Source organism: Candidatus Accumulibacter sp. ACC005, assembly GCF_907163215.1.
GTDB lineage: Bacteria > Pseudomonadota > Gammaproteobacteria > Burkholderiales > Rhodocyclaceae > Accumulibacter > Accumulibacter regalis.
Genome location: NZ_CAJQUB010000011.1, coordinates 285,866 through 331,219 on the forward strand (window position 1 = coordinate 285,866; position 45,354 = coordinate 331,219).

Consider the following 45,354-nt stretch of genomic DNA (forward strand, 5'->3'; position numbering starts at 1 on the left):
CGGTCAAGGAAGATCGCCGCGGCCGTGACTCCCGGCTGGCGGATCCGTTCAGGCAGACAAGGCCGCCCGCGCTGGACCCTGTGCGGGGACGCACTGGGGTCCACCATACAGCGCGTAGAAAGTTCGTCAGGCGAGTGCCGAGCACCGCGTCATTCATGATAGTCTGCCGGCGTTTCGCCTTGCTGCGGCGGAGGTGCTGGCCGCTGCCGCGAGAGCGGCGCGAAGTTGCTTTTCTCAGAGGAATGCTCTAGGCATGGAGCCAACGCTTACCCTGTTCATCAGTCTGTTCACCACCCTGGTGGCGATCATCAATCCGCTCGAGGCGATCCCGGTCTATCTCGGCCTGATGGGCAACAAGGAAACGAACGAACAGCGCCAGGTGGCGCGACGCGCGTGTCTCTATGCCTTGTTGCTGTGTTTCTTCTTTCTGATCTTCGGCACGCTGCTGTTGCGCATTTTCCAGGTGCCGCTGAGCATGGTGCGGGTAGTGGGCGGCGTGATCCTCACTCGCGTCGGTTTCGAGCTGTTTGCGCCGCCACCGTCCGGCGGCATGCTTCCGCATGCGGATGCGTCCAACACCGACGTGGCGTTCGTCCCGCTGGCGATGCCGATCATGTTCGGGCCCGGGGCGATCGCCACGCTGATCAGCATGGCCTCGACGATCAAGCAGTCGTCGGCCGAGTTGATGCACTTTGCCGCCGCCAGCGCGGCCATCGTTGCCTGTATGGCCACCGTCTATCTGTCGCTGGCCTACGCCAAGCCGATCCTGCGCAAGATCGGCAAGCAGGGCATCGATGCAGCGACCCGGATCGTCGGGTTTTTCGTCGCGGCAATGGGCATGGGCCTGATTTTCCAGGGGGCCGTTGAATTTCTCGAGCCTTATCGGCAGGTGGCAACTGCCGCTGCAGGGGGGTAGAGGGACGGTGGGCTGCAGCTTGCTTCACTTTCTCTCGGGGTCGCTGTTCGTGCTCCTGACGACCGCCGGTGGCGCTTCGCTCGCCTCTGCGCCGGGCCTGGAGAATCTGCTCGCCGACGTCCACCCCGACGCTGAAATCGCCACCGCACCGGTCGAGCTCGATGGGCGCGTCCTGTTCCGCGTGCGCGGTGTGACCAGCTTTCCGGCCGAGGCACGTGCCGCAGCGATCAGTGCGCGCATCGAGCGCCTGGCAAGTGATCCGAAGGTGGACGCCGACTCGGTGCAGGTGGTCGACTCGACGAATCACAGCGCGATCAGCGTCGCGGAAAGAACGGTGATGACGCTGTTCGACGCCGACGCGCGTATCGAGCAGGTCGAGCGCGAGGAACTGGCCGCTGCCAGCGGCGAGCGCATCCGCAGGGCCATCGACGACTATCGCCGCGAGCGCACTCCCGAGGCGTTGCGCGAACACGCCGTCGCGGCAGCGCTGGCGCTGGCCGCACTGGCAGTGGTTGTCGCGGCTCTGATCTGGCTGACGCGTCGGCTGCACGCATTGCTGGCGAAGCGCCTCCGCTTCCGCATTGGCACCGTGGAAATCAAGTCCTTCGAGATCGTTCGTGCCGAGCGCATCTGGGCTGCGCTGCGCGCCGCGGTGTCGGCGCTCGGTTTTCTTTCGATCGCGGTCGCCGTCTTTGCCAGTCTCGATTTCGTGCTCGGCGGCTTTCCGTGGACGCGCGCCTTTGCCAGAGATCTGGCCGCGGTTGTGATCAGCCCCTTGAAAACCATGGGCCAGGCTTTTGTCGACTATCTGCCGGACCTGGTTTTCTTGGTTATTCTGGCGCTGGTCGTGCGCTTTTTCCTGCGCCTGATCCGGCTCTTCTTCGACGCCGTCGCGCGCGGTTCGGTGACCCTGGAGGATTTCGAGACGGAATGGGCCTGGCCAACCTACAAGATCGTTCGCTTCGCAGTCCTGACCTTCGCCGTAATCGTCGCTTATCCGTATATCCCGGGATCGGATTCGGAAGCATTCAAGGGGATTTCGCTGCTGGTCGGGCTGGTCGTTTCGATCGGCTCGTCGTCGGCGATCGCCAACCTCGTCGCCGGTTTGATGATCACCTACCGGCGTTCTTTCAAGCTCGGTGATCGGGTGATGATTGGCGACGTGACCGGCGATGTGATCGATATCCACGCCCAGGTCACGCATCTGCGCACCTTGAAGAACGAGGAGGTAACCATTGCCAACTCGCAGATCCTCAATGGACACGTGGTGAACTACAGCTCCCTGGCCGAGGAGTCCGGACTGATCGTGCATAGCACGGTCGGCATCGGCTACGAGACGCCCTGGCGTCAGGTCGAGGCGCTGTTGCTGATGGCTGTGGCGCGCACCCCGGGCTTGCTCGCCGAACCGCCGCCTTTCGTGCTCTATGGCGAACTGGGCGATTTCTGCGTCAGCTACGAAATCAATGCCCATTGCCGCGACGCGCACGCCGTACCGCGCCTGCATGCGCAGCTGCAACGCAACATCCTCGACGTCTTCAACGAGTACGGCGTGCAGATCATGACGCCAAACTACGAGACCGATACCGATCGGCCCAAGCTGGTCGAGCGGGCCAACTGGTATGCAGCGCCCGCCGGACCGGCGCCGGCTCCGCTGGAAAGCGAGTCGGCCCGCCGCTAAGCGGGCGATCAACAATGGGAGACCCACGATGAGAATCGCTGATTGCTATCGTACGGGCATGGCGCTGCCGGCCCTGCTCGTTTGCCTGCTCACGGCGGGCGGTGCGGTCGCACAGGCAGGAAGCACGGTTCCAGACCCGGCGCTGTCTGTGGACGCGGTTGCGCCTGACGCGGCGCTGTCGCCCGAACAGATGACCCCGCCGCCAGTCCGCGCGCCGGATACCGTGCAGCCCGACGCAGCGTTGGCGCCGGAGCGGGATCAGGGGCCGGCCGTGCTTGCGCCCGAGGCGGTGGCGCCCGACGCAGCGCTTTCGCCCGAAGAGATCACGGCGCCCGCGGTGCAGTCGCCGGACTGACACAAACAGGGCGGCAACCTGACGTACAATGCGGCGTGCCTTGCACGTCAAAATAACCCCAAGGAGGTCCACATGTTCAAGAAGATTTCGTCCTACGTTTCGACTCTGGTGCTGGCTCTGGCCCTTGCCGCTTGCGCCGCACCCGGAGCGCAGCCGGGTCAGATGGAAATACGCACCGGCGTCGTCGAGCAGATCATTAATACCGAGTTGTCGAGCGATCATCACTCCGGCGTTGGCGCCGTCGTCGGTGGTCTTGCCGGTCTCGGGGTCGGCAGCCTGATTGGTGCCGGTACCGGTCGCGACGTGGCAATGGTCCTGGGAGCTGTCGGCGGTGCAGTCGCCGGGCACGAGATCCAGAAGAAATACGACCAGCCGATACCGGCGCAGCAGGTGATCGTTCGTGTCAGCAGCGGCGTCCTGGTTTCGGTGACGCAGCCGGTCAACCCGGCTATCAGCAAGGGCCAGCGCGTCTACATCGAAGGCAGCGGCGAAGACGCCCGCGTCGTTCCGCGCTGAGCGAGCAGCGATCGTCGCTTGTCGGGTGGCAGGTCCGCCCGACAAGCGACCACTCCCGACACAAGATGGCGGACAGGTAACATGACAAATCTCCTATCGACCACCGCTGCGAAGGGCCTGCGGCGATCGCGGCGTCAGCCTCGTTCACTTGCCAGCGCGCTGGCCAGTACCGTGCTCGCCCTGCTTTCCGTTAGCGCCTGTGCCCCCGACGCGTGGCGCTCGGACGATCCCTATGAGGCTTTTCTCACACGGGTCCAGAACAACTGCCTGTACGAGCGTATCGGGCGCATGGAAATCAACGCGGATTCACTGCAGGACCCCTATTTCCTGGACCTGAGCTCGCGTTTCTACAATGGCAGGATTCCCCAGGCCGCTTTCGTCGCCAACCTTCAAGGCGCCTACGATGCCCAGCCGGATTCGTCTGGCGTGCGCTGTCTGCTTGCTCAGATGCCGCAGCAGGGTGGCCCTGACGCACCGGGAACGACAGCTTGGCGCTAGTCGGTGCGGACGAGCTGTTCCCTGCGTGCGCAAAATGCTGGCTTCTGCGTCTCGCGAGGCCTTGCAGGCTGTGCTGGCGGGCTGTCTCGAAGTGACACCTCGCCGTCGTGATGTAACCGACCTGCCGCGCAGCGCCCAATGACCCGAACATGACCCGAAAATCGCGAGGTGCCGTCAGGCGGCCAGCCGAAACGCCGGCACCCTCGGCCGCCAGCGCGAGTGCTGCCAGCCCGGCGAAGCGACGCCATCTCTGGCTGGCCGTCGGCGTGGCCGTGCTCCTGGCGATTGCCGGGATCGGCGTCGTGGTCACCCGACCTGTGGCACTGCCATCGCCGGCCGCCGCCTCCGTCCCGGCGCCTGCGAGCTACGTCGGCGCAAATAGCTGCCAGACCTGTCACCAAAGCGAGTTCGCGGCGTGGACCGGTTCGCACCACCAGCTGGCTATGCAGGAAGCCACGGATAGTTCGGTCCTGGGCGACTTCGCCAACGTCGAGTTCACGCACAGAGGCGTCGAGTCAAGGTTTTTCAAGAGCCCCGACGGCCAGTTCATGGTGCGTACCGATGGCCCGGACGGCAAACTCGCCGACTACCCGATCAGCTACACCTTCGGCGTTTACCCGCTGCAGCAGTACCTGATCGCTTTTCCCGGTGGCCGTTACCAGGTCCTGCCGATAGCCTGGGATAGCCGGCCAGGAAGCGAAGGCGGGCAGCGCTGGTTCCATCTTTATCCCGACCAGAAGCTCGATCATAAGGATCCGCTGCACTGGACCGGTATCTATCAGAACTGGGCGTTGCAGTGCGCCGAGTGCCACTCGACCAACCTGCGCAAGGCTTACGACGCGCCCAGCAATAGCTACCAGACGACGTTCAGCGAGATCAACGTCGCTTGCGAGTCCTGCCACGGCCCGGCTTCGGCGCATCTCAGCTGGGCGAGCAAAGCCAAGGCGCCGTACGCTGCGCACGATGACAAAGGCCTGCTGTCGCTGAAGAGCGGTGGCAGCGGGGCCTGGCACTTTCCTGACCGGGAAGCAAAGTTTGCCGTTCGCGATCAGCCCGCCGATCCGGCCGGGATGAACAGCTGCGGCGCATGTCATTCGCGGCGCGCCACCCTGAGCGAGGCCCGCCAGGCGGGTGCCCCGCTGTCGGACAGCCACCGCCTGGCGATGCTCACCGCGCCCAACTATTACCCGGACGGCCAGCAGCGCGAAGAAGTCTATGTCTGGGGCTCGTTCCTGCAGAGCAAGATGCATCAGCGCGGCGTGACCTGCATGGACTGCCACGAACCGCACTCGCAGAAGCTGCGCGCCGAAGGCAATGCGCTGTGCACGCGCTGCCATCAGGCAAGCGAGTTCGACGCGCCCAAACACCATCGGCACCAGGACGGTGGCAAGGGCGCGCAGTGCGTCACTTGCCACATGCCGTCACAGAACTACATGGTCGTCCACGCGCGGCCGGATCACAGCCTGCGCATTCCCCGTCCCGACCTGTCGACGGCGCTTGGCAGCCCGAATGCCTGTACGCAGTGCCATGCCGACAAACAGCCCGCCTGGGCCGCCGCCGCAATGGACGGGTGGTACGGCAAGACCTGGCGCGACCGTCCACATTACGGTTTCACCCTGCACGCCGGTGAGACACAGGGTGTGCGTGCCTTGCCGAGTCTGCTCGAACTGGCCAGCAGCACGGCTCAGCCAGCGATCGTTCGCGCGACCGCGCTCACGCTGGCGCAGCCTTATGCCGGCCCCGCCACCTTGCCGGCCGCGCGGGCGCTGCTACTCGATTCCGATCCCCTGGTGCGCAGCGCTGCGCTGGGCATGCTCGAGCGTACCGACCCGCTGAATCGCGCGCTGAGTGCCTCGCCTTTGCTGCTGGACCCGGTTCGTGGCGTGCGCATCGAGGCGGCACGAATCCTCGCCGATGTGCCGGATAGCCAGTTGCCGGCTGGTCGGCAGGCGGCTCGCGAGGCGGCTTTGCAGGAGTATGTCGCGGCCCTTGAACAGGAGGCCGACTGGCCGGCGGTGAACGTAAATCTTGGCAACTTGCGTCTACGTCAGGGTCGTTTCGACGCGGCGATCGCCGCTTTCCAGCGGGCGATCGTCCTGGACAAGAGTTTTACCGGCGGGTATGTCAACCTGGCCGATGCCTGGCGACAGCAGGGGCGCGAGTCCGAGGCGGAGGAAGTCCTGCGCGCGGGCCTGGCCGTTCTGCCCGACGCCGCCGATCTGCACCATGTACTGGGCCTGCTCCTGACCCGCAAGGGCGAGAGCGGCGCAGCGCTGAAGGAATTTTTCGAAGCCGTCAGGCTGGCCCCGGACAATGCACGTTACGCCTACGTCCAAGCCATCGCGCTGCACTCAGCCGGCAAGCGCGAGGCAGCTCTGGCGGTGCTGCGCGACGCCAACAAGCGTCATGCCAATGACCTGGAGATACTGAGTGCGCTGATTTCGATCAGTCGTGAAACGGGTGACCAGCGCGCGGCCCTGCGCTATGCGAGGCAAGCCGCCGAGATCCTGCCAAATGACCAGAACGTGGAGCAGTTGGTGAGAGAACTGGAAGGCCGCTAGTACAGCGTTGCATTCTTGATGCGACTATTGGCCACTGCTGAAAGCAGGGCGAAAACCCGGTGGTGCTGAAATTCGCAGGGTCCATGCCGGGCGGCCCTCGTCGCCACCTCGCAATGACGAGCGGGCTGGCGTGTTGCCGCCGTCCCGACGAGGCTCTCAGCAAGCCCGACAGCCGCGCGCAACCCGCGCGCAACCCCCGCGCAACCCCCGCGGTGGCCGGGATGTATATGTCCCACCCTGCGTGCAACACTGCACTGGGAGGAGTATGACCACGATGCAGGTGGCTCTTCTCGCTCTTGTTCTTAGCCTCGTCTCGTGATGCGGTAATTGGACACGGATCACGAGATCGGGTGCCCGGCGCCGCCAGCATTGGCCTCATCAACCGCCAGGCGGCGCGCCTACTTTGGAAACATCAACTGCACCTGCAGGCGCAGCTGCCAGTTGGCGGCGTTGTCGGGATGGGCGACGTTGTAGTAGGCGCTGAGCTGGGTGTTTACCGGCAGTTTTCCAAAGTGGAAGATCTTGCCGACACCACCGCCGAGGGGCACGGTCCAGCGCTGGCTGCTGTCGGCCTTCCAGTCGGCGGTGACGATCGGCGCCGACGTCAGATACAGGCCACCCTCGAAGTTGTAGTTGAGGAAGGGCTGGAGCAGGAAGTTGTTGTAACTCGCGTCGCTGCCCGATCCGACCGACCAGACGTTGTTGACCAGAAAGCCATACACCCAGGGATCGCCCTTCTTGAGGTTGAGCATCACGAACGAAGGGCCCAGTCCCCAGCGGTCGTTGCCCAGGGCGTCGTTGCTGTTGGTTGGCATCTGGACGACCGCGCCCGCACCCCAGATGGCACCCTTGGGAATCGCCGGCGAGAGGAAGGCGGTGAACTGCAGGTCGCCGATGCCATTGATCCGGTCTTCGCCGGAGACGAAGGCCGGCTGCGAAATTACCGGCACGATGGTGCGGGTGATGACGTTCCACTGCGAGTTGACCTCGATCGGGATCACCGGCTGGATGTTGAGGATGTTCTGCGTGCCGTCGCGCGGCCCGACATTGAAGTTGGTATTGTTCTGGAAGGGTACGCTGATCAGGTTGCCGACCGGATTCTGCGCCAGTTTGGCGAGTTCCTCGGCGCTCATTTCGGCGCTCGCCGGCGAGGCGAACGCCGCCGCCAGCGACAGGGCGCCGAGAACCTTGCTTGTTTGCCATTTGCCTTGGGATTTCATGTTTCGGCTCCGCATATGTGAAGGCCTGCAGTTCAGGGGGTTCCGAGGAACAGGTAGAAATTGGAATAACCGCCAGTCGACCCGGCGTTCGAGTAGCCGTAACCCAGGTAAACCGGACCCAGTGGCGTCTCGCCGCCAAGATAGACCGCAACGCCCGGGATCCAGCCGTTGAGTTCGGTTTCCGTAAACGGCCGGCCAACCTTGGCCGCCTCGAAGGCGGCGCCGACGCGCAGGTCTCCGCGCAGGCCGAGCGGCAGGCGACCGATGATCCGCTCGGCACGGATACTGCCGTAGCTCATGTTGTCCCCCTTCAACTGTCCGACGGCAAAGGCGGTCATGTTCAGCATGCCGCCCAATTGTCCGAGATCGTACACGGGCAGCTGGCCGATTGGCGAGCCCTGGTACGAGAGCCGGCTGGCCATGACCCAGTCGCCGACATTCCAGTAACCGCTGGCACCGGCGTCGAGGCGACTGTAGCCCTCGGCGGCAGAGTCGAAGTACTTCACGTTGCTCGACCAGCCCCTGGTTGGGAAGTAGAGTCGATCGGTCTGGTCGATGTCCAATGCCGCAAACCAGCCGCCATAGGTCTTCGTCTCCTCGGGGAGGAATGGCGAGCCGGTGTCTAGCTCACTTTTTCGCCAGTTCTCCTGCCAGCCCAGGCGCGCCTGACCAAGGAGGCCTATGTTCGCTCCACCACCAAGGCGAAGGGTGGTCTGGGAAATCCTGTACTCGGCAAGCTTGTTGTCGTTCTGGTAGACGCCGGTTATGCGGTTCAGGTAGCTGGCGTTGGCTTCGAGGAAGAAGCGCTGCTGCGCGTCGACCGGTTGGTAGAGGTCGGCGCCGAACCCGGACTGCGAGCCGATTTCGCCGTAGGCGAGGAATTCGCCGCCGAGCGTGTTGAGCCAGGTTTTCTGATACGCGGCGCGCAGGCTGTACGTCGAGTCGGTACGGAAATTGCTGTCGAGGTTCACGCCGAAGCGCATGTAGTCAGGCCCCCAGCCTTTCTCGACCGGCGTCACCCGCAGAATGTTGCGTTCGCGTAGCGTGGTGTCGAGCGCGTAATCGACGTGCTCGTAGTAGCCATCGCCATACGCGCGCATCAGATCGGCGTCCACCTTGGACGGATTGACGGTGTCGCCCGGTTTGATCTCCAGATAGCGTTTGACCACCGCCGGGTTGACCAGCTTGAGCCCGGCGACCTGCACTTCGTCGACCCGTGGCGCTGCGTGCACGGGTGGCTGCATCTGCGCCACCCATGCGGCGTAAGCGGTATCACTGACGGCCAGCGTGCGCAGGCGGTCGGCGACCGCTTCGGCAGCTTCCGCACCGCGATCTGCCGTTTCCGAACTGCGCTTGAAATCGCCCGCCGTGATCCCCTCGAGATCGGGTTTGATATAGATGTCGGTCGGCTTGAGCGTGGCCAGCGAGCGCGTCACGTTCTGCTCGGTGAGGATGTTCACCATCTGTGCGGAAACGCTCAACAGGCCGCTGATGTCCTCGGCCTTGAGCAGCGGCGAGCCGACGTTGACGGCGATGATGACGTCGGCCTGGCAGCGGGTGCGCGCCTCGTCGATCGGCACGTTGTCCACCAGGCCGCCATCGACCAGCTTCCTGCCATCGGACTCGACCGGCGCCATCAGGCCGGGAACCGACATGCTGGCGCGCATCGCCTCGGAAAGGCTGCCCTTGCGAAAGACCACCCGATCGCCGCTGACGATATCGGTGGCGATGATCGACAGGGGCAGCGGAAGCGCGCCGATTTCTCGTTCGCCCAGATAGTCGCGGACGAGCACGTTGAAGAACAGTTTGATCTTCTGTCCCATGACGATTCCCGGCTGTCCCTTGACTCCCTGTGGCCCGACGCCCGTCTCCGAACCCGGCAGGAAGCGCTTGTCGAGGGTCTTCTTGCGAAAATTCTGCTGGTTCAGCGGCGGATCGTCGCGAAACAGGTCGTCCCAATCGGCTTCCGCCAGCTTGCTGCGCATGGTCGCAGGCGCCAGGCCGCTGGCATAAACACCGGCGACCAGTGCGCCCATACTGGTACCGGCAACGCAGTCGACGGGTACGCGCAGTTTCTCGAGCACTTCGAGAACGCCAATGTGCGCCGCACCGCGTGCGCCGCCGCCGCCGAGGACCAGGCCGACGCGCGGCCTGGCCGCCTCACCACCGGTGGCTGTCTGCGCCAGCGCGCCGACCGCGAAAAAAAACAGCCACGCGGCAAGGGCCATGCGCCCCAGCCTGCCCGCAGCGGTCGCTGCGAACTCCTCTTTTCTCACTCCCTACTCCTTGTCTGGGTCGCCGGACAACGAAAGCGCTGCCGGCAGGCGGAAGTTGCGCACGATCCTCGCTCCGGCGCAGCCAACGCAATGGTTCTACTGGTTCAGCGCCTCGTCGGGAAGGTAGCCGACGCCGCCCCAGTTGGCCTGGAGAACGACGCCCTGGTCGGTGAGCTGATAACTCGACAACATTGGATTGAACGAGATGCTACCGTCGAGGACCAGCCCTTTTCCGGTACCGGGCTTGAAGGTGGCGTCGCCCGATGCGCTGACGTCGGCGCCGACGGCGCCGAAGGTGTCGAACAGATCGCGGTTGCGGAAGATGATCAGTTGTCGGAAGCGCTTGTAGCCGACGCCGGGACCGGTGCCGACGCGAGCCATCTTCATGTACCTCGTCTTGCCGGTCCTGTTATCGGTGAGCACGCCGGCACCATCGCCCATCACCAGCAGGACGATGTTGTACTGCGTCGAGGTGAAAACGCCATAGCCCACGGCGTTGGCGATTTCCTCCCTGATCTCGGGTTTTCTGGCGACCAGGTCGGCGACCGTCTGCGCGCGCAGCTCAAGCAGCACTTGACGCCGCGCCTCGATCGCCGGGTCGACTTTCGACTGCCCGCTGCCTGTCGCACAGGACACCGTGAGCAGTACGAGAAGGGCTGGCACGAGAGTTCGCCATGCTTTTTCGGTCAATTTCATGGGGGCCTCCTGCGGGTGGTTTTGGAGCGAGCTACCCGTGAGCAGCCATCGGGAGCGAGTCGAGAATGGTCAGCGCGGCCTGGGCATTCTCGGCGGCATCGCGGCCAAGGCTGGTGAGGTAGCCGCCGTCGATCTGCGTCAGCAGACCTTTGGCGTGCAGGCGCTGGGTGGCGGCGACGACTTCGGGAGCAGCGGTCTTGTGGATCTTCAGCCCGTGCAGCGGGCTTGCCAGGTCAAAGCGGGCCAGGATGTTCAGTTCATCGACCAGGTCGGGCGTGAAGGGCATGGCGAGTCCTCATTGGAGCTAGCGTTAAGGCGCGGTTGCGCTTGGGGGCTACATTCTAGCGCGAGCTGTACGCGGCGCTCTCAGGAACTGCACGAGAGCATCGAGCAGCCGGCCTTGTGGCGGGCCCAGTCGGGGCGCCGGGCGCTGAATTCCGCCCGCCCTGGCTGCTCCTGGTAGGGGCGGCGGAGGACTTCGAGGAGTTCGTGAATGGTCTGTGTGTCGCCCTGCTCGGCCCGCTCGATGGCCTGTTGCGCCAGGTAGTTGCGCAGGACGTAACGCGGGTTAACCTGGTTCATGGCAGCAATGCGGCGCTCTGCGGGCTGTCCGTCGTGACGCAGGCGAGCGCTGTAGCGCGCCAACCAGCGTGCGAGGTCGGGCGCAAAGCGTTGCCTGAGGTCTTCACGATAGAAGGATTCACGCAGGACTTCCGCATCGGGCTGGTCGATGTCCAGCTGCGCCAGCTGGCGGAAGAACTCGGTCATGTCGATTTCGGCCAGACGCATCACTTCGAACAGCTCGCCAAGCAACTCGCCATCGGCGGGCGTCCAGCTGCGCAATCCGAGCTTGCCGGCGAAAGCGGTGCAGAACTCGGCCGAATAGACTTCGTCGTAATGCTCGAGAGCCGCCGCCAGCTCCGCCGAGCGCGCCGCCTTCTCTGCCATCGGCGGTTTGGGCAGCAACGGGGCCAGGGCGTCGGCCAGTCGTTCGAGGTTCCAGCGGGCGATTTCCGGCTGCCGGGCAAAGCAGTAGCGGCGGCTCGAGGCGTCCGTCGTGTTTGGCGTCCAGGCGGGGTCGAAGTTGTCGACCCAGCCGTAGGGCCCGTAGTCGATGGTCAGACCGAGGATCGACATGTTGTCGGTGTTCATCACCCCGTGGACAAATCCGACGCGCAGCCAGTGCGCCATCAGGCGGGCGGTGCGCTCGCAGACTTCGCGGAACCACACGGCCAGCTTTTCTCCGGGTGCGACCAGCAGTGCAGGGAAGTCACGGGCGATGGTGAAGTCAACCAGGCGCTGCAGCAGTGCGTGCTCGCCGCGTGCGGCGAGCAGTTCGAAATGACCGAAGCGGGTGAAGGAAGGCGCGACGCGGCAGACCACGGCGCCGGGCTCGGCGATCGGATGGCCATCGTAGAACATGTCGCGGACGACGCTTTCACCGCTGCCGACGAGACTCAGTGCCCGCGTCGTTGGCACGCCCAAGTGATGCATCGCCTCGCTGCACAGGAACTCGCGGATCGACGAGCGCAGGACTGCGCGGCCGTCGGCTCGGCGGGCGTACGGTGTCGGGCCGGCGCCCTTGAGTTGCAGTTCGAAGCGCTGGCCGCGCCGATTGACCGCCTCACCGAGCAGAATGGCCCGGCCGTCGCCAAGCTGCCCGGCCCATTGCCCGAACTGATGTCCGCCGTAGCAGCTCGCGTAGCTGACCATTCCCGGCAGCAAGCGGTTGCCGGAGAGGGCGGCAAGCATCTCCGCCGACGCCATGTCCCGATCGTCGAGGTCGAGGTCCGCCGCGACTTCCCGCGAATGTGCGAGCAGCGTTGGCGCTGCGACGGGTGTCGGAGTCACCGGTGACCAGCAGGCGGCGCAGACTTGCCGCGGTTGGTTGCGCAGTTCGGTGTCGCCCGGCAGCTCTCGGACGAAGCGGTTATCGAAGTTCAGCATCGGCGCCGCACGGCGCGCTTTCCAGGTGGGCAGCGCGACGGCGCGGGGCGACGACGCATTCGCGGTCGGCGCATCAGCCCTGGCGAACCATGTCGATGATCTTGGCGCTGTCCAGCGTGCGTGCGCGCGCCTGTATTTCGGGCAGGTAACGGCGGTGCAGGCTCTTGGCCTCGCCGAGCATGCTGTCGAAGCTGCTGCGCAGCATCTCGCTGGAAAAGCTGCGGCCGCCGGCGTAGTAGCGTCTGGCCACGTGGCCGAGGGCGTAAGTGCTGGCGAAACTCATTCCCGAGCTCACCGCCTGCTTGCCCAGACCGCGCAGGAAGCCACCGCCGATCTTGCCGAGCAGGCCACCGAGGAGCTTGCGACCTGCCTGTTCGAGATACTGGGAAGTCAGGCCGACGCCGAGGGTGGCGAGAAAGTCCTTGATATGCCCGCGGTCGAGTTCGAAACCGTAGGACTTCCCGATGCGATAGACGAGCTTCATCTGCAGCGGAATGATGGCCATCGTCGACAGCGATTCGGGAAGCAGTTCGAGCGCGCCATTGAGGATCGAGGCGTTGAGAATGGCCTGGTCAATCTCGGCGTCGCTCATTGTCGAGGCCAGGCCGGCGGCCGCCGGCCCCGGTGCACGGACGGTCGGGGTCGTGCCGGGTGTCGGCGGCGCCGCACTGCCGGTGGCCACCGGCAGTGCGGCGATGGCTTCGGCCTGTTCGCTGTAGGCGCTGGCCTGCTGCTCGTCGAGTGCCAGGGCAGCGCGCAGATCGTCGAGAAAGGCCTTTTCGGCAGCCGATTGGACGCCATCGGCGTCACACACGCAGACGGCCATTTCAAAAGCCAGTTGCCGCGTCTCGGGGGTGGTCAGTGCTGCCGCGGCCGCGGCCATCGAGACCCGCTTGAGCAGGACGTCGTGATACAGTGCTGCGATATTGAGCGAGCCTTCGCCGGCCAGCGCGTCGGCGATGCGCTTGATCTCCGCTCGTTCGCTCTCGTTCTTGCCGCCGTCGGCGAAGGCGGCCATCAGGCTGAGGGTGAGGATGGCTTCCTGTTGCTGCTCGTTCATGCACTTTCTCTTCGGTCAGGATGCGATTGTGAGAGGCGAGTGGCGAGTATCGACAAGTTCCGCGCCGGAAGCAAGGCGCGCGTGGCCGGTTTCGGCAGAGGACATTAGCGGCGCGCACCCTGGAGCGGCCTTGGTCGAAGTGGTCCGCGTGGCGGCGGAGTCGCGCTGTCGCGCCGTCCGTCGCGGCAGTGTCGTGCTCAGCGCGACTCCTTGATCATCCGCGAATGCCTAGGCTGCACGGGTCGGGCGTTGTACGGGTAGAGGCGCGAGAAGATTTTCAGTTGTTCGGGAGAGAGTTGCTGTGGCTTCTTGAGTACCAGCCAGAGGACATCTTCGCTGCACGGTGGCGTGGTCAGCGATCCCATGTAGGTGAAGTAGCTGCGGTCCTCGGGAAGCAAGGTGACCAGGTCCAGGGCCTGCTCCGGCGGTTGCACGTATTCATTCTTCTCCAGCGGCAGGTTGTTCCACACGCTCTGGATCAGCGGATTTTCGGCGCCCTGTTCGAGCAGCACCGCGACGACCGCCAGATCGCCATCCTCGGCCTGGTGTACCAGGTGGACGACCATGTCGAAGGATTGACCGTTCACGCGTTCTTCGGACGGTCGATGGAAATGGAACTGGACCAGATCGTAGGTCTTGCCGAGCAGCCCGATGTTGCTGCCGCCGACATCGACCTGCACCGTGTGGCCGTTGTCGATGACGCGAAACTGCGACCGGCGGTAGGTGAAGCGAATCGGTTCGAGATCGACACCAAAGCCGTCGCGGATGTCGATGGGCGATTGCCGCTTACCACTCGCGCACAGCGCGTAGTCGGGTCGCAGTTTGCCCCAGTTCTCTGGCCGGCCCTCTCCTTCGTAGGACCATGGAATCTGTGCGTGTGCGTAGGCGGCAAGAAGGTCGTCTGCGTCGCTGCTCCCTGCTGGCGCGTGCGCTGGCTGGTGTGCTCCCTGGCGCGCGGCGACCTGCACGGGAGGCCGACGCGCAGCCACCGAGGGGGTGGGCTTTCGGGCGGGTGGGCTCGCTTCTTCGCGCTCTGTCCTTTCCGCAGCCCGTGTCTGCAGGTTGGCGCGCTTCACTTCCTGGCGCACCAGGGCCTCGTTGGCCTTGCGCAGTTCGCCGGCGGCCTCGCTGACTTTCTCGGCGGTTTTCCTGGCCGCCAGGACTGCTTCGTTTCCGGGTCTCGGTCGGCAGACTTCGCGCAGCAGCTTGTCGTCGAGCATTCCGCTGCGTACCGGCATTTCGATCTGCACCTTGACGTCTTCTTCGCGAAGCAGTTCACCTTCGTCCTTGAAGTAGCGCCGTTGCAGCGTGCTGTAGCTACGCGTCGCGCAGTCATAGTGGTTGACCGCCTCGACGATGCGGTACGACGACGAGGTGCGCGGATCGACGATGGGTTTGTCGAGGACGATTCGCCCGTGGGCTTCGGTTTTCCCGTTGGCGACCTTCTTGATGCTTGCCTTGTCGATTTCGATGCGCCTGCCGGGCTCGTCGGAAATCAGCTGCCAGCTTGCGCAAGCCGTTGCCGGCACGATGGCCAGCAGCGAAATGGCCAGAAGCCTGAGGTCTGAAAGCATGCGGGACTCCCTTGGTTCGTGCAGCGCGTCAGTGTATTCACGGACATTTACGGTGAAACTTTAGCGGATCTGGCGAGCGGCGGGCCCGTTTCTTGTGCGGCGATCGGTGGTCACGGCCCTGCACTTCCCGGTCGGGTCGCGTCGGGAGAACTGGCCGGCAGGCAAGAAAAAACCCTGGCGGGCCGTTTGGCGCCGCCAGGGTTTGCTTGCGTGGCAATGCTCGGACTACTCAGTGGCTGGCACCGGAAGCGCCAAAGCCGGTCTGGGCACGCACGTACTGGTCTTCGAAGGCTTCACGTTCCTTGGTCGCCCGGGCGCTGCTGTCCGAGACCGAGAAAACGTAAGCGCAGATGAAGGCGATGGGCATCGCGAACAGCGCCGGTTGCGTGTAGGGGAACAACGGCGCTGCATTGTGCAGGACGTCGACCCATACCGACTTCGAGAAGACGACGAAGAGGACCGCGGAAGTGACGCCGCTGTAACCGCCCCACAGCGCGCCGCGGGTGGTCAGTCCCTTCCAGTACATCGAGAGAATCAGGACCGGGAAGTTGGCAGCGGCAGCAACGCCGAAGGCCAGGCCGACCATGAACGCGATGTTCATCTTCTCGAACGCGATACCGAGGATGATCGCCAGGATACCGAGAGCGATGGTCGCTATTCGCGAAACCTTGATCTCTTCCTTGTCGGTGCATTCGCCTTTGCGGATCACGCGTGCGTAGATGTCGTGCGCAATCGCCGAGGCGCCGGCCAGGGCCAGGCCCGAGACGACGGCCAGGATGGTGGCGAAAGCGACCGCCGCCAGGAAGCCGAGCAGCATGTTGCCGCCAACCGCATGCGCCAGGTGCATGGCGACCATGTTGCCGCCACCGATCAGCGCGCCCTTGATGTCACCGCCCTCGAAGTACTCGGGGTTCTGACCGACCAGCAGGATGGCAACCAGGCCCATGAGGAAGATGACGTTGAAGAAGAAACCGACGAAACCGGACGCGTAGAGCACCGACTTGCGGGCTTCCTTGGCGTTGCCGACGGTGAAGAAGCGCATCAGGATGTGCGGCAGACCGGCGGTACCGAACATCAGACCCAGGCCGAGGGAGAGCGCCGTGACCGGATCGGAGAGCAGGCTGCCCGGCGCCATCAGCGAGGTACCCTGCTTATGAACCGCCTGCGCCTTTTCGAGCAGGGTGGTCAGCGAAAAACCGAACTGCGAGAAGCCGAGGATCAGCACCAGCGTGCCGCCGAAGAGCAGCAGGCAGGCCTTGATGATCTGCACCCAGGTCGTGGCCACCATTCCGCCGACGGTCACATAGACCATCATCAGAACGCCAACGGCGAAGATCGCGACGTTGTACTCGAGGCCGAAGAGCAGCTTGATCAACTGCCCGGCGCCGACCATCTGGGCGATCAGGTAGAAGACCACGACGACCAGCGATGAAAGTGCCGCCATGGTGCGCACGCTGGGGTCGAGGCGATACGAGGTGATGTCCGAGAAGGTGAACCGGCCCAGGTTACGCAGCCGCTCAGCCATCAGGAAGAGGATGATCGGCCAGCCGGCGAAGAATGCCATCATGTAGATGTAGGCGTCGTAGCCGCGGCTGAAGGTCATCGCCGTGAGACCGAGCAGGGTTGCCGCCGACATGTAGTCGCCGGCGATCGCCAGACCGTTCTGGAAGCCGGTGATGCCACCGCCGGCGGTATAGAAGTCGGCGGTGGACTTGGTGCGGCCAGCTGCCCAGTAGGTGATGCCCATGGTCATCGTCACGAAGATCATGAACATGATGATCGCGTGCCAGTTGGTCGGTTGCGTCTGGATCTCGCCTTGCAGGGCCGGCCCGGCGGCAGCGGCCATGCCGGAGAACGCCAGCAGGGCGAGTGCCGTTGTGAGTCGCTTTATCATTTGGTCTCCTTCTGCGCTTCTTTGATGATTTGGGCCGTCAGGTCGTCAAACTCGCCGTTTGCACGGCGGACGTACAACAGCGTCAGCAGCCAGAAAAAGACGAACATGACCAACTCCGCCGTGTAGCCGATGGCCCACATCGATCCCTCGGCGATTGGTTGCCCGAGCATCTTGGGGTTGAAGGCGATCAACATGAAGAAGCCGTAGAAGATGATCAGCACGATGGCTGCCAAAGTCCACGCAAACCTTCCTCGCTTCTGCACCAGTTCGTCGAACTTCGGATTGCGCCGAAGCCGCTCGTAGATAACACTACTCATTTTTTTTTCCTCCTGATTTGTCTTGCGAAAGAATTGTGAGACCAATTTTTCAAGAATTGACAAGACCACTCCCCTCGGGGCGTTGAATACTAACCCAGATCGATTCATCGTTCAATGCAGGGTTTTTTCGCGTTTTTTGCCGGTGCAGGGGCTTGGCCGACGACACGGCTTAGTCCAGTGCCTTACCTTAGGCGCCGTAATTGCGTAGCCCGTCGAGGTCGAGGATGGTCAGGGTGCCGTAATCGGCACGTAACAGTCCGCCCTGTTCGAGGGTCTGCAACGCCTGATTGACGCGCTGGCGCGAGATGCCGGCGAGCAATCCGATCTCTTCCTGTGAAATGCGCAGTTCGAGACTGCTGCCCGGGTAGAGCAGCGGATTGAACATCGACGCCAGGCAGCGAGCGAGGCGGGCGTCGGTATCGAGCAGACGTTCGTGCTCGATCATGCCGATGAACTGGCCCAGACGTTCGTTGATCTGGATGAGCAGGAAACGGTTGAAAGGGATGCTGTTGTCGAGCAGATTCTGAAATCGGCTGCGCTTCATGTAGGCGATGCGCGAGTCGCGCAGCGCGATGACGTCATAGCGGCGTGCTTCATCCTTGAGCAGCGAGCCCTCGCCGAACCAGCTGCCATCGGACAGGCCAACGAAGCTGGTGGCCTTGCCGGTACTCCGGTTGCTGGCCATCTTGACCAGCCCATTGACCACCCCCAGCCAGTGCCCGACGGTTTCTCCCTTCATGCACACGTATCCTCCGGCGGGAACGGTGCGCACGACGATGTCGCGCTTGACCTGTTCCAGCTCGTCGGCGCTCAGCTTCCGTGCCCAGCAGGAAGCGTGCAGCATGGCGTCCAGTTCGTGCATCCGTGAACCCGCGATCAGAAAAGATGGAGAATTGTCGCACGGACGACAATTCTCCTTGCCCACGGCGAATAGACTGCCGCCAAGCACTGTCCTGCCGCCCCCATGCCGGCGATCGTGGTTCTGCTTGCGATACTGCGTTGCACAATGGCTGGCAGAAGAAAAAGAATAGAATCGCGCAGCACAACATAAATAAAAGCCTGCCGTCACGATAACGGCGGTGAATGCACCGGAGGAGACGAGATGCCGGAAACCGCGTCGTCGCAAGCGCTGGATACCTTTCCACGCCTGCTCCTGAACCACGCTCGGGTCCGCGGCGACAAGCCGGCAATGCGCGAAAAGGACCTGGGAATCTGGCAGTGCTGGACCTGGCAGGATGTTGCCGACGAGGTGCGCGCACTGGCCTGCGGCCTTGCCGAGATGGGTTTCAAGCGCGGCGAGAACGTGGCCATCGTCGGCGACAATCGTCCGCGCATGTACATGATGATGAGCGCCGTACAGTGTCTCGGCGGGGTGCCCGTGCCGCTGTACCAGGATGCGGTGGCCAACGAGATGCTTTTCGTTCTGGTCGACGCCGAAATCCGCTTCCTGTTCGTCGAGGATCAGGAGCAGGTCGACAAGGTGCTCGAACTGCAGGCGCAGTTGCCGCAGCTGCGGCACCTCTTCTACGACGATCCACACGGCATGCGCCACTACACGCAGCCGTTCATTCACGATGTTCGCGAGCTGATGGAAATGGGGCGGATTCACAACCGCAACCATCCCGATCTGCTCATCCGCAAGGTCGCCGCGGGCAACGCCGACGACGTCAGCGTCATGCTTTATACCTCGGGGACGACGGGCAAGCCCAAAGGGGTGTGCCTGACGCACAACGCCTTCATCAGCGCCGCCCGCGGCGGCGTCGATTTCGATCGTCTGACTGCCGACGAAAACATCCTCTCGTATTTGCCGATGGCCTGGGTGGGCGACCATCTCTTCTCCTTTGCGCAGGCGATGATGACCGGGTTCACGATCAACTGCCCCGAGTCGGCCGAGACGGTGATGAACGATTTGCGCGAAATCGGGCCGACCTATTATTTCGCGCCACCGCGTGTTTTCGAGAACCTGCTGACGCAGGTGATGATTCGCATGGAGGACGCCAGCGCCATCAAGCAGAAGATGTTTCACTTCTTCATGGCTGTGGCCCGCCGCTGCGGCGCCGAGATTCTCGATGGCAAGGCCGTTGCGCTCGCTGATCGCCTGCTCTATGCCCTGGGTAATTTCTTTGTTTTCGGGCCGCTGAAGAATGTCCTCGGCCTGAGCCGGGTGCGCGTCGCCTACACCGCCGGCGCGGCGATCGGTCCCGATCTCTTCCGTTTCTACCGCTCTATCGGCATCAATCTGAAGCAGCTCTACGGTCAGACCGAAACCTGTGCCTATGTCTGCCTGCAGCCCGATGGTGAAATCAAGTTCGACAGCGTCGGCAAGCCGGCGCCGGGCGTCGAGGTGAAGATCGCCGACAACGGCGAAATTCTGGTCAAGGGGCCGATGTTGCTCAGGGAGTATTACAAGCGACCCGACGCCACCGCCGAAGCGATCAACGCCGACGGCTATTTCATGACCGGCGACGCGGGCCTGTTCGACGACGAGGGGCATCTCAAGATCATCGATCGCGCCAAGGACGTCGGCAAGCTGGTCAATGGTGCGATGTTTGCGCCCAATTTCATCGAGAACAAGCTCAAGTTTTTCCCCTTCGTCAAGGAGGCAGTGGCTTTCGGCGATGGTCGCAAGATGGTCTGCGCGTTCATCAACATCGACATCGGTGCGGTTGGCAACTGGGCCGAGCGGCGCGGCATCGCCTATTCAGGCTATACCGATCTGGCGGCCAAGGCGGAGGTCTACGGTTTGATCCAGGAGTCGATCGAACAGGTGAATTCCGAACTCCTTGGCGAAGGCGTGCTGGCCGATTCGCAGATTCATCGTTTCCTGATCCTGCACAAGGAACTCGATCCCGACGACGACGAGCTGACGCGCACCCGCAAGGTGCGTCGCGGCTTCGTCGCCGAGAAATACGCGGTATTGATCGACGCGCTCTACAGCGGCAGGGACAGCCAGTTCATCGAGACGGCGGTGAAGTTCGAGGACGGACGGCAAGGCAAGGTGGCGGCCGATCTGGCCATCCGGAACCTGAAGGTCTTCGGCGCCGCCGGGAGGGAGGCGTCATGAGTCGGAAGATTGGCGAGGTCATCCTCGACTTGAAGAAGGTTTCCCTGTCCTTCGGCGGCGTCAAGGCTCTGACCGACATCTCGTTCGACGTTCGCGAGCACGAGATTCGGGCGATCATAGGCCCCAACGGTGCCGGCAAGAGTTCGATGCTCAACGTCATCAACGGCGTCTATCGGCCGCAGGAGGGAGAGATCATTCTGCGCGGTCAGCACTTCACGAAGATGAGCCCCTACAAGGCCGCGCGGGCCGGAATCTCGCGGACTTTCCAGAACATTGCTCTGTTCAAGGGGATGAACGTGATCGACAACCTGATGACCGGGCGCAACATGAAAATCAGAAGCAACCTGATTCAGCAGGCCTTCTGGTGGGGGCCGGCACGACGCGAGGAACTCGGACATCGCGCCAAGGTTGAGGAGGTGATCGACTTTCTCGAAATCCAGCACATTCGCAAGACACCGGTCGGGCGCCTGCCTTACGGTTTGCAGAAGCGCGTAGACCTCGGCCGGGCGCTGGCCATGGAGCCGAGCATCCTGCTGCTCGACGAGCCGATGGCCGGGATGAACGTCGAGGAAAAGCAGGACATGTGCCGCTTCATTCTCGACGTCAATGATCAGTTCGGGACGACCATCGTCCTGATCGAGCACGACATGGCGGTGGTCATGGACATCTCCGACCGTGTCGTCGTTCTCGATTATGGCAAGAAGATCGGCGACGGCGACCCGGACGCGGTGCGCGCCAATCCGGACGTCATCAGCGCCTATCTTGGCGCCAGTCACTGAGGAGTGAGGCGATGGGTTTCTTCCTGGAAACGTTGATCGGCGGGCTGATGGCCGGCATGCTCTATTCGCTGGTGGCGCTGGGTTTCGTGCTGATCTTCAAGGCCTCCGGCGTATTCAACTTCGCACAGGGAGCGATGGTGCTTTTCGCCGCTCTGGCGATGGCCCGTTTCGCCGAGTGGATTCCGGGCTGGTTCGGCCTCGAGGGTTCCTATCTCGGGACCGCTGCTGCCTTCGTCGTGGCGGGCGCGCTGATGTTCGTCGTCGCCTGGCTGATCGAGCGCTTGGTCCTGCGCCACCTCGTCAACCAGGAGGGCGCGACGCTCTTGATGGCCACGCTGGGCATTGCCTATGTCCTCGAAGGCATCGGTTCAACCCTTTTCGGCAATGACATCTACAAGATCGACGTGGGTATGCCCAAGGACCCGGTGTTTCTCTTCGAGGAGGTGTTTCCGGGCGGGCTGCTGATCAACAAGGAAGACTTCATCGCCGCCCTGATCGCGGCCGTGCTGGTCGGCCTGTTGACTCTTTTCTTCCAGAAGACGACCACCGGGCGGGCGCTGCGGGCAGTCGCCGACGATCATCAGGCGGCGCAGTCGATCGGCATCCCGCTGAATCGTATCTGGGTGATCGTCTGGTGCGTCGCCGGCCTCGTCGCGCTGGTCGCCGGTGTGATCTGGGGCTCCAAGCTTGGCGTCCAGTTTTCCTTGTCGACGGTGGCGCTGCGCGCACTGCCGGTCGTCATCCTTGGCGGGCTGACTTCGGTTCCTGGTGCCATCCTCGGCGGCCTGATCATCGGCGTCGGCGAGAAGCTGTCGGAGGTCTATCTCGGGCCGATGGTCGGCGGCGGCATCGAGATCTGGTTTGCCTACGTACTGGCGCTGGTCGTTCTCCTGTTCAGGCCGCAAGGCCTGTTCGGCGAGAAGATCATCGACCGCGTCTGATCGGGGAGAGGGCAAATGCTCTATAGAGAAAACGGTCAATTCAAGACTTCCTACGCCGCCGATCAGCAGGTCTTTCCGATTGCCCAGGACCGATGGGCGGTTGTCGGCATCGTGGTGTTTGCTTTCGTCGCTGTCCCTCTGCTGGTCGACGAATACATGTTCCGCGCCATCCTCATCCCCTTTTTGATCCTCTCGCTGGCCGCTCTCGGGGTCAATATCCTGGTCGGCTACTGCGGGCAGATCACGCTTGGCGCCGGCGCTTTCATGGCGGTCGGGGCGTACGCGGCGTACAACTTTCACATCCGTGTCGAGGGTATGCCGCTACTGCTCTCCTTGCTGCTTGGCGGCTTCACTTCGGCCCTTGTCGGGATCGTTTTCGGAATACCGAGCTTGCGCGTGCGCGGCCTCTATCTGGCGGTTGCAACCCTGGCCGCGCAGTTCTTCACCGACTGGGTGTTCCTGCGCATTCCCTGGTTTACCGACAACTCCCTGTCGGGCAACGTTTCGGTCTCCAACCTGCAGGTGATGGGCTGGCAGCTTAACAACCCGCTCAACAAGTATCTGTTCTGCCTGGCGTTCCTGACGGTCTTCGCTTTGCTGGCGAAGAACATGACGCGTAGCGCCATCGGCCGGCAGTGGATGGCGATCCGTGACATGGACGTGGCTGCCGAGGTGATCGGAATCCGGCCGCTGTTTGCCAAGCTCTCGGCGTTTGCCGTCAGTTCGTTTTTCGTCGGGACGGCGGGCGCCTTGTGGGCGTTCGTCCATCTGGCGTCGTGGGAGCCGGCGGCTTTCTCGGTCGACCGTTCGTTCCAGCTCCTGTTCATGGTCATCATTGGCGGCCTCGGTTCGGTCATGGGCAGTTTCTTCGGTGCGGCCTTCATCGTCATCCTGCCGATCGTACTGAATCGCCTGCTGCCGGAAATTGGAGACCTGGTCGGCGTCGAGATATCGACGGCCGGGATCTCGCACGCCGAGTTGATCATTTTCGGGGGGCTGATCATCTTCTTCCTGATCAAGGAGCCGCACGGCCTTGCCCGCCTGTGGTCGACCGGCAAGGAGAAACTTCGGCTCTGGCCATTCCCGCACTGACTCGGGTGGTGGGGGTCGTTTCACGCTCGTAGCGGGGTTGTCCTGAGTCGAAGTTGTCGTTGCAGTGGTGTTGCCATTTTAATAAGAGGAGACATTAATGAACTTACGCAAGCTTGCATTAACTGCTTCACTCGGCGCCTTCATGCTGTCGGCGATAGCGTCGACGTCGGCGGTCGCAGCGACTGCCAAGGAGCAGTTCTTTCCGGTCCTGGTGACTCGTACCGGTCCCATTGCGCCGAATGCCACACCTTGGGCGAACGGCTTTATCGATTATCTGAAACTGGTGAACACCAAGGGGGGGATCAACGGCGTCAAGACCGTTTTCGAGGAATGCGAGACGGGTTACGCCACCGACCGGATCGTCGAATGCTACGAGCGCCTGAAAGGCATGCATGGTGGTGCGACAGCGTTCCAGCCTCTGTCGACTGGCGGGACCTTTGCCCTCACGGAAAAAGCGCCGATCGACAAGATTCCCTTGATTACAGCTGGTTATGGTCGTAGCGAATCGCAGAACGGTGCCGTCTTCACCTGGAACTTCCCCCTGCTCGGAACCTACTGGGTTGGCTCCGATGTGGCCATCCAGTACATCGCCAAGAAACTGGGGGGTGTCGCCAACCTGAAGGGCAAGAAGATCGCGCTGGTGTACCACGACAGCCCGTACGGGAAAGAGGCCATCCCGGTGCTCGAGGAGTTGAGCAAGAAATACGGTTACAGCGTGCAGCTCCTGCCTGTCGCCGCGCCAGGCGTTGAACAGAAAGCGACCTGGTTGCAGATCCGCCAGAACAGGCCGGACTTCGTTCTGCTCTCCGGTTGGGGGGTGATGAACCTGACCGCGCTGCGCGAGGCGCAGGCCACCGGCTACCCGCGCGACAAGATGCTGGGCAACTGGTGGTCAGGCGCCGAACCCGATGTCGCCGATGTCGGTGAAGGGGCAAAGGGCTACAGCGCGCTGACCTTGCAACATGGCGCCGAGCGCAATTCGAAGGTGGTCAAGGACATTCTCGCTGCGCTGTATGCCAAGGGTCAGGGCACCGGGCCGAAAGAGGACGTTGGTAGCGTGCTCTACATGCGCGGCGTGCTCTCGGCGATGCTCGGCGTCGAGGGCGTTCGCAAGGCACAGGAGCGCTATGGCAAGGGCAAGGTGATGACCGGCGAGCAGGTGCGCTGGGGGCTGGAGAACCTTGATCTCGACCAGAAGACGCTCGACGCGATGGGCTTTGCTGGCGTGATGCGTCCGGTGCAGACTTCCTGCCTGGACCATATGGGCTCGTCGTGGGTTCGCGTTCACACCTGGAACGGCAAGAACTGGGAGTTTCCGTCCCAAGACTGGTACCAGGCCGATGCCAACACCTTGCGTCCGATGGTCATGCTCGCCTCCGGCAAGTACGCGGAAGAAAAGAAGCTGAAGCCGCGCACGCCTGAGGAGTGCAACAAGTAAGGTCCCGCGGACTCGTCACCGCGAGTCCTTTGTCAGCCCTCCCGCTTGCGGGAGGGCGGCCCGCTTAGCGAAGAGACGCCATGAGCACTGCCAACATCCTTCTCCGAGTCAATAGCATCGAGGTGATCTACAACCACGTGATCCTGGTGCTCAAGGGCGTTTCCTTCAGCGTTCCTGAAGGAGGCGTCGTGGCGCTTCTTGGCGGCAACGGCGCTGGCAAGACGACGACCCTGCGCGCGGTCAGTAATCTGCTGCACGGTGAACGCGGTGAAGTCACCAAGGGCACCATCGAGTTGCGCGACGAGCGCATCGAGGCGCTGACACCGGCCGAACTGGTCAAACGTGGCGTCATTCAGGTGATGGAGGGGCGACACTGCTTTGCTCACCTGAGTATCGAAGAAAACCTGCTCACCGGTGCGTACACGCGCAGCGACGGAAAAGCCGCGATCAACGAGACGCTGGAGAAGGTCTATGCGTATTTCCCAAGGTTGAAAACCCGCCGCAGCAGCCAGGCGGCGTACACCTCGGGCGGCGAGCAACAGATGTGCGCCGTCGGGCGGGCGCTGATGGCCAGTCCGCGCATGGTGCTGCTCGACGAACCGTCGATGGGCCTCGCTCCACAGATCGTCGACGAGGTATTCGGCATCGTCAAGGATCTCAATCAGAAGGAAGGCGTCACCTTCCTGCTCGCCGAACAGAACACCAATATGGCTCTGCGCTATGCAGACTTCGGCTACATCCTCGAAAACGGTCGTGTGGTGATGGAGGGTGCGGCCAAGGATCTGGCGGCCAACGAAGACGTCAAGGAGTTCTATCTCGGGCTGTCTTCCGCCGGGCGCAAGAGCTTCAAGGACGTCAAGCACTATCGTCGTCGCAAGCGCTGGCTGTCGTGAGCCGGTCCGGGGCTGCCGGCGCCCTGCCGGCTGTCGTCGGCGCCCGGCTGCCGGAGCGGCCATTTCTTCTCTCGCACTGGCGGGGCGTCTTCGCTGTCTGGTGCGAACCGCCTTACCGTGTGAGTGAGCACCCATGACCTACTACGATTCTCTGGAAACGCGTTCGCCGGTCGAGCGCGAAGCCTGGCTGATGGCGCGCTTGCCGCAGCAGCTCGCCCTGGCCAGGAGGAAGTCGGCGTACTGGCGCCAGCGGCTGGCCGACGTGGCGGTCAACAGCATCGGCTCGCGCGCAGCACTGGCGACGTTGCCACTGCTGCGCAAGAGCAAGCTTGGCGAACTGCAATGCGCTGCGCCGCCTTTCGGGGGGCTGACGGCGACGCCGATGACCGGCCTCTCGCGTGTCTTTGCATCGCCTGGCCCGATCTACGATCCCGAAGGGCAGGGGCAGGACTGGTGGCGCTTTGCGCGTGCCCTGTTCGCCGCCGGTTTCCGCGCCGGCGACCTGGTGCACAACACTTTCTCGTACCATTTCACGCCGGCCGGCTTCATGCTTGAAGGCGCGGCACACAAGCTCGGTTGTCCGGTGTTTCCGGCCGGCGTCGGGCAGACCGACATGCAGGTGCAGGCGATAGCCGACCTCAAGCCGGCCGCCTACGTCGGCACGCCGTCGTTTCTGCGCACGATCCTCGAGAAAGCGGACGAATTGGGTGCCGACGTCAGCTCGCTGCGCAAGGCCGTCGTTTCGGGAGAGGCCCTGCCGGCGACGCTGCGCAAGCTGCTCAACGACCGCGGCGTCGTCGTTCGCCAGGCGTATGCGTCTGCCGACCTGGGCTTGATCGCCTATGAAACGCCGAGCGAGGAGGGCCTGGTCGTCGAGGAAGACGTGCTGCTCGAGATCGTTCGCCCGGGGACCGGTGATCCGGTTGCCGAAGGCGAGGTTGGCGAAGTGGTGGTGACCAGTTTCAATGCCGATTACCCGCTGATTCGCTTTGCCACCGGCGACCTGTCGGCTCTGCTGCCGGGGATCAGCCCCTGCGGGCGGACCAACGTCCGTATCAGGGGCTGGCTGGGACGTGCGGATCAGGCGACCAAGGTCAAGGGGATGTTCGTACACCCCTCGCAGGTCGCTGCGCTCGTTGCACGGCACGGCGAAATCGGCCGCGCCCGCCTGGTGGTCGACAATCCCAGTGGCCACGATCGGATGACCTTGCACTGCGAGGTCGCTGATCCGTCGGCCGCGCTGCAGGCGGCCGTGGTGGCCAGCATTCGCGAGCTCACCAAGCTGCGCGGCGAGGTGGCTTTCCTGCCTGCCGGGACCTTGGCCAACGACGGCACGGTGATCGAAGACCGGCGCAGCTACGCGTGAGGCGCGCGCTTGCCGCGATCGTCGCCTCCCTGCTGGCGGCTTCGCTTTGCGCCGACGACGACGCGCCGGACACGGCGAGTTCGGCTGCCGCTTCCGGGCCGCAGGTCGGCGACTGCGTGATCTTTCGTGAGGGCGGCGCGGGCCGGCTCCTGACGGCGCCGACCTATTGGCTTAAAGGCTCGATCGCCGCGCTCTCCCGGCAGCGGCGGCAGCTTGATCGCTGTCCGCACATCGGCAAACCCGCATCCGCCTTTACGCCAGCCGACCAGGCGCGGCTGGCGGCGGCGATGCCTTGCGTGGAGCAGACTTCGACAAGCGCTTTGGCCACTCCACCTCGCGAGGTGGAGGTGATGCGTGTACAGGTGGCGGTCGCTGATTGGGAAACGCCATGGTCGCACCAGCACGGCACGACAGGATGGCTGTTCCGCGGTCGCTTCCTCGAGCAGCCCCTGGCGAAGGGCGCGCTGATCGACATGGATGCGACCTGGCTCGAGCGCTGCGAGGCCGGGCGGTGAGCGGCGCGCCGCTGCACGGGGTTCGCGTTCTCGACCTCAGCCGGTTGCTTCCCGGTCCGGTCGCTACCCTGCATCTGGCCGATCTGGGCGCCGATGTGATCAAGATCGAAGATCGGGGTGCTGGCGACTACGCGCGCCTGCTCGGCGATGGCCCGGGCGGCGTCAGCGCTTTCTATCGCAGTGTCAATCGCAACAAGCGTGGCTTGCGCCTCGACCTCAAGCTGCCGCAAGGGCGGGCGGCGTTCCTGCGCCTGGTGGCCACTGCCGACGTGTTGGTCGAGAGCTTCCGGCCCGGTGTCAGCGACCGGCTCGGCATCGGCTATCAGGCGCTGCGCGCCATCAACGCAAAGCTCGTCTACTGCGCGATCACCGGTTACGGACAGAATGGTCCGCTGGCGATGGCCGCAGGACACGATCTCAACTACATTGGCCTGGCCGGAGTCCTCGACCAGATCGGCGTCAAGGGTGGGCCACCGGCGATTCCGAATCTGCAGATCGGCGACTTGCTCGGCGGCGCAATGAGTGCGGTGATGGGAATCCTTGCTGCCTTGTTCGATGCGCAACGCACCGGTCAGGGCCGCCTGGTCGACGTGGCCATGAGCGACGCGGTTCTGGCGCACAATCTTTTTCCACTGTTTGCGCTGCACGGTTCCGCCGGCGTTGCAGAGCGCGGGTGCGACGTGCTCACCGGCGGCGACCCTGGCTATGGCGTCTATGCCACCGCGGATGGACGCTACATGGCCGTCGCGCCGCTCGAGAAGAAGTTCTGGGACGTCTTCTGCGCTGCCCTGCAGCGCCCCGACTGGAAGCCACTGCATGGTGCGCGCGGGGCGGCTGCGGTCGCCTTGCGTCGGGAAATCGAAAGCCTCTTTCTCAGCCGCACGCAGGCCGACTGGTGTGCTTTCTTTGCCGCTATCGATTGTTGCGTTACGCCTGTGCTCGGTGTCGCAGAGGCGCTTGAACACGCGCAGTTCGTTGCTCGCGAGATGGTCGTGCACGCCGACGGGGTCACCCAGTACGCGCCGCCGGTGAAACTCTCGGGCTGGGTTTTTGCCGTCGAGCGCGCCGCGCCCGCCGCCGGCGAGCACGGTGAGGAGGTTCTGCTTGAGGCGGGATTCTCAGCCGACGAGATCGCCACCCTGCGCGCGGCGTCGGTCACCTGACGCCGCCGCTCCGAGCACGCTGGCGGGTTTGGCCGGCGTGACCCGGCTCAGGGCTTCTTCTTGGTCTCGTCGTCGCTCTGAGCGGCCTGTTGCGCTGCGGCTGCGGCCTGCTTCATCTGTTCCTGCATCTGCTGCATCATCGTCCACGGCCACATCGTCGCCTGCTTGAGCGCATCGGCGCCGCCGGGAATACCAAGCGCGTTGGTCTGCGTGTCGTCGTTGCCGCCGCTGGCAGCCGTCGTGAGATTGCTGCCCATGTGTCCCATCGCGCGCACGGCGTTGAGTGTCACGCATTGCATTTCCAGGCCCTGGATGGTCATCTGCAGCATCGACAGGTTCATTTTCAGCCAGCTCTCGACCGCTTTGAGATCCCTGACCTTCTTCTCGATCTCTTCGACGTCCAGCGTAGGGGTGACCATGCCCGGCAACGAAAAGCCCATGTTGCCCCACATTTTCTTCGCAAAGCTCATCGGATCGGTTAGAGAATCGTTACTGGACATTTTGCAGCTCCGGTGGTGGTGGAATCGGCCATGTTAGCAAAGTTTGGCGCTCTTCGGGGCAGGGTGCCGATTATTGGAATCACTTGCCGCTGGCGGGCGCGGTGGCCAGGCAGGGCGGGCGCATGAGGCGCGTTCACCAATCACAGGCGGTAGCAGAACAGGCGCGTCTGGCGCGCGTCGTTGACTTCGACGATCTGCTCGGCAGCGACGTCGGGCACGGCGAAACTGTTGCTGATGAACAGGGCTCCCGGTCGCATCTCGCGCTGCGCCTTTTCCCAGAGTGCAGCCATCGGGGCCGGCGACAGGAAGGCATAGACGACGTCGTAAGCGCTCAGTTCGGTATGCCAGATGTCACCCCAGCGCCAGTCGCAGTTGGTCAGGCCAAGCGTGCGCAGGCGTCCAACGGCCCAGGTCGCCGGGGCGTTTTCGACGCCGGTGAAACACGCCTCCGGCCGCTGCCTGGCGAGCGGAGCGAGCACGCTGCCGACGCCGGCGCCAAGGTCGAGAAAGCGCATTGCGGGGAGGTCGCCGGTCAGTTCGGCGAGAGCTGCGGCGCTGGCTCTGTTGGACAGGTAGAGCGGTACCTGTCCACCAAGTGCGCCGCGATAGACGAGCAGCAGCAGGATGAACAGCAGCAGGTACCAGCCCGGGTCAATGGCGAGCGTCGAAGCAGCCCATGCCAGCGGTACGAAGAGCGCGTGAATCAGGCGCCACCACCAGGCCTGTCGCGTGATGCTGGCGAAGAGCAGCGCGACGGCGCCAATCGCCAGGGCCGTCTGCGGCCATGGCAGCTGTTCATTACGCAGGCCGTAGTACGGCCAGGCGAGCGACAGTACGGCGAGCGTCGCGGCGAGCTGCAGGGCGAGCTGACGACGCTGCGACCCGAGCACCGTTGCCACGGCGTCAGCGCTTTCGGGCGGGGGTGAAGGCAAGGCCTTGCTCCAGAGGATCGAGTGCCGGGTTGAAAGGGCAGGGGTGTCGGGCTGCTGGCCGTTCAGTGCGCTGCTGGCTGTTTTGCCGGCTCAGGTGGCTGCGCCCCGTGGGAGAAGCTTGCCTGGTTTGAGCGGCAGGCAGGCAGAACACGCGTCGTGGCGCGTTTGCCGGAGGCGCGAGCGGTCCTCGTTGCGTGTCGCCCAGGGAACCTCCCGGCCGCCGAAAAGTGGCAGCCATTCCCTTGCGCGATGTGGGCTTGCGCCCTGCCCGCCGCGGGGCAGCCGGCGAATTCGCGAGACGCGCGCCAAAGCGGTTCTTCAGGGTGGCAACGCGATCGTTCGCCAGCGGCGGATGGTTCGGGTAGAAGCGACTCGTCGGGGGGCTCATGGGGTGGCTCAGCGGGGGGCTCGTCGCGCCGAAAGGACCCCTTCGCTAGCGCCAGGGGCCGTGACGCAGCGATTTTACGTCCTCCAGCACGCGAAAGTGCCGAAAGAAGCGTGCGAAGGCCTGTCTGATGGTATATACTCTCGCGCTGCTCGAAAAACAATTTGACAGTGTATTGCTCAGGTGTCAAAATCCTGGGTTCTGAGCTGGAGGGATACCCAAGTGGCCAACGGGATCAGACTGTAAATCTGACGGCTCTGCCTTCGAAGGTTCGAATCCTTCTCCCTCCACCAAAATGCCGCTGTTGGTGGCCTAGCTTTAGCGTGCTTCGGGTAATGGTTTTGCGGGTGTAGCTCAATGGTAGAGCTGAAGCCTTCCAAGCTTATGACGAGGGTTCGATTCCCTTCACCCGCTCCACGTTGCGGTCGCAGAACAGCTTCAGGCATCGCGCACGCCGCCCATGTAGCTCAGCGGTAGAGCACTCCCTTGGTAAGGGAGAGGTCGACAGTTCAATTCTGTCCATGGGCACCACTGTTTGGTGCCATAGATTCACTAATTTTTAACGTCTTGAGGTACCGGTAATGGCCAAGGGAAAATTTGAACGTACGAAGCCGCACGTCAACGTTGGCACGATTGGGCACGTTGACCACGGCAAGACAACGCTGACGGCGGCGATCACGACCATTCTGTCGAAGAAGTTTGGCGGTACCGCCAAGGCCTACGACCAGATTGACGCAGCGCCGGAAGAAAAGGCGCGCGGGATCACGATCAATACCGCGCACGTCGAGTACGAGACGTCCAAGCGCCACTACGCGCACGTCGACTGCCCGGGTCACGCCGACTACGTGAAGAACATGATTACCGGTGCGGCGCAGATGGACGGCGCCATTCTGGTGGTTTCCGCCGCCGACGGCCCGATGCCGCAGACGCGCGAGCACATCCTGCTCGCCCGCCAGGTAGGTGTTCCGTACATCATTGTCTATCTGAACAAGTGCGACATGGTTGACGACGCCGAACTGCTCGAGCTGGTGGATATGGAAGTGCGCGAGCTGCTGTCCAAGTACGACTTTCCTGGCGACGACGTTCCGATCATCCAGGGTTCTGCCCTGAAGGCGCTCGAGGGTGACCTGGGCGAGCAGGGTGAGGCTTCGGTGATGGCGCTGGCGGAAGCGCTGGACTCCTACATTCCGACGCCGGAGCGTGCCATTGACAAGCCCTTCCTGCTGCCGATCGAGGATGTTTTCTCGATTTCAGGCCGCGGTACGGTGGTTACCGGTCGCGTCGAGCGCGGCATTGTCAAGGTGGGCGAGGAAGTCGAGATTGTCGGTATCAAGCCGACCGTGAAGACCATCTGCACCGGTGTCGAGATGTTCCGCAAGCTGCTCGACCAGGGTCAGGCGGGTGACAACGTCGGCGTTCTGCTGCGCGGCGTCAAGCGTGAAGACGTCGAGCGTGGTCAGGTGCTGGCCAAGCCGGGTTCGATCAAGCCGCACACCCACTTTTCCGGTGAAGTGTATGTGCTGTCGAAAGAAGAGGGCGGTCGTCACACGCCGTTCTTCAACAACTACCGGCCGCAGTTCTACTTCCGCACGACGGACGTTACCGGCGCCATCTCGATGCCTGAAGGCGTTGAAATGGTCATGCCGGGTGACAACATCCAGATGACGGTCAAGCTGATCGCGCCGATCGCCATGGAGGAAGGTCTGCGCTTCGCCATTCGCGAAGGCGGCCGTACCGTCGGCGCCGGCGTCGTGGCGAAGATCATCGAGTAGGTTCAGTAAAGACAAGGGGTTGCTCCATCGCGGGGCGCCCCCGGTCTCTGCCGCAGGGGCATAGCTCAACTGGCAGAGCGTCGGTCTCCAAAACCGAAGGTTGGGGGTTCGATTCCCTCTGCCCCTGCCAACCAGTAATCAAAGAAGTAAACAAAGCGGACCACATGGCCGATAAGTTAAAGTTTGCGTTGGCGGTATTGCTGCTCGTCGCCGGCATCGCTGGCTTCTACCTGCTCGTCGAGCAGGCGATGATCCTGCGTGTCCTTGCCGTCTTGGCCGGGGCGGCGCTGGCTGTCGTCGTCGCCTGGCAGACCGAGCCCGGGCGTCAGTTTTTTGGTTTTGCCAAGGATGCCACCACCGAGGCGAAAAAGGTGGTCTGGCCGTCGCGCAAAGAAACCATCCAGACCACTGGTCTGGTGTTCGCGTTTGTGGTGGTGATGGCGGTCTTTCTCTGGTTGACCGACAAGGGCCTCGAGTGGGTTCTCTACGACCTGGTTCTTGGCTGGAGGCAATCATGAGCATGCGCTGGTACGTTGTACACGCCTATTCCGGCTTCGAGAAGAGTGTGCAGCGCGCACTCCTCGAACGCATCCAGCGACAGGCGATGGAGCATTCCTTTGGCCGGATTCTGGTGCCGGTCGAGGAGGTGGTTGAGCTCAAGATGGGTCAGAAGAGCATTTCCGAGCGAAAGTTCTTCCCCGGCTACGTGCTGGTGGAAATGGAAATGAACGACGATTCGTGGCACCTCGTCAAGAGCACGCCAAAGGTCACCGGTTTCGTCGGTGGAACGGCCAACAAGCCGACGCCGATCTCCGAAAAGGAGGTCGACAAGATCATGCAGCAAATCCAGGAAGGCGTTGAAAAGCCGCGCCCCAAAGTGCTTTTCGAGCCAGGCGAAGTTGTCCGCGTCAAGGACGGTCCTTTTACCGATTTTCACGGCGCGGTCGAGCAGGTGAATTACGAGAAGAACCGTCTTCGCGTCTCGGTGACCATCTTCGGCCGTCCGACGCCGGTCGAACTCGAGTTCGCTCAAGTCGAGAAAGCCTGATCCTGCAGTTGAGTCGCGGTGCGTGAGTTTCCTGGCGCGCCGCAGTAGTGCGGCTCCCGGGCCGCCTTTGTCGTTTGGGGAGCGCTGTCACGAGCGCGTTTGAACCCGTCTAAAGGAGATTCCTACCGTGGCAAAAAAAATCACTGGCTACATCAAACTGCAGGTGCCTGCGGGTAAGGCGAATCCATCGCCTCCCATTGGACCGGCGCTTGGACAACGCGGCCTGAATATCATGGAGTTCTGCAAGGCGTTCAATGCCCAGACGCAGGGCGTGGAGCCGGGCCTGCCGATTCCGGTGGTGATCACCGCCTTCGCCGACAAGAGCTTCACCTTCATCATGAAGACGCCGCCGGCAACCATCCTGATCAAGAAGGCCATTGGCCTGCAGAAGGGTAGTCCAAAGCCATTGACCAACAAGGTTGGCACGCTGACCCGGGCACAATGCGAGGCCATTGCCACGCAGAAAATGCCCGACCTGACGGCGGCCGACATGGATGCAGCAGTTCGCACGATCGCCGGCAGTGCCCGAGCGATGGGCGTCACGGTGGAGGGTGTTTGAGATGGCGAAGTTGAGCAAGCGTCAAAAAGCGGTCAAGGGCAAGGTCGATCGCACGGCCAGCCTGGCGGTTGGCGAAGCGCTGAAGCTGGCCAAGGAGTTTGCCACAGCCAAATTCGACGAATCGATCGATGTTGCCGTAGGTCTTGGGGTCGATCCTCGCAAGTCTGACCAGATCGTCCGCGGCTCGGTCGTTTTGCCCGCCGGTACCGGCAAGACGATCCGGGTTGCCGTCTTCGCGCAGGGTGACAAGGCGGCGGCGGCCCTCGAAGCCGGTGCCGACATCGTCGGTTTTGAAGACCTGGCCGCAGAGATCAAGTCCGGAGTGATGAACTTCGACCGCGTGATTGCCACGCCCGACGCGATGCGCGTCGTTGGCCAACTGGGTCAGATCCTGGGGCCGCGCGGGCTGATGCCAAACCCCAAGGTCGGCACGGTGACCATGGACGTGGCGACGGCGGTCAGGAACGCCAAGGCCGGGCAGGTTCAGTATCGCACCGACAAGGCCGGCATCATCCACAGCACGATCGGGCGCGCGTCGTTTGACGCGGACAAATTGCTGCTCAACCTCAAGGCGCTGGTCGATGCGCTGATCAAGGCCAAGCCGGCAACCTCCAAGGGGCAGTATCTGCTGCGCATTGCCGTCTCCAGCACCATGGGACCGGGTATTCGCGTCGATGCTACGACGCTGTAGAGAATCGAAACAAGCGATATAGAGAGCCGGCGTACGTCGTTTCGTGACGTGCTCCGGCCAGGAACTTTGTTGGGCCGTTTGCGGTGCCGTGCTGGCGCCGTCGATGGATCGTCAAAGACCGCAGGTGCCGAGGGCTTTTCGCCGGAAGCTTAAGTGTGCAAGCAGCCTGCAGAGATGGTGTGCCCAGAAAAGGAATTCGCAGCGACCCGCCAAGGCCGTCGTTGCCACCCCTGATCCAAGGTCGCCGTGGGTGCGGCGCAGGCTGATTGAGGCGCCGTTTGTTGACTTGAAGGGAGGAAGGGCCTGTGGGTCTTAATCTTGATGAAAAGAAAGCCGTCGTGGCCGAGGTGTCGGCCAAGGTGGCTGGTGCACAGACGATAGTCGTCGCCGAGTACAGCGGTTTGCAGGTGGCTCACCTGACGCGCTTGCGGGCGCAGGCGCGTGCTGCCGGTGTTTATCTGCGCGTACTGAAAAACACCTTGGTGCGTCGGGCGGTGCAGGGTAGTGCTTTTGCCGAGTTGTCCGGGCAATTGACCGGGCCGCTGATTTACAGCATCTCGGAGGATCCGGTAGCGGCGGCCAAAGTGCTGCATGACTTCGCGAAGACTAACGACAAACTGGTCGTGAAGGCTGGCAGCTACGCGGGTGAGCTTCTCGACGTCGCTGGCGTACAGAGGCTAGCCGCGATTCCGAGTCGCGAGGAACTGCTCGCCCAGTTGCTGGGCATGATGCAGGCGCCGGTGACCGGGTTTGCCTGTGCGCTCGCTGCCTTGGCTAAACAACGTGAAGATGCGGTTGCCTGACCGCGCTGTCAGCTTTTACAAGTATTCAGATTTAGGAGTTTATTGATTATGGCGATTAGCAAAGAAGACATCCTCGAAGCCGTTGGCACGATGACGGTGATGGACCTGAACGACCTGGTCAAGGCGTTCGAAGAGAAGTTTGGCGTCTCGGCCGCTTCCATGGCGGTTGCTGCGCCTGGGGCAGCCGCAGCGGTGGTTGAAGAGCAGACCGAGTTTACGGTCATGCTGATGGCCAGCGGCGAGAAGAAGGTCGAGACGATCAAGGTCGTTCGTGCAGCGACCGGCCTGGGCCTGAAAGAGGCCAAGGACCTCGTTGATGGCGCGCCGAAGGCGATCAAGGAAGGCGTTTCCAAAGCCGACGCCGACGCTCTCAGGAAGCTTCTTGAGGATGCGGGGGCCAAGGTCGAGGTCAAGTAATTTCGACCCGGTGCCTGGGCTGGCAGCTTTTCGGCTGTCAGCCCTTTTGTGCTTTTCTGGAAACGGCTTTGCGCCGCGGGCGCAGGGCTGTGCAGCGTGCAAACGCAATGCCGAGTAGCGACAGAGAAATGAGTGCCCGAGTACTCGTTGTGCTGCTAGTCGTATTGCTTTTGTCCGTTGCGGACTGGCGGGTCTTGCGACTCTCGCCGGTGCGCGCTAGAGGTTTTGCCGTCTGAGTTCGGAGCGACCATGAACTACTCCTACACCGAGAAAAAGCGTATCCGCAAGAGCTTCGCCAAGCGCGCCAGCGTGCTTGAAGTGCCGTACTTGCTGGCTACCCAGTTGGAGTCATTTTCTGCTTTCCTGCAGAAGACGACGCCCGTAGCGCAACGCAAGAATCAGGGTTTGCAGGCTGCGTTTTCCTCTATTTTTCCAATCGTCAGCCATAGTGGCAATGCGCGCCTGGAGTTCGTCAGCTTTGCGCTTTCGGAGCCGGCTTTCGACGTCAAGGAATGCCACCAGCGCGGTCTGACCTTTGCCTCGGCCCTGCGCGCAAAGGTGCGCCTGGTCATCCTCGATCGCGAGACTCCCGATACGATCAAGGAAGTGAAGGAGCAGGAAGTCTACATGGGCGAAATACCCTTGATGACAACCACCGGCTCCTTCGTCATCAACGGTACCGAGCGGGTCATCGTCTCGCAGCTTCACCGCTCGCCCGGGGTGTTCTTCGAGCATGACCGCGGCAAGACCCATAGTTCCGGGAAACTGCTCTTTTCGGCGCGGGTGATTCCCTACCGCGGCTCATGGCTGGACTTCGAGTTCGATCCCAAGGATCTGCTCTTCTTCCGCGTCGACCGACGTCGCAAGATGCCGGTTACGACCTTGCTGAAGGCCATCGGACTGACGCCGCAGATGATACTGCGCGAGTTCTTCGACTTTGACACCTTCATTCTCGGCAAGAGCGTGATTGAATTCGCGCTGGTTCCCGAGCGCTTGCGCGGCGAAGTGGCACGCTTCGACTTCAACGATTCCTCCGGGGCGCTGATCATCGCCAAGGACAAGCGCATCACGGCCAAGCACATCCGCGAACTCGACGCCGCCGGAATCAAGCAGGTCGCCGTTCCGGACGACTTCCTCATCGGACGGGTTGTCGCCGAGGACGTCATCGACCAGAGCAGTGGCGAGATTCTCGCCACTGCCAACGACGAGATTACCGAGTCGCTGCTGGCGAAGCTCGTCGAATCCGGTATCGAGTCGCTGCACACCCTGTATATCAACGACCTCGACCGCGGTGGTTTCATCTCGCAGACCCTGCGCGCAGACGATACGATATCCAGGCAGGCAGCACGCGTCGCCATCTACCGCATGATGCGCCCTGGCGAGCCGCCCACGGAAGAAGCGGTTGAGATTCTGTTCAACGGTCTGTTCTACTCCGACGACCGTTACGATCTTTCCGCCGTTGGGCGCATGAAGTTCAACCGGCGTGTGGCCCGCAAGGACGTCGTCGAATACAAGATCATGCTCAAGCATGTGCCTTCCAAGCGTGAAGCTATCGTCAATCTGCTCACTGAGGCCCTGGGTGCAGCGGCGCCAGGGATCGAGCTTCTCGGCGAGTTGAACCACGGGGCGCGGGCGATCGCCGAAAACATGACCGAAACGGCGGCGCTGGCCTTGTTCGAGCAGCTCAAAGCTGCCGGTGCCAGCGGTGAAGTGCGCGAGCAATTGACCTTGTCGCCGCGCGATATCGTCGAAGTGATCAAGTTGCTGGTCGAGTTACGCAATGGTCGTGGCGAAGTCGACGACATCGACCATCTGGGTAATCGCCGTGTTCGCTCGGTCGGCGAGTTGGCCGAGAACCAATTCCGGGCCGGCCTGGTACGCGTCGAGCGTGCCGTCAAGGAACGCCTGTCGCAGGCTGAGTCGGACAACCTGATGCCACACGATCTGATCAACGCCAAGCCGATCAGCGCCGCGGTCAGGGAGTTCTTCGGTTCCAGCCAACTGTCGCAGTTCATGGATCAGACCAACCCGCTCTCCGAGATCACCCACAAGCGCCGCGTTTCGGCCCTTGGCCCGGGTGGCCTGACGCGCGAGCGTGCGGGCTTCGAAGTGCGCGACGTGCATCCCACGCACTACGGTCGGGTCTGTCCGATCGAAACACCGGAAGGCCCGAACATCGGTCTGATCAACTCGCTGGCGCTCTATGCCCGGACCAACGAGTACGGCTTTCTTGAGACGCCGTACCGCACGGTGGTCGACGGCAAGGTGACCAATCAGATCGAGTACCTCTCGGCGATCGAAGAGGGCGCGTACATCATTGCCCAGGCCAACTCCGAGCTTGGCGAGGCTGGCGTGCTTACCGACGAACTGGTGACCTGTCGCGAGAAAGGCGAAACGATTCTCGCCGAGCCGGCGCGTGTGCAGTACATGGACGTCGCGCCGAGCCAGATCGTTTCGGTCGCTGCTTCGCTGATTCCCTTCCTTGAACACGACGACGCCAACCGCGCGTTGATGGGCGCCAACATGCAACGGCAGGCGGTTCCCTGCCTGCGACCGGAAAAGCCGCTGGTCGGTACCGGCATCGAGCGCACGGTGGCGGTGGACTCGGGAACCGCAGTGCAGGCCCTGCGCGGTGGGGTGGTCGACTACGTCGACGCCTCGCGGGTCGTGGTGCGCGTCAACGACAACGAGACCGGGCCCGGCGAAGTGGGCGTCGATATCTACAACCTGGTGAAATACATCCGTTCCAACCAGAACACCAACATCAACCAGCGGCCGCTGGTGCGCGTCGGAGATGTGATCGCCAGGGGTGACGTGGTCGCCGATGGGGCGTCGACCGACAAGGGCGAGCTGGCGCTTGGCCAGAACATGCTGGTCGCGTTCATGCCGTGGAACGGCTATAACTTCGAGGATTCGATCCTGATCTCGGAGCGGGTGGTTGCCGAGGACCGTTTCACTTCGATCCACATCGAGGAGCTGACGGTCGTTGCGCGCGACACCAAGCTGGGTCCCGAGGAAATCACCCGCGATATTGCGTCGCTCGGCGAGTCGCAACTGGCGCGCCTCGACGAATCGGGGATTGTCTACATCGGTGCCGAGGTCGAAGCCGGCGACGTGCTGGTCGGCAAGGTGACGCCGAAAGGCGAGACCCAGCTGACCCCGGAAGAGAAGCTGCTGCGCGCGATCTTTGGTGAAAAAGCGTCCGACGTGAAAGACACGTCGCTGCGCGTGCAGTCGGGAATTGCCGGCACGGTCATCGATGTGCAGGTGTTTACCCGCGAGGGAATCGAGCGTGACCGGCGTGCGCAGTCGATCATTGACGACCATCTGCGCAGCTACAAGCTGGACCTTGCCGACCAGCTGCGCATTGTCGAACGCGACGCATTTGCCCGGGTCGAGCGGATGATCGTTGGCAAGCCTGCCAATGGCGGTCCGAAGCGGCTGGCCAAGGGATCGGCGGTGACTCAGGAGTACCTGGACGGTATCGAGCCCCATCACTGGTTCGACATCCGCATGGCTGACGACGAAGTCGCACATCAGCTGGAGTCGCTCCGTGATGGCCTCGAGCAGACGCGCAAGGGTTTCGACGTCGCCTTCGAAGAAAAGCGCAAGAAGCTCACCCAGGGCGACGAATTGCCGCCGGGTGTGCAGAAAATGGTCAAGGTGTACGTCGCCGTCAAGCGTCGCCTGCAGGCGGGCGACAAGATGGCCGGCCGGCACGGCAACAAGGGCGTCGTTTCCCGCATCGTTCCCGTCGAAGACATGCCCTACATGGCCGACGGTCACCCGGTCGATATCGTCCTCAACCCGCTTGGCGTTCCGTCGCGGATGAACGTTGGACAGATTCTCGAGGTCCACCTCGGGCTGGCCGCCAAAGGCCTGGGTTTCCGAATTGGCGAAATGCTGCGTCGCCAGGCGACGGCAACGGAGGTGCGCGGCTTCCTTGATCAGATCTACAACAGTACCGGCAAATCAGAGGACATCGATCAGCTGAGCGACGGTGAGGTTCTGGAAATGGCCGGCAACCTCGAGGCGGGCGTGCCGTTTGCGACGCCGGTTTTCGACGGCGCCAAGGAATCCGAGATCAAGGGCATGCTGGCGTTGGCCGGGATGCCGGAGTCCGGGCAAATGACCTTGTACGATGGTCGCACTGGCGAGCGCTTCGAGCGTCAGGTGACGGTCGGCTACATGCACGTATTGAAGCTGCACCACCTGGTTGATGACAAGATGCACGCGCGTTCGACGGGCCCGTACTCGCTGGTTACCCAGCAACCACTGGGCGGAAAGGCCCAGTTCGGTGGCCAGCGCTTCGGAGAAATGGAAGTGTGGGCCCTTGAAGCCTACGGTGCCTCGTACGTGCTGCAGGAAATGCTGACCGTCAAGTCCGACGATGTGAATGGCCGGACCAAGGTGTACGAGAACATCGTCAAGGGTGACCACAAGATCGAGGCCGGGATGCCCGAATCCTTCAACGTCCTGGTCAAGGAAATCCGTTCGTTGGCGATTGACATCGATCTCGAACGTTTCTGATTGTTTGCCGAGGGGTGAGCGTCGCGGTCGGTTTGCCGACCGTTGCGCTCCCGGCCCCTGACACCCCACTCCTCACTGGAGCAAAAGATGAAAGCACTGCTTGATTTGTTTAGGCAGGTGACGCAGGAAGAGCAGTTCGATGCGATCACCATTGGTCTCGCCTCGCCGGACAAGATCCGCTCCTGGTCCTACGGCGAAGTGAAGAAACCAGAGACGATCAACTATCGTACCTTCAAGCCGGAGCGTGATGGCCTGTTCTGCGCCAAGATCTTCGGCCCGATCAAGGACTACGAGTGCCTTTGCGGCAAGTACAAGCGGCTCAAGCATCGTGGCGTGATCTGCGAGAAGTGCGGTGTCGAGGTCACGCTGGCCAAGGTTCGCCGTGAGCGCATGGCACACATCGACCTGGCCAGCCCGGTTGCCCATATCTGGTTCCTGAAGAGCCTGCCCAGCCGTCTGGGCATGGTTCTTGACATGACCCTGCGTGACATCGAGCGCGTGCTCTACTTCGAGGCCTTCGTGGTCTACGATCCGGGCATGACGCCGCTGGCACGTGCGCAGCTGTTGACCGAGGACGACTACCTGGCGAAGGTCGAAGAGTATGGCGACGACTTCTACGCGGCGATGGGTGCCGAAGGCATCCGCGAACTGCTCCGTTCCATCGATCTCGCCCGCGAAGTCGAGACGCTGCGCTCCGAACTCGAGACCACCACTTCGGAGACCAAGAGCAAGAAGTTCTCCAAGCGCCTGAAGATTCTCGAGGGCTTCCAGAAGTCGGGCATCAAGCCCGAGTGGATGGTGCTCGAAGTCCTGCCGGTCCTGCCGCCCGATCTGCGTCCGCTGGTGCCGCTGGACGGTGGCCGCTTCGCCACCTCGGACCTCAACGATCTCTATCGTCGAGTCATCAACCGTAACAACCGCCTGAAGCGGCTGCTCGAATTGAAGGCGCCGGAGATCATCGTGCGCAACGAAAAGCGCATGCTCCAGGAAGCTGTTGACTCGCTGCTCGACAACGGTCGCCGTGGCAAGGCAATGACCGGCGCCAACAAGCGTCCGCTGAAGTCGCTGGCCGACATGATCAAGGGCAAGGGCGGTCGTTTTCGCCAGAACCTGCTCGGCAAACGCGTCGACTACTCGGGTCGTTCGGTCATCGTCGTCGGTCCGCAGCTCAAGCTGCATCAGTGCGGTCTGCCGAAGCTGATGGCTCTCGAGTTGTTTAAACCCTTCATCTTCAACCGCCTCGAAGGCATGGGCCTGGCGACGACCATCAAGCAGGCGAAGAAAATGGTCGAGACCCAGGAAGCCGTCGTCTGGGACATCCTGGAAGAGGTGATCCGCGAGCATCCGATCATGCTCAACCGGGCGCCAACGCTGCACCGTCTGGGTATTCAGGCTTTCGAGCCGACGCTGATCGAAGGCAAGGCGATCCAGCTGCACCCGCTGGTCTGTGCGGCCTTCAACGCCGACTTCGACGGCGACCAGATGGCCGTTCACGTGCCTCTGTCGCTGGAAGCGCAGATGGAAGCGCGGACCTTGATGCTGGCCTCGAACAACGTCCTGTCGCCGGCCAACGGCGAGCCGATCATCGTTCCCTCGCAGGATATCGTTCTCGGTCTCTACTATGCCACCCGCGAGGATATCAACGCCAAGGGCGAGGGAATGATCTTCCCCGATCTCGCCGAAGTGACGCGCGCCATGCAGGCCGGCGAACTCGATCTGCACGCACGTGTCTCGGTGCGCATCACCGAATACGAGAGTGATGGCGAGAACGGCTGGCAGGAAAAGGTCACGCGCTACAAGACCACCGCCGGTCGCGCGCTGCTCTCCGAGATCCTGCCGAAAGGACTGCCCTTCAGCTTGATCGACAAGACGCTCAAGAAGAAGGAAATCTCGAAGCTGATCAACGCGGCGTTCCGTCGCTGTGGTCTCAAGGAAACCGTCGTCTTTGCCGACAAGCTGATGCAGAATGGCTATCGACTGGCGACCCGTGCGGGCATTTCGATCTGCTCCGACGACATGTTGGTGCCGTCACAGAAGCGCGAGATCATCGCCGCGGCCGAAGACGAGGTCAAGGAAATCGAAAACCAGTACACCAATGGACTGGTTACCAACGGCGAGCGCTACAACAAGGTTGTCGATATCTGGGGACGCACCGGCGATCAGGTGGCGAAGGTGATGATGGATCAACTCGGTCACGAGGAAGTCGTCAACCGCCAGGGCGTTACGGAACGGCAGGAGTCGTTCAACTCGATCTTCATGATGGCCGATTCCGGCGCGCGCGGTTCTGCCGCCCAGATTCGCCAGCTGGCCGGCATGCGTGGTCTGATGGCCAAGCCGGATGGCTCGATCATCGAAACGCCGATCACGACGAACTTCCGCGAGGGTCTGAACGTTCTCCAGTACTTCATCTCGACGCACGGTGCCCGCAAGGGTCTTGCCGATACGGCGCTGAAGACAGCCAACTCGGGCTACCTGACGCGGCGACTGGTCGACGTGACGCAGGATCTGGTGGTAATCGAGGATGATTGCGGGACGAGCAACGGCGTGACCAGGAAAGCGCTGATCGAAGGCGGTGAGGTGATCGAAGCGATTCGTGAGCGCGTTCTTGGCCGCGTGACCGCTGCCGACGTGATCGACCCTGATTCGGACGAAACCATCATCGAGCAGGGAACGCTGATCTGCGAGGATCACTGCGATCTGATCGACCGTCTGGGAATCGACGAAGTCAAGGTGCGTACGCCGCTGACCTGCGATACGCGCTATGGTCTGTGTGCCATGTGCTACGGCCGAGACCTTGGTCGCGGTTCACCGGTCAACGTCGGCGAAGCGGTTGGGGTCATGGCCGCACAGTCGATTGGCGAGCCGGGAACGCAGCTGACCATGCGTACATTTCACGTCGGCGGCGCCGCCTCGCGTGCGGCCGTCGCCAGCCACGTGGAGACGCACAGCATCGGCGTCGTGCGCTTCACGTCGACCATGCGCTACGTGACCAGCGCCAAAGGCGAGAAAATCGTCATCACGCGTTCCGGTGAGATTCTGATTACCGATGACAGCGGGCGCGAACGCGAAAAGCACAAGGTCCCCTACGGGGCGACGCTACGTGTCGTCGACGGCGAGGCGGTCAAGGCCGGTACCCGCCTGGCGGCGTGGGATCCCCATACACGGCCGATCATCGCCGAGTACTCCGGCCTGGTGAAGTTCGAGAACGTCGACGAAGGCGTCACCGTTGCCAAGCAGATCGACGAAGTCACCGGCCTGTCTACGCTGGTGGTCATCGATCCGAAACGGGGTGGCAAGGTGCCGAGCAAAGGGCTGCGCCCGCAGGTCAGGCTGTTCGAGCCGAGCGGCGAGGAAGTGAAGATGCACGGCAGCGATCAGGCGGTGACGATCACCTTCCAGGTGGGGGCGATCATCAATGTTTTCGACGGACAAACGATTTCGGTTGGCGACGTGCTCGCGCGCCTTCCGCAGGAGTCGGCGAAGACAAGGGACATTACCGGCGGCTTGCCGCGCGTAGCGGAACTTTTCGAGGCGCGCACGCCGAAGGATGCCGGCATGCTGGCCGAGTTTACCGGCACCATGTCCTTTGGCAAGGACACCAAGGGCAAGCAGCGCCTGGTGATTACCGATCTTGACGGTGACACCCACGAGTACCTGATTCTGAAAGACAAGCACGTTCTGGTTCATGATGGACAGGTGGTGAATAAAGGGGAGTCGATCGTCGATGGTGCGCCCGACCCGCACGACATTCTGCGTTTGCTCGGCGTTGAGGCGCTGGCGGTCTACATCACGGACGAGGTTCAGGACGTGTACCGCCTGCAGGGCGTCAAGATCAACGACAAGCACATCGAGGTGATCGTTCGCCAGATGCTGCGTCGGGTAAATGTCCTGGACCCCGGGGACACCAAGTTCATCAAGGGCGAGCAGGTTGAACGCGCACATCTCCTCGACGAGAACGACGCCATCGTCGCCGAGGGCAAGCTTCCGGCGACCTACGAGCACGTCCTGTTGGGGATTACCAAGGCCTCCCTGTCTACCGATTCGTTCATTCGGCGGCCTCCTTCCAGGAGACGACGCGGGTGCTGACCGAGGCGGCGATCATGGGCAAGCGTGACGAGCTGCGTGGCCTCAAGGAGAAAGTCATCGTCGGCCGCCTGATACCCGCCGGGACCGGACTCGCCTATCACAACACGCGCAAGAAGAATGCCGCTGGCGAGGATGTCGCTGTCCGCAGCGTATTGCTCGACGATGACCTTTTCAGCGACCGAAGAGAGCTCCGAGGACCAACCGATTGCTTGACTTGGAGCGTGATAGACCTAGAATCCCCGGTCTTTGGTCGCCGACGGCGTGTACGCGCGTCGGCCGTATCACTGAAATCTGCCAGGCGGCCCATCTGGTCCCGCCTGGTTTTTTTTGTTTTTTCTTTTTTGCTGACCTCAGCGAGCGTCTCGCCGAGCGTCTGCTGCACTGGGGAATATAGGGTGAAACATGCCAACCATAACCAGTTGGTGCGCAATCCTCGCGATGGCAATCCGCACCAAGAGCAGGTCGCTCTTGCGCTGGGAACATTGCCCGACAAAAACGGGGGGCTTTTTTTGCACCGTGTGTACACCACCTACTCCGAGAAGCCGAACTCGGCCTTGCGCACGGTCTGCAAAGTGCGTCTGACGAATGGTTTCGAGGTGATTCGTCGACATCAGGCGGGTGAAGGGCACACCTGCAGGAGCACATCGGACGGAATCGTGCTGATTCCGTGGCGGGTCGTGTAAAGGACTTGCCGGGTGTGCGTTTAATCACCCGTCGCGGTTCGCTGGATACCCGGGTGTCAAGAAGCGCAAGCAGGGTCGTTCCAAGTACGTAACCCGCGCAAACAGGCCTTTGATTTCGCCGAGTAGGCCGTTCCCCATGGGCTGCCCGGGAGGGTCGGGCGCTTTGTGCCTGCTCTTCGACTGATTGTG

At 62.6% G+C, this 45,354-nt stretch carries 35 protein-coding genes, 4 tRNA genes and 2 pseudogenes; 29 read left to right on the top strand and 12 right to left on the bottom strand.

Going from position 1 to position 45,354, the window contains the following annotated elements:
• The first annotated feature begins 253 nt into the window (after positions 1 to 253).
• The 6 genes from QZ613_RS13595 to QZ613_RS13620 all read left to right on the top strand — a co-directional run bounded on the left by QZ613_RS13595 (position 254) and on the right by QZ613_RS13620 (position 6,524).
• Complete coding sequence (locus QZ613_RS13595) at positions 254 to 916, top strand: MarC family protein (protein ID WP_291866271.1); 663 nt, start codon at positions 254 to 256, stop codon at positions 914 to 916.
• A gap of 19 nt (positions 917 to 935) precedes the next feature.
• The gene (locus QZ613_RS13600) at positions 936 to 2,594 is read left to right on the top strand and encodes a mechanosensitive ion channel domain-containing protein (RefSeq protein WP_291866269.1); all 1,659 of its coding nucleotides are present in this window, start codon (positions 936 to 938) and stop codon (positions 2,592 to 2,594) included.
• Positions 2,595 to 2,622: 28 nt separating this feature from the next.
• On the top strand, positions 2,623 to 2,949 hold the full coding sequence (locus QZ613_RS13605) for a hypothetical protein (protein ID WP_291866266.1): 327 nt from the start codon (positions 2,623 to 2,625) through the stop codon (positions 2,947 to 2,949).
• A gap of 72 nt (positions 2,950 to 3,021) precedes the next feature.
• A complete protein-coding gene (locus tag QZ613_RS13610) occupies positions 3,022 to 3,465 on the top strand; it encodes a glycine zipper 2TM domain-containing protein (RefSeq protein ID WP_043562863.1) in 444 nt (147 codons plus the stop codon).
• 81 nt (positions 3,466 to 3,546) lie between these two features.
• Entirely contained in the window at positions 3,547 to 3,963 is a 417-nt protein-coding gene (locus QZ613_RS13615; RefSeq protein ID WP_291982863.1) for a hypothetical protein, read from the top strand.
• A gap of 149 nt (positions 3,964 to 4,112) precedes the next feature.
• Positions 4,113 to 6,524: a tetratricopeptide repeat protein gene (locus QZ613_RS13620; protein WP_291866261.1), complete on the top strand. Its 2,412-nt coding sequence runs from the start codon at positions 4,113 to 4,115 to the stop codon at positions 6,522 to 6,524.
• A gap of 398 nt (positions 6,525 to 6,922) precedes the next feature.
• On the opposite strand, the gene QZ613_RS13625 is transcribed toward QZ613_RS13620, so the two are convergent.
• The 10 genes from QZ613_RS13625 to QZ613_RS13670 all read right to left on the bottom strand — a co-directional run bounded on the left by QZ613_RS13625 (position 6,923) and on the right by QZ613_RS13670 (position 18,370).
• On the bottom strand, positions 6,923 to 7,744 hold the full coding sequence (locus tag QZ613_RS13625; RefSeq protein ID WP_291866258.1) for a neuromedin U: 822 nt from the start codon (positions 7,742 to 7,744) through the stop codon (positions 6,923 to 6,925).
• A 32-nt stretch (positions 7,745 to 7,776) separates the two neighbouring features.
• Positions 7,777 to 10,020, bottom strand: a complete 2,244-nt coding sequence (locus tag QZ613_RS13630; RefSeq protein WP_291902861.1) for a patatin-like phospholipase family protein — start codon at positions 10,018 to 10,020, stop codon at positions 7,777 to 7,779.
• 96 nt (positions 10,021 to 10,116) lie between these two features.
• Entirely contained in the window at positions 10,117 to 10,716 is a 600-nt protein-coding gene (locus QZ613_RS13635; RefSeq protein ID WP_291866251.1) for a hypothetical protein, read from the bottom strand.
• A gap of 31 nt (positions 10,717 to 10,747) precedes the next feature.
• Positions 10,748 to 11,002, bottom strand: a complete 255-nt coding sequence (locus QZ613_RS13640; protein WP_291982864.1) for a TIGR02647 family protein — start codon at positions 11,000 to 11,002, stop codon at positions 10,748 to 10,750.
• A gap of 80 nt (positions 11,003 to 11,082) precedes the next feature.
• Positions 11,083 to 12,663, bottom strand: coding sequence for a protein adenylyltransferase SelO (locus tag QZ613_RS13645; protein ID WP_043562870.1), 1,581 nt, complete (start codon positions 12,661 to 12,663; stop codon positions 11,083 to 11,085).
• A gap of 73 nt (positions 12,664 to 12,736) precedes the next feature.
• Positions 12,737 to 13,723 carry a DUF533 domain-containing protein gene (locus tag QZ613_RS13650; RefSeq protein ID WP_291982867.1) on the bottom strand — a complete coding sequence of 329 codons (987 nt, stop codon included), beginning with the start codon at positions 13,721 to 13,723 and terminating at the stop codon, positions 12,737 to 12,739.
• A 197-nt stretch (positions 13,724 to 13,920) separates the two neighbouring features.
• Entirely contained in the window at positions 13,921 to 15,297 is a 1,377-nt protein-coding gene (locus tag QZ613_RS13655; RefSeq protein ID WP_291982868.1) for a surface-adhesin E family protein, read from the bottom strand.
• A gap of 229 nt (positions 15,298 to 15,526) precedes the next feature.
• Positions 15,527 to 17,191, bottom strand: a complete 1,665-nt coding sequence (locus QZ613_RS13660) for a cation acetate symporter (protein ID WP_291866240.1) — start codon at positions 17,189 to 17,191, stop codon at positions 15,527 to 15,529.
• On the bottom strand, positions 17,188 to 17,508 hold the full coding sequence (locus QZ613_RS13665) for a DUF485 domain-containing protein (protein WP_291866322.1): 321 nt from the start codon (positions 17,506 to 17,508) through the stop codon (positions 17,188 to 17,190). Before QZ613_RS13665 ends, QZ613_RS13660 begins: the two co-directional genes overlap by 4 nt.
• A gap of 187 nt (positions 17,509 to 17,695) precedes the next feature.
• Positions 17,696 to 18,370, bottom strand: a complete 675-nt coding sequence (locus QZ613_RS13670) for a Crp/Fnr family transcriptional regulator (protein WP_043562880.1) — start codon at positions 18,368 to 18,370, stop codon at positions 17,696 to 17,698.
• A 240-nt stretch (positions 18,371 to 18,610) separates the two neighbouring features.
• Here QZ613_RS13670 and QZ613_RS13675 point away from each other — a divergent pair, with 240 nt between their 5' ends.
• The 9 genes from QZ613_RS13675 to QZ613_RS13715 all read left to right on the top strand — a co-directional run bounded on the left by QZ613_RS13675 (position 18,611) and on the right by QZ613_RS13715 (position 28,759).
• Positions 18,611 to 20,572 carry an AMP-binding protein gene (locus tag QZ613_RS13675; protein ID WP_291982870.1) on the top strand — a complete coding sequence of 654 codons (1,962 nt, stop codon included), beginning with the start codon at positions 18,611 to 18,613 and terminating at the stop codon, positions 20,570 to 20,572.
• Positions 20,569 to 21,351, top strand: coding sequence for an ABC transporter ATP-binding protein (locus QZ613_RS13680; protein WP_043562884.1), 783 nt, complete (start codon positions 20,569 to 20,571; stop codon positions 21,349 to 21,351). Before QZ613_RS13675 ends, QZ613_RS13680 begins: the two co-directional genes overlap by 4 nt.
• An 11-nt stretch (positions 21,352 to 21,362) precedes the next feature.
• Entirely contained in the window at positions 21,363 to 22,292 is a 930-nt protein-coding gene (locus QZ613_RS13685) for a branched-chain amino acid ABC transporter permease (protein WP_043562886.1), read from the top strand.
• A 15-nt stretch (positions 22,293 to 22,307) separates the two neighbouring features.
• A complete protein-coding gene (locus QZ613_RS13690; RefSeq protein WP_043562887.1) occupies positions 22,308 to 23,384 on the top strand; it encodes a branched-chain amino acid ABC transporter permease in 1,077 nt (358 codons plus the stop codon).
• Between the two features lie 97 nt (positions 23,385 to 23,481).
• Positions 23,482 to 24,822, top strand: a complete 1,341-nt coding sequence (locus QZ613_RS13695) for an ABC transporter substrate-binding protein (protein WP_043562888.1) — start codon at positions 23,482 to 23,484, stop codon at positions 24,820 to 24,822.
• Positions 24,823 to 24,902: 80 nt separating this feature from the next.
• Positions 24,903 to 25,715, top strand: a complete 813-nt coding sequence (locus QZ613_RS13700; protein WP_043562889.1) for an ABC transporter ATP-binding protein — start codon at positions 24,903 to 24,905, stop codon at positions 25,713 to 25,715.
• Between the two features lie 133 nt (positions 25,716 to 25,848).
• Entirely contained in the window at positions 25,849 to 27,081 is a 1,233-nt protein-coding gene (locus tag QZ613_RS13705) for an AMP-binding protein (protein WP_291866230.1), read from the top strand.
• The gene (locus QZ613_RS13710) at positions 27,078 to 27,596 is read left to right on the top strand and encodes a hypothetical protein (protein ID WP_291866227.1); all 519 of its coding nucleotides are present in this window, start codon (positions 27,078 to 27,080) and stop codon (positions 27,594 to 27,596) included. The genes QZ613_RS13705 and QZ613_RS13710 overlap by 4 nt, the downstream gene beginning before the upstream one ends.
• Positions 27,593 to 28,759, top strand: a complete 1,167-nt coding sequence (locus QZ613_RS13715) for a CaiB/BaiF CoA-transferase family protein (RefSeq protein ID WP_291866224.1) — start codon at positions 27,593 to 27,595, stop codon at positions 28,757 to 28,759. Before QZ613_RS13710 ends, QZ613_RS13715 begins: the two co-directional genes overlap by 4 nt.
• A gap of 47 nt (positions 28,760 to 28,806) precedes the next feature.
• Here QZ613_RS13715 and QZ613_RS13720 read toward each other — a convergent pair whose 3' ends face one another.
• Together QZ613_RS13720 and QZ613_RS13725 are read right to left on the bottom strand one after the other, a co-directional pair.
• Positions 28,807 to 29,259: a PhaM family polyhydroxyalkanoate granule multifunctional regulatory protein gene (locus QZ613_RS13720; protein WP_043562898.1), complete on the bottom strand. Its 453-nt coding sequence runs from the start codon at positions 29,257 to 29,259 to the stop codon at positions 28,807 to 28,809.
• 140 nt (positions 29,260 to 29,399) lie between these two features.
• The gene (locus QZ613_RS13725; protein WP_291866218.1) at positions 29,400 to 30,191 is read right to left on the bottom strand and encodes a class I SAM-dependent methyltransferase; all 792 of its coding nucleotides are present in this window, start codon (positions 30,189 to 30,191) and stop codon (positions 29,400 to 29,402) included.
• A 593-nt stretch (positions 30,192 to 30,784) separates the two neighbouring features.
• Between QZ613_RS13725 and QZ613_RS13730 the strand changes: the two genes are divergently transcribed.
• The 14 genes and pseudogenes from QZ613_RS13730 to rpsL form a co-directional block, all read left to right on the top strand.
• Positions 30,785 to 30,869 (top strand) — tRNA-Tyr (locus QZ613_RS13730).
• Positions 30,870 to 30,919: 50 nt separating this feature from the next.
• Positions 30,920 to 30,993, top strand: a tRNA-Gly gene (locus tag QZ613_RS13735).
• 39 nt (positions 30,994 to 31,032) lie between these two features.
• A tRNA-Thr gene (locus QZ613_RS13740) sits at positions 31,033 to 31,107 on the top strand.
• 50 nt (positions 31,108 to 31,157) lie between these two features.
• Positions 31,158 to 32,348 carry an elongation factor Tu gene (gene tuf / locus QZ613_RS13745; RefSeq protein ID WP_291982872.1) on the top strand — a complete coding sequence of 397 codons (1,191 nt, stop codon included), beginning with the start codon at positions 31,158 to 31,160 and terminating at the stop codon, positions 32,346 to 32,348.
• A gap of 54 nt (positions 32,349 to 32,402) precedes the next feature.
• Positions 32,403 to 32,478, top strand: a tRNA-Trp gene (locus QZ613_RS13750).
• A 34-nt stretch (positions 32,479 to 32,512) separates the two neighbouring features.
• A complete protein-coding gene (gene secE, locus QZ613_RS13755; protein ID WP_043565822.1) occupies positions 32,513 to 32,866 on the top strand; it encodes a preprotein translocase subunit SecE in 354 nt (117 codons plus the stop codon).
• Positions 32,863 to 33,396: a transcription termination/antitermination protein NusG gene (gene nusG / locus QZ613_RS13760; RefSeq protein ID WP_043565819.1), complete on the top strand. Its 534-nt coding sequence runs from the start codon at positions 32,863 to 32,865 to the stop codon at positions 33,394 to 33,396. The genes secE and nusG overlap by 4 nt, the downstream gene beginning before the upstream one ends.
• Positions 33,397 to 33,523: 127 nt before the next feature.
• The gene (gene rplK / locus QZ613_RS13765; protein WP_043565817.1) at positions 33,524 to 33,955 is read left to right on the top strand and encodes a 50S ribosomal protein L11; all 432 of its coding nucleotides are present in this window, start codon (positions 33,524 to 33,526) and stop codon (positions 33,953 to 33,955) included.
• A gap of 1 nt (position 33,956) precedes the next feature.
• Positions 33,957 to 34,646: a 50S ribosomal protein L1 gene (rplA, locus tag QZ613_RS13770; protein WP_043565815.1), complete on the top strand. Its 690-nt coding sequence runs from the start codon at positions 33,957 to 33,959 to the stop codon at positions 34,644 to 34,646.
• Between the two features lie 305 nt (positions 34,647 to 34,951).
• Positions 34,952 to 35,449: a 50S ribosomal protein L10 gene (gene rplJ, locus QZ613_RS13775; protein WP_043565813.1), complete on the top strand. Its 498-nt coding sequence runs from the start codon at positions 34,952 to 34,954 to the stop codon at positions 35,447 to 35,449.
• Between the two features lie 48 nt (positions 35,450 to 35,497).
• Positions 35,498 to 35,866, top strand: coding sequence for a 50S ribosomal protein L7/L12 (gene rplL / locus QZ613_RS13780; RefSeq protein ID WP_043565809.1), 369 nt, complete (start codon positions 35,498 to 35,500; stop codon positions 35,864 to 35,866).
• 249 nt (positions 35,867 to 36,115) lie between these two features.
• Complete coding sequence (rpoB, locus tag QZ613_RS13785) at positions 36,116 to 40,396, top strand: DNA-directed RNA polymerase subunit beta (protein WP_043565807.1); 4,281 nt, start codon at positions 36,116 to 36,118, stop codon at positions 40,394 to 40,396.
• An 87-nt stretch (positions 40,397 to 40,483) separates the two neighbouring features.
• Positions 40,484 to 44,616: pseudogene (gene rpoC / locus QZ613_RS13790) on the top strand (DNA-directed RNA polymerase subunit beta'); the annotation flags it as partial.
• 381 nt (positions 44,617 to 44,997) lie between these two features.
• A pseudogene (gene rpsL / locus QZ613_RS21190) lies at positions 44,998 to 45,283 on the top strand (30S ribosomal protein S12); the annotation flags it as partial.
• Positions 45,284 to 45,354 lie beyond the last annotated feature (71 nt).

What these genes read in the sequence shown, in the direction of transcription:
- QZ613_RS13625 (WP_291866258.1), bottom strand. Translation starts at nt 7,744, where the DNA reads ATGAAATCCCAAGGCAAATGGCAAACAAGCAAGGTTCTCGGCGCCCTG.
- QZ613_RS13660 (WP_291866240.1), bottom strand. Translation starts at nt 17,191, where the DNA reads ATGATAAAGCGACTCACAACGGCACTCGCCCTGCTGGCGTTCTCCGGC.
- QZ613_RS13705 (WP_291866230.1), top strand. Translation starts at nt 25,849, where the DNA reads ATGACCTACTACGATTCTCTGGAAACGCGTTCGCCGGTCGAGCGCGAA.
- QZ613_RS13595 (WP_291866271.1), top strand. Translation starts at nt 254, where the DNA reads ATGGAGCCAACGCTTACCCTGTTCATCAGTCTGTTCACCACCCTGGTG.
- QZ613_RS13645 (WP_043562870.1), bottom strand. Translation starts at nt 12,663, where the DNA reads ATGCTGAACTTCGATAACCGCTTCGTCCGAGAGCTGCCGGGCGACACC.
- QZ613_RS13720 (WP_043562898.1), bottom strand. Translation starts at nt 29,259, where the DNA reads ATGTCCAGTAACGATTCTCTAACCGATCCGATGAGCTTTGCGAAGAAA.
- rplA (WP_043565815.1), top strand. Translation starts at nt 33,957, where the DNA reads ATGGCGAAGTTGAGCAAGCGTCAAAAAGCGGTCAAGGGCAAGGTCGAT.
- QZ613_RS13685 (WP_043562886.1), top strand. Translation starts at nt 21,363, where the DNA reads ATGGGTTTCTTCCTGGAAACGTTGATCGGCGGGCTGATGGCCGGCATG.
- QZ613_RS13680 (WP_043562884.1), top strand. Translation starts at nt 20,569, where the DNA reads ATGAGTCGGAAGATTGGCGAGGTCATCCTCGACTTGAAGAAGGTTTCC.
- QZ613_RS13610 (WP_043562863.1), top strand. Translation starts at nt 3,022, where the DNA reads ATGTTCAAGAAGATTTCGTCCTACGTTTCGACTCTGGTGCTGGCTCTG.
- QZ613_RS13650 (WP_291982867.1), bottom strand. Translation starts at nt 13,723, where the DNA reads ATGAACGAGCAGCAACAGGAAGCCATCCTCACCCTCAGCCTGATGGCC.
- QZ613_RS13690 (WP_043562887.1), top strand. Translation starts at nt 22,308, where the DNA reads ATGCTCTATAGAGAAAACGGTCAATTCAAGACTTCCTACGCCGCCGAT.
- rplL (WP_043565809.1), top strand. Translation starts at nt 35,498, where the DNA reads ATGGCGATTAGCAAAGAAGACATCCTCGAAGCCGTTGGCACGATGACG.
- QZ613_RS13615 (WP_291982863.1), top strand. Translation starts at nt 3,547, where the DNA reads ATGACAAATCTCCTATCGACCACCGCTGCGAAGGGCCTGCGGCGATCG.
- QZ613_RS13695 (WP_043562888.1), top strand. Translation starts at nt 23,482, where the DNA reads ATGAACTTACGCAAGCTTGCATTAACTGCTTCACTCGGCGCCTTCATG.
- tuf (WP_291982872.1), top strand. Translation starts at nt 31,158, where the DNA reads ATGGCCAAGGGAAAATTTGAACGTACGAAGCCGCACGTCAACGTTGGC.
- QZ613_RS13635 (WP_291866251.1), bottom strand. Translation starts at nt 10,716, where the DNA reads ATGAAATTGACCGAAAAAGCATGGCGAACTCTCGTGCCAGCCCTTCTC.
- rpoB (WP_043565807.1), top strand. Translation starts at nt 36,116, where the DNA reads ATGAACTACTCCTACACCGAGAAAAAGCGTATCCGCAAGAGCTTCGCC.
- QZ613_RS13675 (WP_291982870.1), top strand. Translation starts at nt 18,611, where the DNA reads ATGCCGGAAACCGCGTCGTCGCAAGCGCTGGATACCTTTCCACGCCTG.
- QZ613_RS13605 (WP_291866266.1), top strand. Translation starts at nt 2,623, where the DNA reads ATGAGAATCGCTGATTGCTATCGTACGGGCATGGCGCTGCCGGCCCTG.
- QZ613_RS13665 (WP_291866322.1), bottom strand. Translation starts at nt 17,508, where the DNA reads ATGAGTAGTGTTATCTACGAGCGGCTTCGGCGCAATCCGAAGTTCGAC.
- QZ613_RS13640 (WP_291982864.1), bottom strand. Translation starts at nt 11,002, where the DNA reads ATGCCCTTCACGCCCGACCTGGTCGATGAACTGAACATCCTGGCCCGC.
- QZ613_RS13700 (WP_043562889.1), top strand. Translation starts at nt 24,903, where the DNA reads ATGAGCACTGCCAACATCCTTCTCCGAGTCAATAGCATCGAGGTGATC.
- QZ613_RS13670 (WP_043562880.1), bottom strand. Translation starts at nt 18,370, where the DNA reads ATGCACGAACTGGACGCCATGCTGCACGCTTCCTGCTGGGCACGGAAG.
- secE (WP_043565822.1), top strand. Translation starts at nt 32,513, where the DNA reads ATGGCCGATAAGTTAAAGTTTGCGTTGGCGGTATTGCTGCTCGTCGCC.
- nusG (WP_043565819.1), top strand. Translation starts at nt 32,863, where the DNA reads ATGAGCATGCGCTGGTACGTTGTACACGCCTATTCCGGCTTCGAGAAG.
- QZ613_RS13655 (WP_291982868.1), bottom strand. Translation starts at nt 15,297, where the DNA reads ATGCTTTCAGACCTCAGGCTTCTGGCCATTTCGCTGCTGGCCATCGTG.
- QZ613_RS13620 (WP_291866261.1), top strand. Translation starts at nt 4,113, where the DNA reads ATGACCCGAAAATCGCGAGGTGCCGTCAGGCGGCCAGCCGAAACGCCG.